We start from the raw sequence: 56189 nt of genomic DNA, 5'->3' as shown, positions 1-56189 counted from the left end.
CCGTTTGCTGCGGCCAGGTTCCGTCGCGGTTCCTCCAACTCAAATGGAACGCACACACAAATCCCTAGCCAGCCACGGGCGCCGGAGCCGTCATGTAGGTGCCGCACACTTTGCAGGTTCGCTTGTCGTCGTCCTGCCAGAAGGCGTTCATGATGGGCGGCAGCTGGGCCACGATGTCGGTGATTTCGGCGAACTCCTCGTAGAGCTTGTTGCCGCAGTTTTCGCAGTACCACTGGAAGCCGTCCAACTCGCCGGGCGAGCGGTAGCGCTCCAGCACCAGGCCCACGGTGCCCGCCGGGCGGCGCGGCGAGTGCGGCACATTTGGCGGCAACAAAAACATTTCGCCGGCCTTGATTTCGATGTCCACGGGCTGGCCGTCCTCGATGATTTTGACCGTCATCGTGCCTTCCTGCTGGAAAAATAATTCTTCGCCAGCGTCAACGTGGTAGTCTTTGCGGGCGTTGGGGCCGCCCACTACCATCACGATGAAGTCCTTGTTATCCTTGAAAATCTGTTGGTTGCCAACCGGCGGCTTAAGCAGATGGCGGTGCTCGTCTATCCACTGCTGGAAGCTGAAAGGGCGGGCGATGGGCATGGGATGAGAAGAATAAGAGGTTGCGGGAGCCGTAAGATACGGGCAAAATGGCGCCGGCCTCAGGGCGTCAGGCCTGCTACCGGGAGGCGTCGGTGCACATAAAGCCGTGCCAGGCCGGTGCGGGAGCGGAACACGGGCCGGTAGAAGCTGTCGATTTGGGCCAGGGCGCGGCGGCGGTTGGGGCTGGGCCGGGCGGTGGTGTCGGCTTCGCCCCACACCAGCACGTAGTCGGGCACTGGCGGCCCGCCCGGCCGGGCCGTCAGGTCGAGGCGTTGGGGGAGGCTGTCGCGCTGGCTCAGGCGTTCGCGGCCGGGCCGCCAGATGAGCGGAAAATAGCCGGTCTGGGCTTCGTAGTTCTCATAATCAATCAGGTTGCGCTCCACGGCCAGGTAGCCAGCGGTGTGGCCAAAAGCGTCGATGTAGCAGGCCGGCTCGTGGCTGCCCGGCATGGGAGAGGTGTGGGCAAATTGCAGCGGGGCCAGCGTGCTACCGGGCCGGATGTAGGCTGCCGCCGAGCGGTACTCGTTCAGGTTGGCCTGCAGCGCACGGTAGCGCCCAAAGCGGAACCCCAGCAATGCCGCCGCCGCCGCCACCCCGCCCACCAGCAGCGCCTGGCGCAGCGCCGGGCCATATGGCACAGTGCCCAGCCCGCCCAGCACCGCCAGGTAGCACAGCAGTCCCAGCCGCGGCCGGATGATGCTGCCGCCGGCCAGGGCATCGGGCACCACCAGGTAGCCCACCGCCAGCAGGCCGGCCCCCGCTGCCCAGGCCCAGGCCGGCGCCACCGCCCGGCCGCGCCAGTGCCGCCACGCGGCGTAGCCCAGCGCCAGTAGCAACAGGCCGGCCACCAGCACACGGTAGGGCCGCTCGGCCGGGCCCATGTAGCGCAGGGGCTCCAGCTCCAGCAGGTCGGTGGCGTAGCGCACGATGCCCAAAGGGGCCGCCGCACTATTGCCTTCGCCGCCTTTGCGCCAGAAGTACCAGGCCAGCAGCGGCAGCGTGGGCAGAAACGCCAGCGCCACGCTACCTGCCTGCGATGCAAGCCGCGCCAGCCAGCTGCTGCTGCGCCCCGGCTGGGTAATCAGTTGCTCTATCGTGAGCAGGCCCAGCAGCAGGCCGGCCGTGAGGTAGGCCAGGGGGTGGGCCAGGTACACCAGCGTAACCAGGCCCATGAGGCCAGCCACGTGCCGGGCGCCGGGACGCACCACGCCGGCCAGGTGCCGTTTCCAATAGCCCACAGCCAGCAGGAGCACCACCATGCTCAGGCAGAAATTATAAAAACCCCACTGCAGCACCACGCTGTAGATGAGCGGAAACGCCAGCACCGCCAGAAACCCCGCCGCCGGCTGCCAGCTCCGCAGCAGGTAGCGCACCGCCAGCGGCAGCCCGGCTACGTACAGCGTCAGCACCGCTTTTTCGGCCAGCCACGGCGGTAGCACCGTAAGGCAGGCAGCCAACAGCGCGTGACTGAGGTAGTTGGGTTCCGGGTTGAGATTGAAAGCCAGCAGCGTGCGAAATTTGCTTTGCGGGTCGAGCAGCATGGTTTTTAGCACCCACGCATTGTAGAGGTGGGCCGGTCCATCGGTGCTGGTGAAGTAGCGAAAGGCCCAGATGGGGAGCAAATGCAGCCCCAGCAGCAGCAAAAACAGGCTGCGCTCGACGTAACGGAAAGGCCATTTGATTAAAGGTATCTGCATAAATACAGTTGAGTAGCAACCCCTCAAAAAAGGATGATAGGTAATGTGCTGAATATGGGCAAGTTAAAATTTTTAGGCGAATTATTCAAATTGTCTGATAAGATTGTGGGCACGATGGTTCGATGGCCGCCTTGCCGTTTCTTTGTCATTCTTCCCCTCACCCTGCTTCCAAAAACATGGACCTTCTCCCTTACCGCGCCCTGGTGGGTGGCAGCACGCAGGGCATTGGCCGCGCCGTGGCCCTGGCCCTGGCCGAGCGCGGTTGCGCCATCACGCTCCTGGCCCGCAACGAAGACCGGCTGCGCGAAACCGTGGCGGCGCTGCCCGCGCTCAACGGCCCCGTGCACGACTACCTGGTGGCCGATTTCGACGACCCCGACCACCTGGCCCGTGTGGTGCACGAGTACCTGACCCAACACGCCGGCGGCTTCCAGATTCTGGTGAACAACACCGGCGGCCCGCCCGGCGGCCCGCTGCTCGACGCGCCGGTGGCGGCCCTGCAGCTGGCGTTCAACCAGCACGTGGTGTGCAACCACCTGCTGGCCCAGGCCGTGGTGCCGGCCATGCGGGCGGCCGGCTACGGGCGCATCATCAACATCATCAGCACTTCGGTGAAAATCCCCCTGGCGGGCCTGGGCGTGAGCAACACCGTGCGCGGGGCCGTGGCCAACTGGGCCAAAACGCTGGCCAACGAGCTGGGTCCGCTCGGCATCACGGTGAATAACGTGCTGCCCGGCGCCACCGTCACCCAGCGCCACACCTCGCTCATCGAGAAAAAAGTGGCCACCACCGGCCACTCCACCCAAGCCGTTGAAGCCGAAATGCTCAAGCTGATTCCGGCCCGGCGCTTCGGGCAGGCCGAGGAAGTAGCCGCTGCCGTGGCATTCCTGGCCTCGCCTGTGGCCGGCTACATCAACGGCACCAGCGTGCCGGTAGATGGCGGCCGCACGGGAAGTTTGTAATATCTTTTTATTTTATTTTAACCTGAACCGCGGGCAGGATAGCAGCCGCTGCTACTTTTGCCTTAGGCTAACCGACGCTTGTTTTGGTAAAATTCGACACGCTCTCCATCGTCATCCCGGTTTATAACGAAGCCCGCACCATCCATCAGATTCTGGATTTGCTGCGCGAGCTGAAGCTGGTGAATAATATTGGCAAGGAAATCATCCTCGTCAACGACTGCTCCACCGATGCCTCGGCCGACACCATTCGGGCCTACGCGGCGCGCTACCCCGAAATGGGGCTGCGCCTGCTCGAACACGCCGTGAACCAGGGCAAGGGCGCGGCGCTGCACACCGGCATCCGCGAGGCCACCGGCGACTACGTCATCATCCAGGATGCCGACCTGGAATATGACCCCGAAGAGTATAACTGCCTGATAAAGCCCATTATCAAAGGCTTTGCCGATGTGGTGTTTGGTTCCCGCTTCATGGGCGGCAACCCGCACCGCATCCTGTTCTTCTGGCACAGCATCGGCAATGCCGTGCTCACGTTCCTCTCCAACCTGTGCACCGACCTGAACCTGACGGACATGGAAACGTGCTACAAGCTCTTCCGGCGCGACATCATCCAGGGCCTGCAGTTGGAGGAGAAACGCTTCGGCTTCGAGCCCGAAGTAACCGCCAAAGTAGCTCGTGTGAAAGACGCCCGCATCTACGAAGTGGGCATCAGCTACTACGGCCGCACCTACGCCGAGGGCAAGAAAATTGGCTGGCGCGACGGGTTTCGGGCCATTTACTGCATCGTGAAATACGGGCTGTTGGGGGCTTGAGCCCGCTGGCCCTGGTTAGTGCGCGACCCGCAATACCGTTACGGTCAGGTCGTCGACATACAGCGGCAGCTTGGAGGACGTGCTGTTCACATACACCCGAATTTCGTCTTCGGGGCGGGCATCGTGGGGCACCTTGCTGGCCAGCTTCACCTCGTCCCACACGCCGGCCGTTCCTCCCCAAATGTTAACGGTTTCGCCTACTTTATTGGTGATACGGGCCCCGCGCCATTTGTAGGCGCTTGTTTCACCGGGGTGTTGGTACTGCACGATGAGCCGGGGCATGGCGTTGATGTCGTACTCTTTTTGCGGAAAAAATGCCTGAATGCGCCCTTCCACGAAATCGCCAGGATGCAAGCTGAGCTGTCCCACCGTGCCGGTAAATACGGGGCTGACCGGATGCTGGGCGTCCACCAGGCAGGCCGGCGGGCGCAACCCGCCAAAGGCCGACGTTATCGCCGGACCGGTTTCCTGGCTGAAGTCGTTGTAGTACACCTGCTCGGCTTGGAGCGCATTTAGGTCGGGGGTTGCTTCGTTGGCGTCGTACTTCATCAGGGCATCCTTGCTCACGTAGGTTTTGCCAAAAATGGCTCCGTAGTAGCGCGAGTTCATGTTTTCGGTCACGTAGATGCCCTGGCGGGCCTGCCAGGTTTGCAGCACGTTGATGGCAATGCAGACCAGTACGGCCGCTACCGTGGCCACCCGCACCCGCAGTCCCCGCTGCCAGAGCGAATGCAGGCACACCCCCAGCGGCAGGGCCAGTACCGGGTAGGCCTGCACCATCGTGCGCGAGCCCACGCTGTCCATGTACCACCAGCACCACCAGCTGTAAGAAATCCACAAATGCAAGGGCAAGTACGCGGCCAATAGCCAGAACCACTCGCGGCGCTCGAACCACAGCACGCCGATGCCCAGCAGCGCCAGGACCATTACCGGCGTGTATGTGAGCCAGCCATTATTGAAGCTAAACAGGCCACTTACCAGCTTCGGATTCAGGAAATCAAACTTTTCACCAGGGTAGGAATCGTAGAGCCAATGCCCCGACATCCGGTGCCAGTATAGCAGTTGAGGCAGGTTGACCACTCCTGCTACCAGCGCGGCTAGCGCCACCTGCCCGCCATGCTGGCGCGCCAGCCGGAACCGGGCTTGCAAGTCGGCCAGAGTGGCTACGCCCAGCAACAGCGGGACCAGCAGAATAATGATTTCCGACGGCCGAATGAGCACCGCAAGGCCCGTTGTCAGGCCCAGCCCCAGCGTGTAGCGCCAGTGCGGCCGCTCCAGCCATTTCGACACCAAGAGCAGCGTAGCCGCGTGCAGCATGAATAGCGAGTTGTGAGAGTATAGGCTTCTGAAAACGCTGTAACTGAGGTAATTGGTGCCGAAATAAATGATTATTAAAACGATAGCGCTCAACTGGTCGCTAAAATAGCGGAGCAGCACCCGCCGCAACAGGCCCAGGCCAAGTAGCGCGTAGCTTAAGCCGGCCAGGTACAGTGCTAGTTGGTAGGGCGCGGAGTAGCCATCGGCCGGGTAAGCACCGTAGTGACGCGTGTAGAAATGCGCTGCCTGGAAAAAAGGCCACCACAAAATGGCCTGCCCCATCGTGTACTTGATAACGTACCGGTCAGGGTTGGTTTGGGCACGCGATACCTCGTAGTTGCCCAGCGGGTTGGCCGGATTGCCGCGGTTGGTCAGGGCGGTACGGTCAAGGAGCGGCGGAATAAATTTTAACTCTGCCAGGTCATCATACACCGTAGTGGCCGGCAGGTAGAGGTAGTACCCAAACACGTCCCAACGGCTGACTTTCAGGTTGGGCCAGTCGGCGGTAGCCACCGTCATGCTCACCAGAATGGCCATTATCAAAGCAGTAGCTGCGCCCGACCACCATTTCCGACGGGAAGCGGCAACGGCCGGCCGCTGGCTGACAGCTAGAATAGCACTGGGGGAAGGAGCGTCGGGCATAACCGAGGAGAATGACAGAACTACGAACTGAAAATTGTCTGAAAACCAAAGAAGCTACCTCGCAAGGGCGGCTCCGGTTTTTAGGCACGGGTTGAGCTAGTCAGCCCAGGAAAGTTGCAAGTCGTCCAGGTAGGCCGGCTGCGAACTATTGTTGCGCCACAGGTAAACCAGGAGGCGATTGTTGTACGTTGCCGTTTCGGGGAGCGTAACGACTTTCTCAACCTTCACCCACCGGTTTACCTCTTTGGCTTCTTTGCTCAGGGACAGGCCTTCCCACATCAGGTCTTTTTGCGCGGCCTCGTCCCGTAACTGCGTCACCAGCACTGCCGACGACTGGGCGTTGGGCACGAATACCCACGCCTGTACCCGAAGCTTGCGCAGCTTGTTGCCCCCCACTTTGCCCAGCAAATTGTTGTAGCCCAAACTGTAGTCGATGCCCGGCGCTACCTTGACCGCAAACGTGCCGGAATGCGCTTTCTCGCTAGTGAGCGAAGGAATTGGTGTGCCGCTCGCCCAGCCATCTACTGTTTCGAAGTCATTGAAGGTCAATTGGCCGGCTAGCTTTTGGGTTTTTGGGACTTCATCATTGCACGCGGCCAAAGACAGCGCCAGGACCAGGTAAAAAAGGAGTTTCATATTTGAGGCAGCAAAGGGGGAATTAAAAACTTGCAATAGGCAGCGGGACGGCTCGCGCGAGCTAAGCGAATGGCTCACTGCAGTTTGAGGAAGGCCTCTTTATACATCTCCCAAGTCGTTTCGCAACAGCTGATGATGCCCACGAAATACTGCCAGCATTGCACCAAGTTCAGCAATACCAGCGCCAGGACCACCACGGCCAGTGGTACGGCATAGGCTGGCCACCACCGCGCCCACAAACTGGCCAGGCTCAGGCTCAAAATCGGGTAAAGGCTGATAAGCGGGCGGGAACTGAAACTACCTCCGTATCCCCAGTCCCACCAACTGTAAGTAACATACACGACCACCGGGATGAGCACGACGAGTGCGGGCAACGCCTGCGCCACGTAGCGGCGTGTCCAGAATATTCCCAGCAGCGCAAAGGCCATTAGTGGTGTCCAGAGTAGCCAGCCTTTGCGCACGCTGAACAGGCCCTGGAGCAAGTGCGGATGCAGAAAATCAAAGGTTTCGCCGGGGTAAAACTCAATGAGCCACTGGCCGCCTACCACCCGCCAGAACAGGAACTGCAGGAACACCAGCAAGGCCACAACGACCCCCATCGCGGCCAGTTGCGGCCAATGGCCGAACCAGTAGGCCAGCCGTTCTCGCACGGCCGCCAAACTGGTCAGGCCCCACAGCGCCGGCACCGCCGCCATCATCAGCTCCGAAGGCCGGGCCAGTACCAGCAGCCCAAACACGGCCGCCAGCGTCAGGCCCGCGCGCATGGTGCCTTCCGTATACCACTTGCGGGTGTAGCGCAGCAGCAGCACATTGAGCAAAAACAACGTGCCATGAGGCATTGCCGCCTCGTAGGTGGCGTAGCAAAAAAGGTTGGTGCCCAGCCCCACGCACAGCAGCGTCAGGGCCGCCAAATGGTCGGAAAAGTAGTGTCGCAACTCCTTGCCCAACAACCATAAACCCAACAGGGCATAGACCCAACACCCAAACGCCAGCATGAACTGATAAGGCATGGAGTAACCGTCGAGCGCCTCGTTCGTCAATAAGGCATAGCCGGTGCCTACTCCAAACCACGGGAGGAGGGTGATGGCAATTCCGATGGGATATTTGAATACCGTGTTGCCGGTTGATAAATGCACCATGCCATAGTCTGCATTTAAATCGGGCCGGTACACGTTGCGCAAATCGACCAGGTCTGTGCCCGAGCCGATATCGTGTGTCACGAACGCCGATACCACGTACGCGTAGTACCCGCCGGTATCCCAGGTGATGATATCAAAGCGCTGCCACCGCGCCGACCGGCCCAAGGCGCCCAGGCTGATAATGACGATGCACAGCCAGACGTAGCCAGTGTGGGTGGTGGGCCACCAGCGCTTCCAAAATGTCGGCCTTGCCATAGGTAGTCAGTGTTGGTAGTAGGTTAATAGAAGTTCGATGGAGCAAATAGTGCAAGTAGTGGTGCGGCCAGAGCCGGCAATGCCACCGCGGCCACCTGAGGTTATCTGGCTTTGGGGACCAATGCCTCCGCTTTCAAATCATCGATGGCGCAGGGCATGCCGCCGCCGTTTTCCACGGCTATTTTAAGCACGTCATCCGGCAAGGCATCATCGGGCAGCGGCACGTCCACCCAAATAGGCGTCCACCCGTTGCTCACGCTGAGGTTATTCTGCAGCCGGACGTTGTTCCACTGCACGGTTTGGCCGTTGCGTTCCACCAGTACTATCAGGCGGTTTCCCCAGGCGCCGTACTCGGAGTACACCTGGCAGCTGGCCCGCACCCATTGCTTGGGCAGCAGGCTGGCCGCGCCCAAGCGAACCGTGAGCGTAGAACTGTATTTGTGCTCCGTGTTTACTTTACAGGAATGGCGGCTGTTGAAGCCCAGCGCGTCGGTGATTTCCAGTTGAGGCGTGGATGCTTGCTGCTCGAAATTTTCATACGCCAGGGTGCGCCGGTCGTAGCGGCTCACCAAGCCGGGCAGCCGGGTCTTGCCATCCAGCAGGGTATAATCTTCCTGGCTGGGCATGGTTTTATTGAAAATGGACCAGTAGTAGCGCCGGTTCATATCGTCGGGGGTGATGATGGAGCGCATGTACTGCCAGGTCTGGAATAAATTCACGCTCACCAGCAAGGCAATCAGCGGAACCAAGGTCGTAAACAGCACCGCACGGTGCCGTTGCTCGCCCAGCCAGGTCAGCACGTAGGCCAAGGGTATGCTGAGCACGGCATAGGACTGCACCACCGACCGCTGGCTGAAACTGCCGCCATAGGTCCAGATGTCCCACGCCGAAACCACCCATAGGTTAATCAGAAAATACGCGAGCACCGGCACGGCCACCGGTCGGTTGCGCCGCCACAGCACCACCAGTCCGATTATGGGCAGCACCATCAGCGGCGTGTAAAACAGCCAGCCCTTGCGCACGCTAAACAGAAATTGCCAGGTATGCGGGTGCAGGAAGCTGAATCCCTGCTCCTGGTAGCTGTACACGATGAAATCGCCGGAAGCCCACTTCCAGTACAGCAGTTGCGGGGCGATGCCTACGCCGATAAACAGGCCGGCCACCACCAATTGGCGCCAGTACGTCTTCGCCAGTGCCAGCTTCCGTTGCCAGGCGGCTTTTGAACTAATGCCCCATAGCAGCGGCAGCAAAATGGCCACTGCTTCCGATGGGCGTACCAGTATGCCGAGGCCCAGCAGCAGCCCAATTCCGGCGGCCAGCCACAAGCGCGGCCGCTCGTGCCAGTGCATGGTGCACCACAGCAGCAGCGCATACAGCGTGAAGGCGTAGACGTGGGCCATCGCCGAGTCGTACACCGCATATTGCAAAAAATTGGTGCCCAGCACCAAAAGCGCTAAAGTACAGGCCACCACAACGTCGGAGCAGTAGCGCAGCAGCACTCGCCGCACCATACTGAGCCCCAGAAAGCCGTAAGCTATGCCCCCAAATGCAATGGCAATCTGATAAGGTGCCGAGAACCCGTCTTGCGCATACCCAAACCAGCCCGCGGCCCAATGCCCCAGCAGGAAAAAAGGCGTCCAGAGAATGGCCAGGCCACAGGTGTACTTCATCACCATCGCGCCATCCGGACCGTGTGGTGCTGGAAAGGCCTGGTAGAATCCCCCAGTGGGCGAATATTCGCGCATGATGTCGGGCACGAATCGCAGGTACGATAAGTCGTTGTATATGAACTTGGCCGGCAGGTAGAGGTAGTACCCCATTGCATCCCACGTGAGGATGGCCAGGACGTTGTGGGTATCCCAATAAGGTGCCCAGAGCCGTGCCTGCACCATGAGCAGGAAAAGAACAATGAGAACGACCAGAGAGTACGAAGTACCGTTTCGGGAGGGAGTCATAATACGAATCACGCAAACAGCGGCAGTTTGGCAAATGCAACGGACCAATGCCCAACAAAAAAGGTGGCCGCGAGCCACCTTTTCGTGCCGGATATTACCCGGGAATTATTCAGCATTTAAAATCTGAAGGTCGTCTATGTACACCGCATTCGGACTCGACCCACGCCATAGGTAGCAATACAGACGATGCGATGCCGCCGCTTCGGCCGGTATTGCGTACTCCTGCTCAATCTCGACCCATTTGCCAAAGCTTTTCACCTTGTTGGCAAGGTCAAGACCCTGCCACATGATGGATTTGTTGCCGGCGGCCGGGTCTGTTATTTGAGTCACGAGCGAAGCGGCTGCGCTCTTGCCGGGCAGCCATACCCAGGCGTGTACCTTGATTTTTTTCAGGCGGCTGCTGCTAACCACACTCAGGGTGTTGTTAAAGCCCATGCCGAAATCCACCCCTGGAGCCACCTTGACGGAATAGTGGCCCGAATGAGATTTTTCCTTGGTCAACGAAGCAGGCTTCGCATCTCCTGTCCACCCATCAACTGACTCGAAATCATTGGCAGCCAGTTGATTAGCTGGTGCGCTGTTGTTGCTGCATGATGCCAAAGCAAAGAAGAACAGCGAGTAAAAGAAGGTTTTCATGAATTATTAAAAGGCAAAACGCTAATTGCGGAAGCAAATGTAAAACAAAAAGGCGGGGAAATTAGGGCGTTTGCCGATATTATTGAAAGCCCTAACACAAACTGATGGCGCTTAGTGGAGCCGGTAGAGCAGCGCTTTCACGCATATCAATGCCCGGGCGACAGACGCCGCCGCCTCCGGGTTTCCGGGGTATCACTGCAATGCGGGCCCTGGCAGGGAGACCGGCGCGGCGATGCTTAACTTTGGCCTGTCTACGCTTGTCTCTTGTTGATTTTTATGCAGCCTACCGCGTCTCTTGCCACTGCTAGTCCCAACGGCCCGGCCTCCCTGAATGCCCCACTGGTTTATTTCCAACCCTTGGACATCGTGCGGTTTGTAGCCGCCATGCTCATCCTCATCACCCATAGTTACGACCATTGGCTGGAGGTGCCGGCCATCCGAAACCTTACGGGCCTGGCCGATAATCAACCAGCGTGGTGGGCCCTTAAACTTCAGCACTTTGTGGGTAACTTCAATTTCGGCGTCGACATCTTCTTTCTGATGAGTGGTTTTCTCATCACCTACCTGCTGTTGGTCGAGCAGGACCGATATGGACGTATCGACATTGGCAGCTTTTACATGCGACGGGTGCTGCGCATCTGGCCGCTCTACTATTTCTGCGTGGCTATGGGCCCGCTCATGACGCACTTCTACGAGGAGCCGGACGTGTACATGAAATACCACCTGCTGTTCCTCGGTAATGTAGACCTCATGCGGCACGGCTGGAGTTCCACCGCCGTCAACCATTTATGGTCCATCTGCATCGAAGAGCATTTCTATCTGGTGTGGCCCCTCGTGGTGGCATTCGTGCCGCGTCGGCAGCTCACCACGGTGTTCTGTGGGGTAATCTTGCTCAGCTTCTGCACCCGGCTATACTACCACTTCTTTGTTGAAGGCCCGTACATGAAGCTGTACCTGAATACCTTTTGTCGGTGGGATACGCTGGCCGTCGGTTCGCTGCTGGCTTACGCCTACTACTACCGGTTGTTGGCACCCCGCGTCCCATTGGGCATCCGCCTGATGCTGTACAGTAGCGGGCTACTGCTTTTTATCAACGACACGTATGGCGACTGGGATAATATTTTTCTGGTCGCGGTGAAGAAGTATTACTATATCGGGTTGGTGGCCTTCTTCATTGGCAATGTGTTATTCAACCCGGAGTCGCTGGTGCGCTGGCGCGGCAAAACGATATTTCATTATTTCGGCAAAATCTCCTATGGCATTTACATGTACCACGGGTTCGTGATTTTTGCCATTGTGCGCATCTTCCCGTCGTGGCACACCTCGCTGTTCCTAATCTGGGTAATAGTGTTTACCCTTATCATCTCAGCGCTTTCCTACGAATTGGTTGAGAAGCCCATTCTACGACTCAAAAAGCACTTCGATGCTTTCCGGACGCGGCGCACGGCCCCACCAGCCTCGGTTACAGCCGTAGCGTAACGGCCTGCAGCACCCGGCGGGCCAGGCCATGGCCTGGCCCGCCGGGTGCTGGTTAGCGCAAATGGAACACCGAATGAATCCGGCGTCCATCGACCATCAATGGGTACACTTCATCTAGTTCTGGGTAAGAGTCAGGATGCCATCGGTAGTTGGTGATGAAGTAGTTGGCGCTATCAGGCTTGTCTACAAATACCAGCCGGTCGCGTTGCGAAGGCGGAAGCATCAGCCGGTTAAAGTCGGCTGAACTGGGGCCGGGCGCAAATACTTTCACCACCGGTTGCACCTCGTGGCTAACGATGTATTCTAAATCCTGGCGGTAGCCCAGCCCCCAGTAATCCATCTCAAACCGGTGACTCACGTTGGTGCCCGCCAACAGGTTGAAATAGACGTTCTGTAGCGGATGGTCGCGCATCATTTGAGCCGCCGTGAGTGCCATGCTCAGCGCGGTAGCCCCATACAGGGCCTTCGGCCAACTGGGACGCCCGCCCGCCGCCGCCACCCATCCGCGCAAGGCGAGCAGGATGAACGAAGGGTACACAAAGTACACCTGCCGCCAGCCATCGTAGAGCACCGAGTGCAACGCGATAACGGCTACCAGGGGCCCGGCGAACAGCCCCAGAAAAACGATATCCTGCATGCCGTTCTCGTCACGCCACAGGCGCCAGCGTTGTTGCACCAGATGGCGCACGGCCAAGCTAATCCCCAGCAGACCAGCCCCCAGGTAAAGCAAGGGCGTTGTGATGCCCATCCAAACCAGTGAGTAGTGCCAGGGCAAGTCGGTGGCCAGGATAAATTCGCCTTGGTACAGCACGGAGCCGCCCCATCGAAAGGAGCTCATGTGGTCGAAAGCCTCCAAGAAGTTATCGAGTGGAGCTGGCCACAGATAGGGCCAGAATAAAACGACCAGACCGGCCAGCACCCCAACAAACAAGGCGAGTAGGCTGGCCAGGCGCACCCAGCGTACTTCCGCCAGCACCCCACGCCAAACAAACAACGCCACCGTCGCCAGAGCGACGAACACGCCCGGAATGCGCACATCAATGGCAATGGCACAAAGCAGGGCGTGCACCAGGGTTCTCCCAATGGTGGGGCGCAGCAGCATCCGCACGCCCGTATTCGTGGCAATAGCAAATACTGCCATGAATACGACGTCCTTGTCATTATAAAAAGACTCGGCGAAAAAACGTGGCGTGAGCAACAACCATAGGGCCGCCAGCAGGCCAAGCCGCCAATCTCGGAAACGCCGGGCCGCCAGTTGGTAAACGGCAATTAGCCCACCAAAGAAGACTAGAAAGGTGCAAAGGTGACGAAGTAGGAATTTATCACCTCCGTCTTCAATGTGTAACACCCGCTCCAGCCAGCAGACGGGGGTTTCGAACGCCACGCCATAATCGCGGTCGAAGTACTCGGGTAGTGGGACTTGGTATCTGTCAAAATCCCGGTCGTTGGCCACCCAATCAGGGGCAATTATTTGCGCCACGTGCTTGAGGGAAATCATCCCGGTGTCGCGCTGCTGGTTCTCATCAATGGACAGGCCATAACTGCGAAAAATCAGCAGGCCCAGCATCAGGACCGCCGCAAAAAACAACGGTACCGCCCACCGTTGCATAGGAGAAGAGCGCGAAAAATCAGCCATGTAGTTTTTAGTAGAAGTTAAGGAGAAGCCGGCGCGGGTTAGTGGGTGCCTACGGCCTTAAATACCGCGCCGCGACCCTAGCCAGAGGCGGGCAACAAGCCGTCGTTCGCCATGCCAACGGTTTGGGCAACGGCTTCACGGGTGCGGAGGAGGGCTGCGTCGTAGTAGCCGCGCTTCGCGCGCCGCTGGAGTTGGCGGAGTTCCCGGAAGCCGTCGAACCCGCTGAGCAGGCCTACTTTGCTGCCGGCGGCATCGTTCCAGTGCACGGGCTGCTCGCAGAGGCGTAGGCCGGCTTTGTGGGCCAGGTACAGCAGCTCCACATCAAAGCCAAACCGGTCCAGCACCGCGCCTTCCACGATGGGGCGGCACACTGCGAGCCTAAAGGCCTTGAATCCGCATTGGGTGTCGGTGTAGGGCAGGCCCGTTGCCAGCTGCATTACCAGGTTGAAAAACCGGCCGCTCTGCTCGCGTAGCCACGGCTGGTGCACGCCAATGAGGCTGCGGTCCATGGCGCGGGAGCCAAACACGACATCGAACTCCCCCGCCAGAATGGGGTCCAGCAACAGGGGTAAGTCGGTTACCGGCGTCGACAAGTCGGCGTCGGAGAACAGAGCTACGGTGCCTTCGGCGGCCAGCAGGCCTTGGCGCACGGCATAGCCTTTGCCCCGGTTAGCCGAGTAGCTTACCAGGCGGCTGGGAATATGGGCCGAGTTAACCGCGAAGATGCTTTCCACGACATGGACGGTGTCATCGGTCGACCCGTCGTTGACGACAATTACCTCGCTGCTATACGGTTGCGTCTGGAGGTAAGCAAACACCTGCTTCAGGGTGCTGCCTAGCCGCGCGGCCTCGTTGTAAGCGGGAATGACAAAGGAGAGGACGTACAAGGGGGCAGAATTAATCGCCAACTAAATGCGAATGCGTGGGTAAATCGGGTAAAATCAACGAAGAGAGCACGGCCGCAGGTGAAATGGCAAACCACTTCCAGCCACCGCGACAGCTATTTCTGCGTAATTCAAGCCGGCGCAAAAAGCCGGCGGCTCACGCTTCCAACATTTTCGGCTGGGCAGCAAACGTTCCTACAAAGCTAGCAATTAGGGCGCGTTGACCATCACGGCCGCCATGCGAAGGTAGCGCCGTGGTGGGCGAGGGCTAAAAAGAAAGGGACTGGGGAGAGGCTGATTAAGCCGGTTGAGTAAGTGCCCAACGTTGTTGCCGCCGGCGAACCGGCGTGGTTCTGGATGCATCCCCGGCAGCAAAAGTTTTTGCGCCGGCCCCCGCCCTGGGGTGGGCCGGGCTGTGAGGCTTTAGGCGCAGAGTGGCCAGCCCCCGCACGCAAGCTGTGGCGGGGGCTGGCCACTCAAGGGACGCCCCCGCCACAGCCCGCTAAATTCGGCCTTCACCCACGCACGTTACGCCGAAGAGCTTATTGGCCGTGGTGAGCTTCATTTCGGCGCTGGTCAGGCCCAGGAGCACGCTGTTGGTGACGGGGTGCGCGGGCGCCATGTTGGAGGCGGCCTCATTTTTCCGCAGGTTGTTGAGGCGGCGCACGGCCCAGATGAGCGGGAACAGGCTGCCGTAGAGGTAGTAGTTCTTGATTTGGCGGAAGTTGGCTTTCTCCAGCACGCCGTGCAGCATCGGGATGCGGTAGCGGCGGTAGTGGCCCAGAAACACGTCGTGCCCGCTCCACAGCGACCGAAACGCGGGCACCGTAATGAAGAAGTGGTTATTGTCGCCGACGCAGGCTTGCTTGATGGATTTCAGCATCGCCAGGTCGTCGGGGAGGTGTTCGAGCACGTCCATCAGTAGTACCAAGCCATTTTCGATGACGGGCGGAATGGCCAATACTTTTTCGATTTTCTGCCCATTTGTGGCGGCAATCTCGGCTGCCGAGTAGCCGATATCCACCAGGTATACCTTGGCAATTGCGGGGCCGTAGTGCTTTTCCAGCTCTATGGCGAAAAAACCCGAGCCCGCGCCCACGTCCACAATGGTAATGGGCTGGCCGCGGCCCACCAACTGCTTGGCGAAGTGAAACAGCGGCAGCTTTTTGCTTTGGTAGTACCAGTGCACGTCGGGGTTGACGCCGTTTTCCAGTTCTTTTAAATCCATAGTGACAGTGATAAGACCGTAAACATAGTAAGTTTTAAGGCAACCCGTGGGCAAGCCGCGGCCGGAGCGGGCCTTTGCCTCCGAGCCTTCCCACAGGTCGAAATCGTTGTTGGCTACGGTACTATTACGGTCGAGTAGCCCGTTAAGCCCAATGTAGAAAGCGGTGAGAAAGAGGTTGCCGTCGCGAATTGCTGCCCCCACTGGCGCCCGTCTTCGCGCAGGGCGCTATTTTTGGCTCCGCCCTTTTGTTCCCGGTTCATGCTTCGCATTCAGAATTATTTAAACGGCCAGCTGGTGCCGCCCCAGGCCGGGCGCTACCTCGATAACATCGAGCCCGCCACCGGCCTGGTTTACGGCCAGATTCCCGACTCCGGGCCCGCGGACGTGGCTGCCGCCGTGGTTGCCGCCGAAGCCGCCCTGCCCGCATGGCGTGCCCTCCCGGCCGAGGACCGGGGCCGCATTCTGGTAAAAATCGCCGACCTGATTGATGCCAACCTGGAGCGCCTGGCCCGCGCCGAAAGCCGGGACAACGGCAAGCCGCTGAGCCTGGCGCGGGTGATGGACATTCCCCGGGCGGCCAGCAACTTCCACTTTTTTGGGACTGCGGCCGGCCACTTTGCCACCGAGGCCCACGTGCAGGAAGGCGTGGCCGTAAACTATACCGTGCGCCACCCCGTGGGCGTGGTGGGCTGCATCTCGCCCTGGAACCTGCCGCTGTACCTCTTCACCTGGAAGATTGCGCCGGCCCTGGCCGTGGGCTGCTGCGTGGTGGCCAAGCCCTCGGAAATCACCCCGGCCACAGCTTTTTTGCTGAGTGAATTGTGCATCGAAGCCGGCCTGCCGGCGGGCGTGCTCAACATCATTCACGGCACCGGGCCGGGCTGCGGGCAGGCCATCGTGGAGCATCCGGGCATCAAGGCCATCAGCTTCACGGGGGGCACGGCCACGGGGCGGCACCTGGCCCGCACCGCCGCGCCCTTGTTTAAGAAGCTCAGCCTGGAGCTGGGCGGCAAAAACCCCAACCTCGTTTTTGCCGACTGCGACCTGGCAGCGGCCGTGGCCACCAGCATCCGCAGCAGCTTCGCCAACCAGGGCCAGATTTGCCTGTGCGGCTCCCGCATCTTCATCGAGCGGCCTATTTATGAGGATTTCAAAGCGGAGTTTCTCAAACAACTCAAAGACCAGAAAATCGGCGACCCGCTCGAAGCCGATACCAGGCAAGGCGCGTTGGTAAGCGAAGCCCACTTGAACAAAGTGCTGGCCTACATCCAGCTGGCCCACGATGAAGGCGGTACGCTATTGGCCGGCGGCCACCGGGCCACCGGGCCCGGCCGCTGCGAAAACGGCTACTTCCTGGAACCGACGGTCTTCGAAAACCTGCCCTTCGACTGCCGCACCAACCAGGAAGAAATATTCGGCCCCGTGGTCACCCTCACGCCTTTCGATACCGACGAGGAAGCGCTGATGATGGCCAACAGCACCGAGTACGGCCTGTCGGCCACCATCTGGACGCGGGATTTGCAGCGGGCCCACCGCGTAGCGCACGCCCTGCACAGCGGCATCGTCTGGATAAACACTTGGCTGCACCGCGACCTGCGCACGCCCTTCGGCGGCATGAAAAACTCCGGCGTCGGCCGCGAGGGCGGGCTGGAGGCGCTGCGGTTTTTCACCGAAGCGCAGAACGTGTGCGTGAAGCTTTGACCACAGATTTAACGGATTTCAACGGATGAAACGGATTTTTTGTGGTTCCACTTGCTAATCTTCTTATGATGTGCATCATGATAGGTTAGCAGGCAGGAGCAGAACCACAAAAATCCGTTTTATCCGTTGAAATCCGTTGAAATCCGTTAAATCTGTGGTCCTGTAGACTTCCGCCAGCGGCACCTGGCAGGCGATACTGCTCAAGTCCAGTACTGCGGCCAGGGCGCGGGTTTCGGTGAGAACCCAGCGGCCCAGCTCGTCCAGGGTGTGCAGCTCGGCGTGAATGGACTGCGCATCCAGCGTGAGGTGCTGGCGCAGGCTGGGCACCTGGCGGTAAAGCATGAACTTGTCGCTGCGGTCGTAAAGGCTGGTGGTGGGCGACAGCACTTCCACCAGCAGCGTCGGGTTCAGCAGCGTATCGGGCTTTTTTTTCTCGTTGAATTCCGGCTGGCCGCACACCACCGTCAGGTCGGGGTACACGAAAGCGCTGCCGCTCATGATTTGCAGGCGCTGGTCGCGGCCCACCACGGAACAAGCTTTGCCGCGCAGCCGAGTATATAATTCACCCGTCAGGTTGGCACAAATCAGGTTATGCATATACCCGGCGCCGGCCATGGCGCGGACTTCGCCCTGGAAATATTCGTGCTTGAATTCCGCCTCGCGTTCCAGGCGCAGGTAGTCTTCGGGCGAAACGTATTCGGCGGGGTCGGCTTGGAAAGCGGGCGGAACCATAATGCAAGCACAATAAGGGAATTACCCAAAAGTACGAAGTCAACCCCGCCCTTCTCCTTACCTTTGCGGGCCCAACCGCCCGCCTGTCCCGAATGCCCCACGCTACCCCCGACTATTACGCCCATCCCACGGCCATCCTCGACGAGGGTTGCCAGATAGGCCGGGGCAGTCGCATCTGGCACTTCTGCCACATCTGCGCCGGGGCTGATATTGGGGAGGATTGCAACCTGGGCCAGAACATTTTTGTGGCCGATGGCGTGACCCTGGGCCGCAACGTGAAAGTGCAGAACAACGTGAGCCTTTACGGCGGCGTGGTGTGCGAAGAAGACGTGTTCCTAGGCCCCTCGGTGGTGTTTACGAACGTGAAAAACCCGCGCAGCGCCGTGCCGCGCAAGGGCAACGGGCAGTACCAAACCACGTACCTGGAGCGCGGCGTGACGGTGGGGGCCAACGCCACCATCGTGTGCGGCACGCGGCTGGGGCGCTACGCCTTTGTGGGCGCGGGCAGCGTGGTCACGCACGACGTTCCGGCTTATGCCCTCGTATACGGCACGCCCGCCCGCCCGCAGGGCTGGATGAGTGCCTACGGCCACCGCCTGACCTTCGACGCCCAGCACCGGGCCACCTGCCCCGAAAGCGGCGAGCAATACGAGCTGAACGAAACGGCCCAAACCGTGCGTCCGCTCCCGAAAAACGAAAAACGAACCTCGAAAAACTAACTACGTGTACGACCAACTATTGCGCAAAGAGGCCACCCTGGCCGTCATCGGCCTCGGTTACGTGGGCTTGCCCATCGCCCTCGAATTTGCCAAGCAGCTCAAGGTAATCGGCTTCGACATCAACGCCGGCCGCGTGGCCCAGATGAAGCAAAGCATCGACCCCAGCGGCGAGCTGGAAGCCAAAGACTTCGAAGGGTGCGACATTACCTTCACCGATTCGCTGGAAGTGCTGCGCCAGGCGCAATTCTACATCGTGGCCGTGCCCACGCCCATCGACGAGCACGCCCAGCCCGACCTCAAGCCGCTGCTCGGCGCGTCGGGCTCGGTGGGCAAGGTGCTAAAGCCGGGCGACTACGTGGTGTTCGAAAGCACCGTGTACCCCGGCTGCACCGAGGAAGACTGCATCCCGGTGATGGAGCGGCTATCGGGCCTGAAATTTCCGGTCGATTTCAAAGTGGGCTACTCGCCCGAGCGCATCAACCCCGGCGATAAGGAGCACACCCTCACGCGCATTGTGAAGGTGGTGAGCGGCTGCGACGAAGAGTCGCTCGACGTGATTGCCAAGGTTTACGAGCTGGTGGTGAAAGCTGGCGTGCATCGTGCCAGCAGCATCCGCGTGGCCGAGGCCGCCAAAATCATCGAAAACACCCAGCGCGACGTCAACATCGCCCTGATGAACGAGCTGTCGATGATTTTCGACCGCATGAGCATCAACACCTACGAGGTGCTGGAAGCCGCCGGCACCAAATGGAATTTTCTGAAATTCTCGCCGGGCCTGGTGGGCGGCCATTGCATTGGCGTGGACCCTTACTACCTGACCTACAAGGCGAAAGAGCTGGGCTATGATGCCAAGGTCATTCTCTCGGGCCGCACCACCAACGATAACATGGGCGCCTACATCGCCCGGAAAACGGTGCAGATGATGATTAAAAAAGGCAAGGACGTGGCCAAAAGCCGCGTGCTGGTGATGGGTGCCACATTCAAGGAAAACGTGGAGGACATCCGCAACTCGAAGGTGGCCGACGTGATTCAGGAGCTGAAGAACTTCTCGGTGAACGTCGACATCGTGGACCCGCACGCCGATTCCAACGAGCTGCACCACGAATACGGCTTCCGCCTGACCCACAACGACGACGTGCGGACCGATTACGACGCCGTAATCGTAGCCGTGAGCCACCGGCCCTATGCCGAAAAAAACGAGGCCTACTTTCAGTCCATTACCTCCGAAAACGCCGTGCTGGTCGACATCAAAGGCCTGTACCGGGGCAAGATGAAGGAACTCCAGTATTGGAGTTTGTAAACCCAGTTGTTAGTTGCTCGTTGTCAGCTGCCAGGATTAACCGGCAGAAGTTTACAACCAGGCCTAACAACTGAGAATGAGCAACTAACAACTAAACTGATGACTAAAATTCTCGTCACCGGCGGCGCCGGGTACATTGGTTCCCATGCAGTAGTTGAGCTGCAGCAGGCCGGCTATCAGCCGGTTATCGTGGATAATTTCAGTAATTCGCAGGAGTCAGCGCTGGTTGGCATCGAATCCATTCTGGGGACGGCTGTGCCCATCTATCGGATTGACTGCGGCGACGCGGCCGCGCTGCGCGCCGTGTTTCAGGCGGAAAAGGACATTCAGGGCGTGATTCACTTTGCGGCCTACAAAGCCGTGGGTGAATCGGTGACCAAGCCGCTGGCCTATTTCCAGAACAACGTAGGTTCGCTGCTGACGCTGCTGGCGGTGATGCCGGAGTTTGGGGTTGAAAGCCTCGTATTTTCGTCGTCGTGCACCGTGTATGGCATTCCCGACGCGCTGCCCGTGACCGAAGCCACGCCCACCAAGCCGGCCTCGTCGCCCTACGGCCGCACCAAGCAGATGTGCGAGGATATTGTACACGATGTATCGGCCGCGCCCGACAACAAGCTGCACACCATTCTGCTGCGCTACTTCAACCCGATTGGGGCGCATGAGTCGGCCAAAATTGGCGAGCTGCCGCTGGGCGTGCCCAACAACCTGGTGCCCTACATTACCCAGACGGCGGCCGGTATTCGCGAAAAGCTGACCATCAACGGCAACGATTACGACACGGTGGACGGCACCAACATCCGCGACTACATCCACGTCGTGGACCTGGCCAAGGCGCACGTAGTGGCCGTGCGGCGCCTGCTGGACCGCAAAGCCAGCGAAACCGTGGAAACCTTCAACGTGGGCACCGGCCACGGCAACTCGGTGCTGGAAGTGGTGCAAACCTTCGAACAGGTGAGCGGCCAGAAGCTCAACTACAGCATTGGCCCGCGCCGGCCCGGCGACGTACCCGCCATCTACGCCGACGCCACAAAGGCGGCCGACGTGCTAGGTTTCAAGACCGAAACCTCGCTGGCCGACTCGCTGGCCAGCTCCTGGAAATGGCAGCAAACGCTGGCGGATAAGAAATAACCAGAACGTCATGCCGAGCGCAGCCGAGGCATCTAGCTCGCACAAGTAATTAATTACCAATGCACGCGAGATGCCTCGGCTGCGCTCGGCATGACAAACGATAAAAACCCATGAAAATCCTCATCACCGGCGGCGCCGGCTTCATCGGCTCCCACGTAGTTCGGCTCTTCGTCACGAAATACCCCGACTACCAGATTCTCAACCTCGATGCGCTGACTTACGCCGGCAACCTGGAGAACCTGCGCGATATTGAAAATGCCGCGAACTATAAGTTTATCAAGGGCGATATTGCTGACCAAAGCTTTATCGACCAGCTGTTTGCCAACGAAGAGCCCGACGCGGTGATTCACCTCGCGGCCGAGTCGCATGTGGACCGCAGCATCACCGACCCGATGGCTTTCGTGAAAACCAACGTCATCGGCACGGTGAATTTGTTGAACGCGGCCCGCCACCTGTGGCAGCCCGGCGGCTACGACGGCCACGTGTTCTACCACGTCAGCACCGACGAGGTGTACGGCTCCCTGGATTTCGGCCCCGAGATGTTCACGGAGGAAACGGCTTACGACCCGCGCTCACCCTACTCGGCCTCGAAGGCCAGCTCCGACCACTTTGTGCGCGCCTGGCACCACACCTACGGCCTGCCCATCAAGCTGAGCAACTGCTCGAACAACTACGGCCCGAACCACTTCCCCGAAAAGCTGATTCCGCTGGCCATTCACCGCCTGCGCACCGGCCAGCCGGTGCCCGTGTACGGCAAGGGCGAAAACGTGCGCGACTGGCTGTTCGTGAAAGACCACGCCACGGCCATCGACGCAGTGTTTCACAAGGGCAAAAACGGCGATACCTACAACATCGGCGGCGTGAACGAGTGGCAGAACCTGAAGCTCATCGAGCTGCTCTGCGACGTAGTGGACGAGAAAACCGGCCAGGCGCAGGGCACTTCGCGCAAGCTCATCAAGTTCGTGACCGACCGCGCCGGCCACGACATGCGCTACGCCATCGACTCCTCGAAAATCATGAACGAGCTGGGCTGGAAGCCTTCCGTAACCTTCGAGCAGGGCCTCGCCCAAACCGTGGACTGGTACCTCGCCAACGAAGAGTGGCTGAACAGCGTAACGAGCGGCGCCTATCAGGACTACAACACCCGTCAGTACGGCGCTTAATTATGAATTATAAATTATGAGTTATGAATTGGCCACCCAAAAACGGCTGATGATTTTGACAACTCATAATTCATAATTCAAAACTCATAATTCAAAAAAAGTGTACGAAACCCCTTTCCACGAGCAGCCGCTCGACAATCTGACTTTTCTCGTTACCGGCGGCGCGGGCTTCATTGGCTCCAACATCGTGGAGTATTTGCTGAAATACGGCGTCAAAAAAGTGCGGACGCTGGATAACTATTCCAACGGCTTCCGCAAAAACCTGGCGCTCTTTGCGGGCGATGACCGGCTGGAAATCATGGAGGGCGACATCCGCGACGCAGCCGTTTGCGCCGCTGCCTGTGAAGACGTGGACGTGGTGCTGCACGAGGCCGCCCTCGGCTCGGTTCCCCGCTCCATCAAAGACCCGGTGCTGACCAATGACGTGAACGTGGGCGGCTTTGTGCAGATGCTGACGGCCGCCAAGGACGCCGGCGTGAAGCGCTTCGTGTACGCCGCCTCTTCGTCGACTTATGGTGACCACCCCGGCCTGCCCAAAGTGGAAGACCGCATCGGCAAGCCGCTCTCGCCCTACGCCGTGACCAAATACGCCAACGAACTGTACGCCGACGTGTTTGCCCGCACCTACGGCATGGAAATCGTCGGCCTGCGCTACTTCAACATCTTCGGCCCCCGCCAGGACCCCGGTGGGGCCTACGCGGCCGTAATTCCGCTCTTTATCGACGCCATTCTGCAAAACACGCCGCCCACGCTCAACGGCGACGGCGGCCAGACCCGCGACTTTACCTTCGTGGAAAACTGCGTGGAAGCCAACATCCGCGCCGCGCTGGTGACGAACCCCGAGGCCCTGGGCCAGGTGTACAACATCGCCGTGGGCGACCGCACTTCGCTGGTGCAGATGTACGACATCCTGCGCGAGGAAGCGGGCTCGGACCTGGCCCCGAAATTCGGCCCTGACCGGGCCGGGGACATTCGCGATTCGCTGGCTGATATTTCCAAGGCCAACCGCCTGCTGGGCTACCAGCCGCAGGTGCGCATCCGCGAGGGCCTGCGCCAGACGCTGGAGTGGTTCAAGGCCAATCAGGCGTTTATTCAGGAAAGAAATTAGCTAGAACGTCATGCAGAGCGCAGCGAAGCATCTCGCTCGGGGTACTAACTCAATCGATTGGTTTACTGCTGCACGCGAGATGCTTCGCTGCGCTCTGCATGACGTTCTAATACTCCAAATTTCATGAAAGGAATTATCCTCGCTGGCGGCTCCGGCACTCGTTTGCACCCGCTCACCCTGGCCGTATCGAAGCAGCTGATGCCCGTGTACGACAAGCCGATGATTTATTATCCGCTATCGATTCTGCTGTCGGCGGGTATTCGGGAAGTGTTGATTATCACCACCCCTCATGACCAGGAGCAGTTCAAGAAGCTGCTCGGCGATGGCAAAAGCCTGGGCTGCGACTTTCAGTACGTGGTGCAGGAGGTGCCCAATGGACTGGCACAGGCCTTCGTGCTGGGTGCGGATTTTATTGGCACCGACAAGGTAGCGCTGGTGCTGGGCGATAACATCTTTTACGGCGCCGGCCTGGAGGAGCTGCTGAAAGCCAACAACGACCCCACGGGCGGCGTGGTGTTCGCCTACCACGTGCACGACCCCGAGCGCTACGGCGTGGTCGAATTCGACGCTGATAAAAAGGCCCTCAGCATTGAGGAAAAACCGGCTAAGCCCAAGAGCAACTACGCCGTGCCCGGCCTGTATTTCTACGACAACGATGTGGTGGAAATTGCCAAAAACCTGGAGATAAGCCCGCGCGGCGAATACGAAATCACGGATGTGAACCGGGAATACCTGCGGCGCGGTACGCTGAAAGTCGGCATTCTGGGCCGTGGCACCGCCTGGCTCGATACCGGTACTTTCGAAAGCCTGATGCAAGCCGGTGAGTTCGTGAAAGTAATTGAGCAGCGCCAGGGCCTGAAAGTGGGTTCGATTGAGGAAGCTGCTTACCGTCAGGGCTTCATCGACGCCGACCAGCTCCGCGCCATTGCCGCCCCGCTGCGCAAAAGCGGCTACGGCGACTACCTTATGCACCTGCCCGAGCAGTTGATAATGGGCGAGTAGACGCTGCGCTGAATGAGGAATGAGGAATGAGGAGTGAAGAATGATGAATTTGGGATTATGCCCGATTTTTCGTTCTGCACTCCTCATTCTTCATTCAGCGCAGCGTCTACTCGTCCAGGTACTGGTGCACGAACTTGATGGCCATGCTGCCCTCGCCCACAGCCGAGGCCACGCGGGCCATGGCGCCGGCCCGGCTATCGCCGGCCGCGAAGATGCCCGGCACGCAGGTTTCGAGTAGGAACGGTTCGCGTTGCTTCGTCCAGGAGGCGGTGTAGCGCGGGTCGGTTATCAGGTCGCGGCCGGTGAGCATGAAGCCTTTGGCATCGCAGAGCACCTGGTCGCAAACCCATTCGGTGCTGGGCTTGGCCCCGATGAACACGAACAGCGCGCGGGCGGGCCGTTTTTCCACCGTGCCGTTGAGGTCGACCATTACTGCTTCGAGGTGGTCCTGGCCGCACACTTCTTTTATCTGGGCAAAGGGTAGCAGCTCAATATTGGGCGTGTTCCGGATTTGCTCGATGAGGTAAGCCGACATGCTGGCCGCCAGATTGGCTCCGCGAATGACGATGAACACCTTGCGGGCGTAGGTGGCCAGGTACATGGCGGCCTGCCCGGCCGAGTTGCCGCCGCCCACGATGTACACGTCCTGCTCGTCGCAGTTGCGGGCCTCGGTGCGGGCCGCGCCGTAGTACACGCCCGCGCCGCTGAGGCGCTCCATGCCGGGCACGTCGAGGGTGCGGTAGCTCACGCCCGTGGTCAGGACCACGGCTTTGGTGCTTACTTCGCTTCCGTCGGTGAGGGTGAGGACTTTATACCCGTCCTGCACGCACAGTTTGGTCACTTCCTGCGGGGCCAGAAACTCGGCGCCGAGGCGCACGGCCTGGGTCCAGGCACGGTAGGCCAGCTCAGCGCCGCTCAGGCCGGTGGGGAAGCCCAGGTAGTTTTCGATGCGGGAGCTGGTGCCGGCCTGTCCGCCGGGCGTCTGGCGCTCGATGATGAGGGTTTTGAGGCCTTCGCTGGCCCCATACACGGCGGCGGCCAGCCCCGAAGGCCCCGCGCCGACTACCACCACGTCGTACATATCCTGCGAGGCGGCCTGGGTGATGCCCAGCTGGCTGGCCACGGCCGCCGGCGTGGGCTTGCCCAGGCTCGTGCCGTCCTGGAAAATAATGACGGGCAAATCAGTGGAATCGTGGCCTTTGGCGGCCACCAATTCCTTGGCTTCGGCATTGGTTTCGTAGTCGAGCCACTGGTAGCCGACCATGTAGCCGCTCAGAAAATCCTTCAGCTCGTGCGAAAGCGGCGACCATTGAAAGCCAATCAGCCGCACGCCGTCATACTTGGGCTTGTGCGTGACCTGCCAGGCCGTGAGCAGGTCGTGCAGCGTGGGGTAGAGCAGCTGCTCGGGCGGGTCCCAGGGCTTCATCAGGTAGTGGTCGAGCCGGGCCGAATTGATGGCCCGCACGGCGGCTTCGGTGTCGGCGTAGGCCGTGAGCAGCACGCGCTTGGTGTCAGGGTATAGCTCGCGGGAAGCCGTGAGCAGCTCCACGCCTTCGAGGTCGGGCATCCGCTGGTCGGCCAGAATCAGAGCCAGCGGCTCCTCCTTGGCTTTTAGCTCCTGAATAGTGATAAGGGCCTCGGGACCAGAGTTGACGCGCAGGATGCGGTATTCGGCGCTGAACTCCTGACGCAGGTCGCGGGCGATGGCGGCCAGCACTTGCGGGTCGTCGTCAACGGCGAGAATGATGGGTTTTTTTGCGGCCATGGGGGAAAAAGGAATGCAGAGAAAAAAGGAGCGTGCTGCAACAGGCGCAGCCTGATGTTCAATATAACTCAGGCCAGCGGCTTGGCAACGGGTAGCCAGATGCAGAATTCGGTGTGGCCCGGTGCCGAATGGGCTTCCAGTCGCCCATCGTGCTGCCGGATGATGCGCTGGGCAATGTCGAGCCCCAGGCCCGAGCCGGAGCCGGCTTGCTTGGTCGTATAAAACGGCTCAAAGATGTGCGGCAGCACCTCCGCGGGGATGCCGCTGCCGTTATCAATCAGAAAGACGCGCACGAAATCGCCTTCGCGGCGGGTGCGCAGCGTCAGCTCGCCGCCCTGGGTGGGCAGGGCATCTACGGCATTGTCAATCAGGTTGGTCCACACTTGGTTAAGGCTGCTGACCTGGCCGCGAATCTGGGGCAGGTCGGGGGCATAGTCGCGGGTGAGCCGCACGTTTTTCTGGCGCAGCTGGAAGCTCAGCATGTTCAGCGTACTGTCGAGGCCGGCCGTGATGTCGAGCAGCTCGGCGCCCCCGTCGCGGTCCATGTGGGAATACGTTTTCACGTCGGCCACCAGCTTGCTGATGCGGCTGCCAGCCTCCTGCACATCATGGATGAGCTGGAGGGTGCTTTGCTGGCATTCCAGCCAGGCAAACGCCGCGGGGCGGGCCGCCGCTGGCAGCACTTCGGCGGCGGCGGCCAAGGTTTTTTCGGTCAGGCCCGTTTCGAGGAGGCCAGGGGCCAGGCGGTAAGCGTCGGCCACGCCCTGGTCGGTCAGCCAGTCGGCCAGCTCGTCTTCGCGCTCCGACCGTTGCCAGGCCGACAGCGGTGGCGCGGGCGCGGCGGCGGTGGCGGCCACGGGCACGGCCATCGCCGCGAATGCAAAAAGGGCCGTCGGGTCAGGGCACTGCTCAATCAATTCGCGCAGCAGCTGGGGCTTGGATGCGGCCCGCACGGCCAGGGCCTGGGCGGCGCGGGCAATGGCCGCCGCGGGGTTGTTGAGCTCGTGCGCCAGGCCGGCCGAGAGCTTGCCCAGGGCGCGCAGCTTGTCGTCGCGCTCCTGGCCGCGCACCTGGTCGCGGCTGCGGTCGTTCATCACGGCCACGAGGCGTTGGGTGAGCTCGGGGCTGGCTTGCTCCAGGGCCGGAAACTGGTCGCGGTGCAGCAAAAACAGCCGGGTTTCGCCGGTGGCCACGCCCTGGCCCGTAATCACCCGCAGGCGGGAGTAGGGCAGCACGCCGGTCACCTGGCCCGCTTCAGCCCGGAAACTGGGGTCCCGCTGCGCCCCCTTCACTAAGTAGAACTGCATGCCGCCGCGCAGTATCGCCATCATGAATTCGGCCGGCGCGCCGGGCTCGATGATGCTTTCGCCGTCGGCGAACGTGCGGAATTCGCCGTGGTCCAGGAGCCAGCTCAGGGTGGCTTCGGGCAAGTCGGCGAACGCCGTAATGGTGGCTAAATCGGTGGCGGCGAGGGCAGGTGAGGAAGTCATAGAATTACAACTTATACGCAGATGCGTTTGTTGGCGGCGTCTCACGCTAACTTGCGCGGCGCGGCCTGGTATAAATTTAAGGTCTGTTGAGTATTCATTAACTGTTGATTTGGCTTTGATTGCAAAACCGTTACAAAAAGCCAGTGCCTGGCCGCAATGGCGGGCCATGGTGCAGCCCGCAATCATAGGCCGCTTCTGCCCGGCCACCAGCCCGGCCCTTCAGCTGCGGGAGCATCAGCGCATGGCTGGGGCCAAGCCGTGAGCTGGCCCGGCACTAGTGGCCGGTAGTGAAAGACTCATTTCTTGTTTAAACCAGGTTTGCAGGCACTTTTTAGGCCTTAAAAGCCTTATTCCAAACCGGCCAGTTACGTGCCGGACCCCGTATTTTCATGGCCAAAGCAAGAACCGTATTTTTCTGCCAGAGCTGCGGCGCGCAGTCGGCCAAATGGATAGGCCGCTGCCCCGTGTGTGGCGAGTGGAACACCTACGTCGAAGAAGTCGTCCAGAAGGAAACCGTGGCCACCACCACGGGCCAGTGGAAGCCCGCCAGCACCGTGCCCGGCGGCAGCCTCACCAAAATGGCCAAGTCGGTGCCGCTCGGCGACATCTTGGCCGAGGATGAGCCCCGCATCATCACCCCCGACGGCGAGCTGAACCGCGTGCTTGGCGGCGGCCTCGTGCCCGGCTCCATCGTACTCATTGGCGGCGAGCCGGGCATCGGCAAGAGCACGCTCATGCTCCAGATTGCCCTCAGCCTGCGCAAGATGAAGGTGCTCTACGTGAGCGGTGAAGAAAGCGAGGCCCAGATAAAAATGCGCGCCGAGCGCATGGCCGACGGCCAGCACCCGGGCTGCTACATCCTCACTGAAACCAACACCCAGAACATCTTCCGCCAGATTGACCAGGTGCAGCCCAATATCCTCGTCATCGACTCCATTCAGACCATGCATTCCACGCTGGTGGAAAGCGGCGCGGGCAGCGTGAGCCAGGTGCGCGAATGCACCGCCGAGTTCCTGAAATTTGCCAAGGAAACCAGCACCCCGGTGTTGCTCATCGGCCACATCACGAAGGACGGCAGCATTGCCGGCCCCAAAATCCTGGAGCACATGGTGGACACCGTGCTCCAGTTTGAGGGCGACCGGCACATGAGCTACCGCATCCTGCGCACCACCAAAAACCGCTTCGGCAGCACTTCGGAACTAGGGATTTACGAGATGCAGGGCGACGGCCTGCGCCAGGTGAGCAACCCGTCCGAAATCCTGCTTTCGCAGCGCGGCGAAAGCCTGAGCGGCATGGCCATCGGAGCCACGCTGGAAGGCAACCGGCCGCTGCTAGTGGAAGTGCAGGCCCTCGTGACGCCCGCCACCTACGGCACGCCGCAGCGCAGCAGCACCGGCTTCGACTCGAAGCGCCTGCAAATGCTGCTGGCCGTGCTGGAAAAACGAGCTGGCCTGCGCCTGGGCCAGCACGACGTGTTTCTGAACATTGCCGGCGGCCTGCGCCTCGACGACCCGGCGCTGGACATGGCCGTGTGCGCCGCCGTGGTTTCTTCCCTGAATGACCTGCCCATTCCCGGCCACGTGTGCCTGGCCGCCGAGGTGGGACTGAGCGGTGAAATCCGGGCCGTATCGCGCCTCGACCAGCGCCTGGCCGAAGCCGAGAAATTGGGTTTCCAGGAGATGTACGTTTCCCAATTCAATGGCAAGGGATTGGACTTAGCGAGGTTTGGTTTGAAAGTGCATGCCGTGAGCCGCCTCGACGAAGTATTGTACGGCTTATTCGGCTGATTGACAAGCGTGCTGATAATCAGTTCGTGGCCGCCAGGAGGGACCGCTAATACGGAGCGCACCCGAACGAAATCTCCAAAAAAGCTGCGCTGCTGATTTGGATTTTATAAACCAAAAAGCCTTATCTTCGGAGTGCCGATAGGGTTTTCCCGTGAATTCGTAGACGAAGTCAACAGGTTCTACCATTTGTCTGTTCTGTATGTTGGCGGTCGTCTGCTAGTCTTTTCGTTCGTATGATACCATCTTTCACTACTTGCGCACGCCGGATGCTGGGCGCGGCATTGCTGCTGGTGCCGCTACTGGGCCACGGCCAGGGCAGGACAACCACTGTGGTGGGAGCAGCCAGCAAAGCAGCCGCGCCTGGTGCCGCGGCGGCGGGCACGGCCATTCTCATCGGCCGGGTGAGCGGGGCCACTACCGATTCGGTAGCCGTCTCGCTACGCGAAAACCCGCTCGACCCGAAGGAGAAGTTGCTGCGCGTGCCCCTAAGCGATAAAGGCGAATTTAAACTGGTGGTGCCCGTGAATGGCCCGACCAAGGCCGACTTAGTGTACGGTGACGATGTAGCGCCGCTGTTCCTTGACCCCGGCACCGACCTGGATGTGCGCTTTAAGGGTTCCGACCTGTCGGGCACGCTCAAGTTCAAGGCCAACGACATGCCCACGGGCCTGGCCACCAAGCTGCGCAACGGGGCGAATCTGTCCGACGCTCAGCGCCACCGCCAGCAGGCTGCCAACGCCAACAACTACCTGAGCGAAGCCGACGCCCAGTTTGTGGAGAACGACGGCTTCCAGGTTTTGCCCGACAACATCCAGCTCTACGAAGCCCCCTTTCTGTCCTTTTTGGAGTACCGCCGCAAGCACGAGTTTGAGTTTCTGGAAGACCACGCGGCTAAGCAGTCCTTCACGCAGGAATTCTACAACTACGCCCACGCCGAGGTGGTGTACGCCTACGCCAACGACAAACTCACCTTCCAGGACCTGCGCGAGCAAGTGGTAAACACCGAAGGCCGCCTGAAAATGGCGCCCGACTACTACAATTTCCTGCGCGAGCCCGGCCTGCTCAACGAGCCCAACGCGGCCCAGAGCGAACTGTACCACGAATTCCTGCTCAACTACGTGCACTTCACCGTGGCCCAGGACCACCACCAGCGCTCCGACCCCGACTTCTACCCGGCCTCCTACGCCCTGGCCAGCAAGAAGCTCACCGGCCCCACGCGCGCCATCATCCTGGGGCGCATCCTGCAGGAATCCTTCCGCTTTGGGCACGTGAAGCAGTCGGCGGCCATGCTGGCTGATTTCCGCAACTACGACCCCAAGGACCAGTATTACCCCACATTGCAGGCTGACTTTAATCTGCATAAGGAATTTGCCATCGGCGCACCAGCTCCTGATTTCAAGCTGCCATCCGCCACGGGCGACACCGTGCACCTGCACGATTTTGTGGGCAAGCTGGTGTACATCAACTTCTGGAAAAGCACCAACGGCCTGTGCCTGCGTGACTTGGCCTACGCTCAGGAGCTGATGCGCAAGTTTGAAGGCAAGAACATTACGTTCATCAACATTGCCCTCGACGAGAACGAGCAGGCCTGGCGCCAGCTGGTGACCATAAAAAAACTGCCCGGTGTGCAGGTTCGGATTCCCGGCGGGGGCCTCCGCTCGGCCGTGGCCAAGGAGTACGCTTTGCAGGAAGTGCCCACGTATATCCTGATTGGCGAAGACGGTACCTTCCTCAACACCAAGCCCAAGCGTCTGAGCAGCCACGCTGCCGTGGATGAAATCAACCAGTCGTTCGGCAAGGCCAGTACCTATACCAGCGCCATCGACTTTCCGGCCACCAAGAAATAAGCGTCCATCGCGACGTAACCGAAGTAGCGCGAACTTTGTAGTTCGCGTCCCCGCCATCCAGCAAGACTGGCGCGTGGACGCAGACTGCTAAGTTCGCGCTACTGCTTTATCCCGCTTTTATGTCCGTGCTCACCGATAGCCTCAATGTTTTGTCGAAAGCCACCCCGTTACGGGTCTGGAACGCGACGCAAATCATCGGCTCCTACATTCTGAGCAAAATCACGGGCAAGGCCCGGCTGCGGGGCCTGCCCATGGCCCTGAGCTTCGAGCCCACCACCAGCTGCAACCTGCGCTGCCCGGAGTGCCCCAGCGGACTGCGCTCGTTCACGCGGCCCACGGGAATGCTGCCGGCCGATTTGTTTAAGCGCACCATCGATGAAGTGGCCAGCCGGCTGTGGTACCTGATTTTTTACTTTCAGGGCGAGCCGTACCTGCACCCGCAGTTTCTGGAATTGGTGAAGTACGCGGCCGATAAAGGAATCTACACCGCCACCAGCACCAATGCCCACTACCTGACCGACCAGAACGCCCGCAAAACTGTGGAAAGCGGCCTGGACCGCCTCATCATCTCCCTCGACGGCACCACGCAGGAAGTGTACCAGCAATACCGCGTGGGCGGCAAGCTCGATAAAGTGCTGGAGGGAACCCGCAATGTGGTGAAATGGCGCAAAGAGCTGAAGTCGAGCACGCCGCGCATTATCTTCCAGTTTCTGGTGGTGCGGCCCAACGAGCACCAGATTGACGACGCCAGACAGCTGGCCGAAGCCTTGGGCGTGGACGACGTATGGTTTAAAACGGCCCAGATTTACGACCACGCGCAGGGTTCACCGCTCATCCCGACCATCGACTACTACTCGCGCTACGCGAACAACGGCAACGGCACCTGGAGCCTGAAAAACAAGCTGGTCGACCACTGCTGGAAAATGTGGCACTCCTGCGTCATCACCTGGGACGGCCTGGTGGTGCCCTGCTGCTTCGATAAAGACGCCGAATACCGCCAGGGCGACCTCAAAACCGAAACCTTCCGCCAGCTCTGGCGCGGCCCCAGGTACCAGCAATTCCGCGGCAGCCTCCTCAAAGGGCGCGACCAGATTGAGATGTGCCGCAACTGCTCGGAAGGCACCAAAGTGTGGGGCTGATTTTTATTTAACATTTAGCAATTACCATTTAACACCTGTTCGAACGGTCCTACTGGGGCACGTTGAATGGCTGTTAAATGGTAATTGCTAAATGAATCACTTATCCTTCTTCGTCAGGTTCTTGCCCAGGTCTTCGACCTGCTTGAGGAAGTCGTCGGTGTCGGCGTCGGCGTAGGTGCCGTAGGCATTGGCAATGGTGCCTTTCACGCCGTCGTTGGCTTGAATGGCGTAGAGGACGGACATGTCGTCGGGGTTGCTTTCGCCTTCGAAACGGTAGAAATCCACGATGGTAACCTCGTCCGGAGTGTAGCTTTTGTTCGAGTCGCTACCGATGGTATGCAGGCGACCATCCACGACGTTGAAATCCTGGGTGAAGCCGTCCTTGGTCAGTTTGTTTTCAACGTTGACAAGCGACCGTTCTTCTTCTTTGTCCTGCATGGCGGTGGGGTGTTTAGGGGATGAAGCGCGAAGCGGGAAGGTAATTAAAAAACCGCCTCCGTCCTGGCTATACGCAACCAAGGCGGGGGCGGGTTATGCCAAGCCACAGAAAAGAATGGAGCCGTTTGCTGCCGGGCTACCGGGCGTTGGCGCGGGCCTCAATGGTGCGCTGTAAAGCATCAACGTCGAGCTGGCCGCAGGCCCCGCCGCAGCCTTTAGCGCAGCCGGCCGCCGTCTTGCTGAAAAAGGCGCGGTAAAAGATGCGGCCCACGTAAAAAGCCGCTGCCACGAACAGCGCGCCAATCAGGAAGTATTGGATTTCGACGGAGGTGATTGCAAGCAGGAGCATAACGGGTAAACTGCTTTAGCAAGAAAATAGTTTGCGGCGGCTACTGCCAGAACTCGCCAATGGTTTGCTGGATTTCGGTGTGCAGCAGGCCGTTGCTGGCCACCACCTCGCGGCCAAACAGCGGGTCGCCATCTACCAGAAACTGCGTGACGTGCCCGCCCGCCTCGCGCACCAGCAGGATGCCGGCGGCCACATCGTAGGAGTTCAGGTTGAACTCGAAGAAAGCTTCGCAGCGGCCGGCGGCCACGTAGGCCAGGTCCACCGCGGCCGAGCCCAGGCGCCGCACGCCGTGGCTGCGGCTGAAGAACGCGCCAAGGATTTGCAGGAACTGGTCCATCTTGCCGAAGTCCTTATAGGGAAAGCCGGTGGCAATGAGCGAGTCGTTGAGCGCCGTGATGTCGGTGACGTGGATGGGCTGGTCGTTGCAAAACGCGCCGCCGCCACGCACGGCCCGGAAGCTCTCGTCGCGGCCCACTTCGTGCACCACGCCCACGGCCAGCTCCTGGCCTTGCAGCAGCGCCACACTGATGGAGTACACCGGCAGGCCGTGCACGAAATTGGTGGTGCCGTCGAGCGGGTCGATTATCCAGGTAAATTCCTGGGTTTGGGTGTCGGGGCCGGCGGTGCCTTCTTCGGTAATGAAACCGGCCGCGGGCAGGAGCTGGCGCAGGCCGGCCACCAGGCGGCGCTCGGTTTCCTGGTCCACGTAACTCACCAGGTCGTGCAGGCCTTTGTGCTCAATTTTGCCGCGGTCGAAGGTGGCTGCTTCCTGGCGGATGAACTGCGCCGTGGTGCGGCACAGGGCGGCAAGGTCGTGGGAGAGTTGAGTGAAATCGGGGGTCATGGAGTAAAGGTTGTAGGAACGCGCCATGGCGCGTTCAATCGTATGGTATTTGATACTTAAGGGGCAGCCGTTGTTGCGCCGAACGCGCCATGGCGCGTTCCTACAAGGCCGTTGAACTCTTGCGCTGCCAGCCCCGCACAATGGCCACCAGCAACAGCAGCACCGCCAGAAGCTGCGCGCCGCGCCCAATCAGCTCGCCGAAGCGCACATAAAAGGTCACTTCGTCGTTCAGGTGCACGCTGGCGCGGCTGGCAGTGGGAATCCAGGCCGGTTCGCGTTGGGTGATTTCGCCCTTTTGGTTGATGAAGCCGGTGAAGCCGGTGTTAGCGGAGCGGGCCAGGTCGCGGCGCGTTTCGATGCAGCGCAGCTGGCCGTAGCTCAGCAGCTGGCGGTAGCCGGGCGAGTCGTGCCACCAGGCATCGTTGGTGACCAGGCCCAGCAGCGTGCCGCCGTTGCGGGGATATTCGGCAATGAAATCGCCGTAGATGGACTCGTAACAGATGACCGGGGCTATGCGCAGAGCCGGCGCATTGGCCGGGGCCGCAAACACGGTGCGCTCGGCCTGGCTACCGTAGGAGCCTACGAAGCCGCCCAGGTCAATGTTTTTGAGCACGCTGCTGAGGATGGGCGGGATTTTCTCAACCCCCGGCACCAGCCGCGATTTGTGGTAGATGGCCAGCGGCGCACTGGCGCTGGCGAAATACCCGGCCGCGTTGTAGATGTCGTAGTAGCCCACGTCGTCGCGGTAGCGGGCGGTGCCGCTGGCCGCCTCCTTGCTCGGGTAGGAGTTGATGGTGGTGATGCCCGTGAGCAGGGCCACGCCGGGGTGCTGCGCCAGCCACGCGCGGATGCGGCGGATTTTGGGGTTGCTTTCGAGGGTATTTTCCCAGATGGCTTCTTCCATGGCCGTTTCGGGCCAGAGCACGAGGCGCGTTTGGGGCGTGAGGTGCTGCTCGGAAAGGCTGAGCATCCGGGTTATCTGCTCATCGGCGGGAATGAATTTGGGGCCGCCCTCAAACTTCTCCACGTAGGGGTCGAAGTTGGGCTGCACCACTACCACTTCGGCCGTGGGGCCTTTTTCGTGGTAGGTAGCTCCGATGAGGTAGGATAGGCCAATGGGCAGTAGGATGGCCAGGAAAGGAGGTAAAAGTTTTGAGTTAAAAGGTAAAAGGCCAATGCCCGCCGGTTGGGGCAGCACATTGCGTTTTAACGCTATATTTTTAACTTTTGACTCATTAGACACCAGCCAGCTGAAAAACAACAGATTCACCACCCATACCCACACGCTGCCGCCCAAAAAGCCCGTGTACTCGTACCACTGCACCCACTGCGGGGCGGCCGCGAAGCCGTTGCCCAGCGTGAGCCAGGGCCAGGTCAGGTCCCAGTGCAGGTGCAGCTGCTCGAAGGCAATCCAGTAAATGGGCAGGGACAGGTAGCCGATGCGGTTGCCCAGCCGCTTCTTCGTCTGGCGGAAGGCCATGAGCGGCAGGCACATGAGCAGCGCGTTCAGCACCACGGCGGCAATGCCAGCGGCCAGGTCGGCGTAGCTTACCCACCAGGTAGTGAGGGCGTTCCAGAGCACCAGGAACAGGTAGGTGCTGGCGAAAACCCGGCGCTTGCGGGCACCTTCCAGCGTGAGCTGCCGCTCCAGCACCAGATAGGGCACCCAGCCGATGAACAGCAGCGGCGCCAGCCACGCCGTGGGCCACGGCGCCCAGCCGCCCGAGAGCAGCAGCGCGCCCAGCACGGCCAGCACCAGCGGTTGCCGGAGCGGGCTAGTCGTCGCCGTCGAGGCCGTCATCGGCATCGTTGGCGTGGGAGTAGCGGGGTTCGCGGCCGGGGCGGGGCTCGCGGGGAGGCGGGGTGAGGTTTCCTTCGACGACAACGACAATTTCTCCTTTAATGGTAGGGCGGGCGGCGAAGTCAGCTTCCAGGCTGGCCAGCGTGCCGTTCACGGTTTCTTCAAATAATTTGGTGAGCTCGCGGCTCACGGAGGCCGGGCGCGACGGTCCCAGCACTTCGGCCAGCTGGCCCAGGGTTTTCACAATGCGGTGCGGCGACTCGTAGAAAATCATGGTCCGGGTTTCCGTGGCCAGCTGTTGCAGGCGGGTCTGCCGGCCCTTCTTGACCGGCAAAAAGCCTTCGAACGTGAACCGCTCGGCCCCAAAGCCCGATTTCAGCAAAGCCGGTACGAAGGCCGTGGCGCCTGGCAGGCACTCCACGCCCAGGCCCCGCGCCAGGCACTCGCGCACCAACAGAAACCCGGGGTCGGAGATTCCCGGCGTGCCGGCGTCCGAAATCAGGGCCATGATTTCGCCTGTGGCAAGGCGTTCCAGCAGGCGCGGCACTTGCTGGTGCTCGTTGTGCAGGTGGTAGGAGAGGAGCGGCTTTTTCAGGCCCAGGTGCTGCATGAGGCGGCCGCTGGTGCGGGTATCCTCGCAGAGCACGGTGCCCACCTCGCCCAGAATGCGGATGGCCCGCAGCGTAATATCTTCCAGATTGCCGATGGGCGTGGGCACGAGGTAAAGGACCGTGTTGGGCATGAGGCAAAGGTAGCCCGCGGCGCTACAGCGAATTGATGAGCGCCTGCAGTGCCTGCGCGGTGATGCTGCCGGAGTGTTTGGTGATGAGGGCGCTGCTGTGGTCGTAGCCGTAGGTAACGGGCCGCACATTCACGCCGGGCAGCGGCTGCCGCACCCGCAGAAACCGGAAGCCATACGGATGCTTTTTAAGAAATGCCTGGATTTTGGTCGGGGGCTCATCCGATACCATCAGGAAAACCACGCCCGCGCCCGCCTTCTTCTGCGCCTGCTCAAACACCGGAAACTCTTCTATGCACGGCACGCACCAGGTAGCCCAGTAGTTGACCACCACCGGCTTATTGGCCAGTTGGGCAGCTACCACCGGGGTGCCATCCAATTCCACCAGCCCCATTTCCGAAAGGCGGATATCCGGCTGACGCATGAACATAAAGTACACGGCGCCGCTGCCGATGCCCAGCGTAAGAAGGAGGCCTAGCAGGTAGCCTCGCCAAAAGTATTTTTTGTTCATGAAGCCGTCCGGTAGCGGTTTGAAAAGAAAGTGCCCCGCATCAATGATGCTCAGTGCCAAAGACAAAAAGGGCCGCTATCACGAGGAGAATGGTGAGAAACCCGGCTGCAAGGCCGAGAAAAAAGCTACTGGTTTTGCTCATGAAAATGAGATTGGGCCACGGTAAGGAGAAGAAAACCTGGGGCTATTGCGTGACGTACCGCGCCGCTACCGCATCAATAGCCGCTGCCAGCCGGTGGTCGCGCTTGGTTACAGTATTACCCGCGTCGTGGGTGCGCAGGCGAAATTCCACCACGTTGTACTCGTTGCTGAGCCAGGGGTGATGGTCGAGCCGCTCGGCTTCAGCCGCTACTTCGGTGAGGAAAGCAAAGGCGGTTTTGAAATCGACAAAGCGGAAGCTATGGTGGAGGCTATTCTCGGTTTCAATCCACATATTTTTTGCTATATTTAGTATGGCTGGCTGGAGGTAGCGGTAGTGGTTGAGTAAAACCCAAACGATGAATCCAAAGTACACCTTTTCCCAGGCACTTCCCGCCTCATTGCCTTTTACCTCATCACCCGTACCAATGGCCATTGACCCCAACAACCGCCCCATTCGCGTCATCAACGACGACACCAGCAACGAAGAGATGGAGGCTGGCCACCACATCCCCAATGCCGACCCGCCCAAGAACGACGCAGCCCGCGGCGGCTTCGGCAACCGCGACGGCAAAGAAGGCTTTGGCTCCGACACGTCGGGCGGCGAAACGGCCGTGGGCGTGAACGAAACCGCCGACAACATGCGCCCGCCGCACGACAACATGCGCTCCAACGACGAAGGCCGCCCCGACCGCGCCAACCAGGACCTGCCGCCCGCTGATGAATACACCGATTCGATAGTCCCCAGCGGCCGGCCCGTCGATGAGCTCGACGTGCACGACATGCGCCCCGGCGTTGACGAAATGCTGAACCCCAACTCCCGCGTGGGCATGGGCCAGATGGAGCCCCGCCCCATTAAGCCCATCACCGGTACCGATACCAACGCCGAGCTCACCGACCCCGACGCCACCGACACCGCCATTGACCAGTAGGCCCGGCGGGGGCGGTGTTTTCTTTCCGTTTCACCTGTAATCCATTTCGCTATGTCAACGCACCACAATGCCCAGAAAACCGGCGACCACGCCGATAAGCGCAACCTCGAAGGCAAGCCCAAGGCCGACGCGCTGCCCGTGGGCGAAACCGATGAGCAAACCGAAGACCAGCTAGAACAGGACGCGCTCGACGCCGGCCAGCGCCACCCCAACCGCGGCCACGACAAAGCTGACCTCGACAAGCCGGCTTACGGCGGCGGCCACTAGGCGCCTGTGCCCGAGCAAACGTCATGCGGAGCGGAGCCGAAACAGCTCTGCCGTGAAAGTAACTACTTACTCTTGCGGTAGAAATGCTTCGGCTCCGCTCCGCATGACGTTCTTTTTTGCCGGTTACTTACTCTGTTCTCTGTGAGCCGCTACGCCACCACCGACCTGCACGGCTGCCTGCACACTTTCCGCCACTTGGTGGAAGAGAAGCTGCGCCTCACCCCCCGCGACGAGCTGTACTTGCTCGGCGACTACGTGAACAAGGGCCCCGACAGCCGCGGCGTGCTCGACTACCTCATGCAGCTGCAAGCCAGCGGCTACCAGGTGCAGTGCCTGCGCGGCAACCACGACCAAGCCTTGCTCGACGCAGCCCGCCACCGCTGGCGCTGGGACTGGCTGGGGCCGCGCGGCCGGCTGCCCACCCTGCGCAGCTTCGGCGTGGCGCGGCTGTCTGACGTTCCGCCGCGCTACCTCGACTGGCTGGCGGCGTTGCCCTACGAAATCGAATTGCCCGATTTTGTGCTTGTTCATGCCGGCTACAATTTTGCCCTGCCGCCCGCCGAGATGCGGCAGGACTACTCCGCCATGCTCAACACCAAGAAGTTCGTGTACGACCCCTCCCGGCTTGGCGGGCGGCGCCTGCTGCACGGCCACGTGCCCACGCCCACGGCCCAGGTGCGCGCCAAAGCCACCACCCATCCCGGCGCGCTGGGCCTGGACACGGGCTGCGTGTACCGCCACAATCCCGAGCTAGCCCACCTCGCCGCCCTCAACCTCGACACCTGGGAACTGACCCTGGCCGCAAATTGCGAGCCGGCTTATGCAATCGGTAAGCGTTGAGCTTCTGTAAGTTGTTTGTTTTATGAAAAACTGCCTTTGCTAGCTTTAGCAAAGGCAGTTTTTGCATTATAGATATACGCCAATGATGAAAATATAGATTTTCGCGTGAGGTATTTATATTTCTTAGTCGTAGTTTTATGAAATAATTACAAAATTATTAACATTGTTTCGAGTTGTATTTGTACCAGAATGGCGGGTAGGCTGGATTTGATAAAAATGAATAAAAAACGGTCAAAATAAAAAAATAATAGAAATATTATTCGAAATCAACAGGATGCAGGCAATAATAACAAGGCAAAATGGTACTATGGCGGCTGAGAATTGATTGGGCTATTGCAGGTAGCTGCGTAAGTCGATAAGTTTGATAAATGCTATTTGTTGCTGTGGCTTATTATGGTACTACAAAAGAAATCCAGTCCGGGCCAATAGGCAAAAACATGATTATACAGTGTTGACCGCTATTGCTATTGCTTGCCCTTATTTGATATGTGCCTGGCCGGGCTGGATTTTATTATTTCCTCACAATTCCCCAAGGATGAAATCCTGCTGATGCGTCATTTCTCTAACCAATTTTCCCATCCTATATACCTAGTATATGAAACACGCCCTACACACTCCCCTGTATTCTTTTGGCTCTTTGCCCGCGTTCCCGTGGTGGGTGCGGCGGCGCTGGCAGCTGGTGGGCCTGCTGCTGGCGGTGCTCCTGTTGATGGGCAGCCGGGTGCAGGCCACGGTTATCATCAAAGTGGGCACGGCTGCTGGGGCAGACTATCCCACGATTGGCGCGGCGCTGGCTGCGGTCCCCTCGTCGCTCACCCAGCCGTATGAGCTGCAGTTGCTGGACGCCACTTATGCCGAGAACATCCTGCTGAACAAGACCGGTTCGGCCCTGAATACCCTCACGCTGCGCCCGGCCGCCGGCGTGAGCACCGTGATTACGGGCACGCTCACCTTTGGCGCCGGCAGCGCCTACGCCACCCTGAGCGGCAACAACGGCACCCTGGCGCGTGCCCTCACGCTGCGGCAGCCTAGCCTGACGGTGCCGGCCGTGGCCTTCACCGGCGATGCGGCCTACAACCAAGTGAGCGAGGCCGTGGTGCTGGGCTCAAACACCGTGCTGACCAGCGGGGTAATCGTAATAGGCAATGGCGTGACGAATGGCAACGACTACAACGGCATCGCCTTCAGCTTCGTAGGCAATGCCGATGCCCTGCAGCTGCCCGCCAACCTGGTGTATGCCGTTAATACGGGCGGGGGCAGCAACGACAACTTCTCATTGACCGGCAGCCAGCTCTACAACTTCGGGCGGACCGGGGTGCTGGTGGGCGCCGGCAACGGTGACCAGTGGGCCATCAGCGGCAACAGCTTCTACTACAACGCCATTGCCGTGCCCACCACGGCCCAAACGGCCATCGACTTTCACCCTGGCAGCGGTTCCAACGACGCCATGGTGAGTAATAACTTCATCGGCGGCCGGGCGGCCAATGCCACCGGGGGCGTGTGGGTGAACGCGGGCACCCAGGATTTTTACGGCATTGTGATGAACTGCGGCAACAGCACTTCCCTCACCAACGAAGTGACCAACAACACCGTGAGCCAGGTGAGCCTGACCGGCGTGAGCGCCGCCGCCCTCACCGCCCTGGGCGTAGACGCGGGCCGCGCCGAACTCACCGGCAACACGGTGAGCAACGTGACCAACACCGGCACCAGCGGCGTGAACAGCCTCGTGAGCCAGGCCACGACCATCCTGAGCGCTTTCTCGGTGAGCAACGGCCAGCTGATGGTGGTGGAAGATGGCCTGACCGTGGTGCTGGGCGACCTCACCAACGCGGGCATCCTCAACCACACGGGCGGCAATATTCTCATCAATGGCAACTTCACGAACGCCAGCACGGGCATCTTTGCCCAAACGGCGGGCGACATCGAAATCAAGGGCGACATGCTGAATACCGGCCTTTTCAACTGCTCGACGGGCAAGGTGAAGCTGACCGGCACCGGCCCGCAGTTGGTGAGCGGCGGCCTTTACTTCAACCTGGAAGTGAACGGCACCGGCACCAAAACCCTCACCGACGACGCCGAGATTTTCAACGGCGTGCAGATGCTCAACGGCGTGCTGGCCACCACCAGCAACTTCCGCATCAAGCTCGACCCGTTGGCCAACCTCGTCGAAACCGATGCCAGCTACGTGCTGGGCCGCGTGGAAGCGCGCCGCACCCCCGCCGTGGGCGTGCCGGAAGCCTTCGGCGGCATGGGCCTCTCCATGCAGCCGGTGGCGGCCTCGGTGCTGCCCGGCAGCACGCTCGTCACCCGAGTGACGGGCACGGCGCCGGTGGGCGTGGCCGGCCACCAGGGCATTTTGCGCTACTTCGACATCAGCGCCACCGTGAGCGCGGGCCTGGACCTGGGCCTCACCATCCAATACCTGCCGCATGAGCTGAACGGCATCACGCCCGCCAACCTGCGCTTCTTCAAATCGGTGGATAGTGGCGTGAACTGGCAGAACAAAGGCGTGACCAGCGCCGGCACCGGCTATGCCTACCTGGACGGTGTGAGCGGCTTCTCGCGCTGGACCCTGGGCGACCTCACCAACCCGCTGCCGGTGGGCCTCACCGCCTTCCAGGCCGAGCGCCAGGGCCGCAACGCCCTGCTCACCTGGGCCACGGCCACGGAGCAGAACAACCGCGGCTTCGGCATCGAAGTATCGCTCGATGGCCAGGTGTTTCACCAAATCGGCTTTGTGGCCCCCGAGGGCAGCGGCAGCAGCACGGCCCCCCGCAGCTACCGCTTCGTGGATGCCGCCGAGGGCAAAACCGGCGCCCGCTACTACCGCCTCCGCCAGGACGACTACAGCGGCGAGGCCCACTATTTCGGCCCCCAGAAGCTGGACTTTGACGCGCAGCCGGCGGCCCTGGCCGCCTATCCCACTCAGTTTGGCCAGGACCTGACCGTGGCCCTCACGCATCCCACCGCCGCCACCGCCACCCTGCGCCTGCTCGACGCCCTGGGCCGCGAAGTGTGGCACCAGGAAGTGGCCCCCGGCGCGGCCCTGCTGCGCGTGCAGCCCGCCTGCGCCGCCGGCAGCTACTTCCTCACCGCCACCGTGGACGGGCAGGTGCTGCGCCAGCGCGTGGTGAAAGACTGAGGCTAGGGCCGCGCCCCGCGCCGCTTTTGCCTGGTAAAAGGCCCCAGCCACGCAAGTGGTTGGGGCTTTTTGCTGGGGTAAAGCGCGGCCGGAGCGTTGCGGCAGCGGCCCGAGTCGCGCGTTAACAAATTGCTCGGCGGCCCGTGGCGTAAAGTCCCTTTCTGATGCAGCCCAATGAGCCGTAACGCCGGTTTAATTGCGAATAATTCGCCAGTAGCCGCAAGTAATGAGCCGGTTGAAAAGTCTGATTGTGAGATTTATTTATTTACGTTCTACTGGAAAACCTCCTACGTTTGCTGCGGGCTGGTCCTCCACTACTGAGCACTGCGGCATCCCGGATTCTACCCATCCTCAGCCATGAACCACTCAACTGCTTTTAGCAGCGAGGCCCAATGCCTGGGCCCCACTATGCAGGGCGCTACTACAGCGGCTGCGCCTAAGCCCGAGCGCTACCTTGTCGGCCGCGCCGGCGTTTTCAACACTGGTTTTCAATCCGTGGACAAAAGCCGCATTCCATCGGGCATCCTCGAAGTGGATGGCCTGCAATTCATCGACCACCCCCCTCCACCGGCATAACCGGCTTCACCGCCGCCAATCAGGCGAAGCCTATTCCTTTGTTTTCCAGCACTCCTTTTCCCTTCCGCTCATGAATAAGCTTTTGTTCTTTCTGGCCCTCCTGGCCCTGCTCACGCAGGGCGGCTGCAACAAGAAAGACCCCGCCCCCGACCCGCCGGCCAGCCCGCTCGACCAACTGCCGCCCGAAACCCAGACCGGCCAGCACACCTTCGGTTGCCTCGTCAACGGCCAGGCCTGGACCCCGGCCGGGAGCCCATTTGGTGGGCCGCTATTTACAACTCAATACTTCAATCAACAACTGACAGTATCGGCTAGTAGAACTGCTAGTGCTTAGTCAGGGAAGTTGGTTGTCCTAATTTTTTGGTAGTGGCGGTCGAGTTTGACGCGCGCTTTTTCCAGGGTGAATTGCCATTTTACGGTGGCCCGTGCCGCATTACGCTCGGCCACGCAAGCGGCGACGTGGGCGGTGAGTTCCTCTTGGGTGGGAATGCGCTGGTGCAGGCACTGACGGGCGATGGCCGAGAGTTCAAGTTCGACCATGTTGAGCCAGGAGGCATTTTTGGGCGTGTAATGGACCTCAAAGCGGGCGGACAGGGCCCGGGCCTGCGCCGCGGGCAAGTGCTGGTAGAACACGGCGTCGGTGTGGGTGTTGAGGTTATCCTGCACCAAGACGATTTTCTCGGCCTGCGGGTAGTGGGCGGCCAGTTGCTGCATAAAGCGGCAGTAGTCGGCGCCGGTGCGGCGGGCCGAGACCTCGACCAGGCGCTGGCCGGTGCCCGGCTCGAAGGCGGCCAGCAAACAGGCCGTGCCCTGGCGCACGTAGGTGCTGCTTTCCCGCCGGGGCCGCCCGGCCTTGGCGGGCTGCTCACCCGCCGCGGGCTGGGCGGGCACGGGCAGCAGCGGCTCGACCGGCTGGCCGTGGAGCACGCAGGGGCGCTCATCGAAGCAGACGACGGGAAAGCGCGGGTCGTGCGGCCGCTCGTAGACCGCCAGCACGTCTTCCATCCGGGCCACGAAGGCCGCGTTCACCGCCCCCAGGCACCCGTGCTGCTGGCGGTGGGGCCGCAACTCGTTTTTTCGAGCACCTGGCTCACCGTTTCGTGCGAAATCGTGTCCACCAGGGCCAGTTCCACGGCTTTGTCGGCCAGCAGGCGCAGGGTCCAGCGGCCGTGGCCCACCGGGGCCGGGGTGCAGGCCAGCGCCGTCAACGCCGCCCGCTGCGGGCCGTCAAACCGGCGCGGGCCGCCGCTACGCGGCGCCTCACGCAGGGCCACTTCCCATCCCCCGGTTTCGTAGCGGCGGCGGAGCTGACTTACGGTCTGCCGACTCAGGCCAACGGCCTGACCGGCCGCCTGCTGGCCGACACCAGTTGCTAGCGCCAACAGGGCTTGGGCGCGGCGCACGGCCCGCACCTGGCGGCGGCCAGTGCGGGTGAAGTCTTCAAGGGCGGCTTGGTCGGCGGCCGGTAAGGCGAAAGGGATGATTGGTCGGGCCATAGCAGCATAACCGCAAGCGCCTTTATTCTGTTAACCAACTTCCCTGACTAAGCACTAGTATTGGCGGGATAAGCATACAACAAGGGATTTCAATCAACGTGGATAAGATTCAAGCTCCTGGAAACTTCGTGCTCGCGGACTCCACTCATAAATCTGCTACTCTAGTTGACTTATTATCCAGGTGCGCATACTATACCAATTCAACACACATTGGAACATTAGAAATCACACGCCTAGACTTAGTAGCACGCATTGTGTCAGGCCGCTTCGCTTTCACGCTGGAAACACCCGGCTGTGGTCGGGTCGTGGTCACCGATGGCCGGTTTGACTCCCGCTTTTAACGCATTTCCATTCCCTTTCTTTTCCCTTTTTCCGTATGAAACAGATTCTACTTTCCTTCCTGCTGCTGGCCACGAGCCTGAGCAGCAGCCTGGCCCAACGCACGGGCGGGGCTACCACGCAGTCCGTACCCGGTGGCGGGGGCGGCACCCCCGGCCCGTCCGTGTACGAGCCGGCCATTACCGGCTTTGCCGACGCGATTAATGACGTGTTTTAGGTCGTGCATTTGCTGCAAGGAAACAAAGTAGTGAAACGCGAACAGCTGCGCATCGAAAAATAATAATACCGTTCTGCTTACGTTTACCTCCACAAGCGGGTGGCTCGGGCCTTCGGGTCGGGGCCACCCGCTTTTTTATCCTTTTTCCCCACCCCATTTCCAAAATTCCCATGAAGCAAGGCAACCGCATTTCGGCCGCCTAACGCCCGACGACACGAAAAAAATCGTGGATTTCCTGCACCAGGTCGATGACCTGCTGCCCTTCCTCATCACCTTGCAGCCGGAGGAAAGCCGGAGCCTGCGCAACATCGGCTTCGATGGCGTCCCCTTCGCCATGGCCGCGCTCGACGCCGTGCGGGCCAATGTCGACTTCACCCGCCGGTCCTTCGACCTGGCCGAGTTCGAAAAAGACGTGGCCCTGATGGAGAGCCTGCGCGGCATTGTGGCCGTGATTGCGCCCCTGGCCCAGAAAATAGCCGATACCTACCGCCTCGCCGGGGCCGACGTGATGGTGACCGCCGACGACATCTACGCCGACCTGAGCAAGGACAACGGCGAAACCAGCGCCGTGCAGGCCCCCCTCCAAATCATGAAAAAGCGCTACGCCCACCGCATGAGCACCGCCAAAGCCACGCCCCCACGCCCCCCAAGGCGTAGCCCACCACCTGGAACCGGTTCCGAACCCGTCCCGAGTGGTGCGGAACCGGTCGGAGGTGGTGCGGAACCGGTCCCGAGTGGTTTGGAACCGGCCGGGAGTGGTACACTGCCACTTCAACAAAGCAAAAGGCCCCGCTTAGCTACCTGAGCGGGGCCTTTTGCTTTGGAAACGCGCACCAGCCAATGCTGGGGAGGCTTTTACTGCATGCTTCGCAACTTGGGTTACCGGGGTTCCAGCACGCCGGCCGCTACGGCCCGCCGGGCCGAGGCGCGGTAGGGGTTGAGCGAGTCGGCGGCCACGGCGCGCAGCGTGGCCAGGGCGGGGGCCAGCTCCTGGGCCTGCCAGTAGGCCATGCCGAGGTGGTAGCGGGCGCGGCGCACCAGCTCGCCGGTGCTGTCGGTTTCGCCCACGCGGCGGAAATAGAGCTGGGCGGCGTTGCCCTGGCCCTCGCGCAGCAGGATGAGGCCGCGCAGGTAGAGCAGGGTATCGGCCCCCACGTTGGCCGGGCTCACGCGGCCCAGGGAGTGCAGCGCGGCCGGGTAGTGGCCGGCCTGGTACTGGTCGAGGGCTTCGCTCAGCAGGGGGCGGCTGTGCAGCAGGCCGGTAGTCACAGCGGGGCCGGGGTCGGGCTGGTAGTAGGCTTCCCAGCTACGGGCGGGCCGGGCGGTGTTGGGGCGGCTGAAATACCAGGCGGCCCCGGCGGCCAGCACCAGCACCACGGCCCCCAGAATGCTCCAGGTAGCCCAGCGGCGCTGCCGGCGCTGGGCCAGGCTGTGGGCGCGGGCCAGGGCGGTGCCGCGCTGGTCCATGCGCTCGTCGAGGGATTGCAGGCGCAGGCGCAGGGTGTCGTGGCCGGCGGCCCAGCGCAGGTCGGCGGTGAGCTGCTCGTAGGCGGCGTGGGCATCGGTCAGGGCCTCGTCCTGCTCCAGGCGCAGCTCGAAGGCATCCTGCTCCTCCGGCGTCATCTGGCCGTCGGCGAAGCGTTCCAGCTCATCGATGTAGGGGCGCAGGTCGGGGGAGGCGGGAGTCAGCGGACTCATTTCAGCAGCTCGTAAAGTTTGCGCAGGCAGGCGCTTTTCTGGCGGCGGGCCACGGTGGCGTTGGGGAAGCCCATTTTGCCGCCCATCTTGTCAAAGTTGTAGCCGCGAAAGTAAAAGTAGGTCAGCACCTGCTGGCAATCGGCCCCGAGCTGGCTGAACTGGGCCAGCAGGCGCTGGCGGCGGCCGGCCTCGGCGGCGGGCAGGGGCTGGTGGGCGGGCACGTGGGCGGCCAGCCGCAGCTGGGCCATGCCGTAGAGGTAGGCCCGCAGGTCGCCCGGCATTTTGGTGATGCGGCCATCGGCCACCTGGTCGTAGAAGTCGAGCAGCGTGTCCTGCAGCAACCCGTGGGCCTGGGGTGCGGCCAGCTGGTGCTTGCGCTGGGCCCAGCGGGCAAACAGGTGCCGGCTGCGCTGGTAAAAGTCAATCAGCGCTTTCTGATTGCCAATGCGTAGCTGCGTAAGGGTTTCGGCGAGGGGCGCTGACATGGGAATGAGCAAAGGCAGTGGCAAGTAACAACGGAAAAGGGGAATAGGGGCGAGCACAAGGAACGTCATGCAGAGCGCAGCATCTTGCTCGCAGTTACTACCTCAAATAATGAGGCAACGAAGCGGGCAAGATGCTTCGCTGCGCTCTGCATGACGTTCTGTTTCTCCTCTGCCCCTACGTTCTTCATTCCCACCTTCCCTACTGCCTCCTTACCTTTGCGCCCATGCAAACAGCCGCCCCCGCCCGCCTCCTCGACACCGCCGTTTTCGACCTCATCGCGCAGGAGAAAATTCGCCAGACCCACGGCCTGGAGCTCATTGCCTCCGAAAACTACGTTTCGGAACAGGTGATGGCCGCCCAGGGCTCCGTGCTCACCAACAAGTACGCCGAGGGCCTGCCCGGCAAGCGCTACTACGGCGGCTGCGAAATAGTGGACCAAATCGAGCAATTGGCCATCGACCGCGTGAAGGAGCTGTTCGGCGTGCAGTGGGCCAACGTGCAGCCCCACTCCGGTGCCCAGGCCAACGCCGCCGTGATGCTGGCCTGCCTCAACCCCGGCGATAAAATCCTCGGCTTCGACCTCAGCCACGGCGGCCACCTCACCCACGGCTCCCCGGTCAACTTCTCGGGCAAGCTCTACCAGCCCAGCTTCTACGGTGTTGAGAAGGAAACCGGCCTCATCGACTGGAGCAAAATCAAGGAAACCGCCCGCCGCGAGCGCCCCAAAATGATTATCTGCGGCGCCTCGGCCTACTCCCGCGACTGGAACTACGCCGCCCTGCGCGAAGCCGCCGACGAAGTAGGCGCCCTGCTGCTGGCCGACATTTCGCACCCCTCGGCCCTCATCGCCACCGGCCTGCTGAACTCGCCGTTCGAGCATTGCCACATCGTGACGACGACGACCCACAAAACCCTGCGCGGCCCGCGTGGCGGCCTCATCATGCTGGGCAAGGACTTCGACAACCCCTTCGGCCTGAAAACCCCGAAAGGCGAAATCCGCCCCATGTCGGCCCTGCTCGACTCGGGCGTATTCCCCGGCACCCAGGGCGGGCCGCTCGAGCACGTTATTGCTGCGAAAGCGGTGGCTTTCGGCGAGGCGCTGACCGACGACTTCAAAACTTACACCCAGCAAGTGGCGCGCAACGCCCAGGCGCTGGCCAGGGGCTTCACCGCCCTGGGCTACGACATCATTTCGGGCGGCACCGACAACCACCTCATGCTGATTGACCTGCGCTCGAAAGGCATCAGCGGCAAGCTGGCCGAAAACACGCTGGTGCGGGCCGATATCACCATCAATAAAAACATGGTGCCGTTCGACGACAAGTCGCCGTTCGTGACCAGCGGCATCCGCATTGGCTCGGCCGCCGTAACTACCCGCGGCCTGGGCGAAACCGACATGGCCCGCATCGTGGAGCTGATTGACGAAACCCTGATGAACCACGACAACGACACCCGCATCGGCCAGGTGCGGCAGCAGGTGAACGCCTGGCTGCAGGACTACCCGCTGTTTGCGTAGGCTTTTACGTAAGTAGGGCGGCTGCGTAAAAAGAACGTCATGCAGAGCGCAGCGAAGCATCTCGCGTGCAGCAGTAATTATTACTGGTTGCAACGACGCGGGCGAGATGCTTCGCTGCGCTCTGCATGACGTTCTACTTGCTTCGCCACTTACTCAACCTCTTCCACTCATCTCCCCCGTGCAACCTCAACCGCAACAACCAAAACCGCTGGGCGAACAGCACGAAATGTCCTTCATCGACCACCTGGAGGCCTTGCGCTGGCACATCATCCGGGCGGCTATTTCGGTGGTGGTGTTTGCCACCGGGGCGTTTTTCGCCAAAGACTTCCTGTTTCACGACCTGATTCTGGGGCCCTCGCGGCCCGATTTCTGGACGTACCGCATGTTCTGCAAATTCGGCCAGTGGGTGCACGCGCCGGACTTGTGCATCGACAAAATCGGTTTCGTGATTCAGAACCGCGAAATGAGCGGGCAGCTCACCATGCACATCAGCACCTCGTTCATCGTGGGCATTCTGCTGGCGTTCCCGTACCTGTTCTGGGAAATCTGGCGCTTCGTGAAGCCCGGCCTCTACCCGCACGAGCGGCAGAACTCGCAGGGCGCCGTGTTTTTCGTGTCGATACTGTTCATTATGGGGCTGCTGTTCGGCTACTACATCGCCGCGCCGCTGAGCATCAACTTCCTGGCCGGCTACGTAGTTGATGCCAGCATCGAAAACCAGATTGACATGCAGAGCTACATGAGCACGCTCACCACCATGAGCGTGTCGTGCGCCTTCGTGTTCGAGCTGCCCATGATTGTGTTCTTCCTGGCTAAAGCCGGCCTCGTTTCGGCCGAAATTATGCAGATGTACCGCAAGCACGCCATTGTGGTCATCCTCATCATTGCCGCCGTCATCACCCCGCCCGACATTTCGGCCCAGATTATCGTCACCATTCCCATTCTACTGCTCTATGAGCTCAGCATCCACATTGCCCGCGTGGTGCGGCGCGGCGATGCCGCCCGCCTCAACGCCAAGCTGGCCCGGCAGACCGAGCGCGACGCCGCGCAGTAAAGAAGATAATGAACCTCATGCCGAGCGGAGCCGAGGCCTCCCGCGTGCCGCAGTAATGCAAACCGATGCAACGAAGCGAGCAAGAGGCCTTGGCTCCACTCGGCATGACGTGCTATTTTTATCCCGTTACCACCCAAGCCTCCCCCTATGAAACTTGCCCTCGGCTCCGACCACGCCGGCTTTGTCCACAAGGAAATGCTTCGCCTCTGGCTTATCGGCGAAGGCTACGAAATCCAGGATTTCGGCACGTACTCCGCCGATTCGATGGATTATCCGGACGTGGCGCACCCGTTGGCGGCGGCCGTGGCGGCGGGCGAGTTTGCCCAAGGAATTTTGCTGTGCGGCTCGGCCAACGGCGTTTGCATCACAGCCAATAAGCACGCCGGGGTGCGCGGGGCCATTGCCTGGCTGCCCGAGATAGCGGCCCTGGCCCGGCAACACAATAATGCCAATGTGCTATGCGTTCCAGCTCGTTACGTAAGTGAGGAACAAGCCCGCGAAATTGTATCAACTTTTTTGAATACTGATTTCGAGGGCGGCAGGCACCAGTTGCGAGTGTCGAAAATTAACTGCTGAGCCCGTTTAAAAGGGTTTAGGGGTCAATTATGAAAGCAGGCTATCAATAATGCTGCCTTTGGAAATAGCATTAAAGCGTGAATGTCGCCGCAGGTGCATATCTTTGGCAAGCACTACGTAGCCAATTATGACGCGGCCCGGAATTTTGCTCATGTGGCTATTGGCCTTCGGGTGGCTGCTGGTGCCGACGGAGCCGGCGGCCGCAAAGCCGTCGCCCACGGCAACGGATGCCCTGCGCCAAAAACTGGCCACTCGCCTGCCCGATACCACCCGCCTGCGCTTGCTGGGCGCCATCTGCTACGCCCTGCGCGAGGAGCAGCCCGTGCGGGCCCTGCCCTATGGCGAAGCGGCCGTGGCCCTGGCCCGCACGCTGCCTGCTGAGCAGCAGGAGCCCGGCCTGCTAAACAGCCTGCTGGGCCTGGCCAGCTGCTACGCCAACCTGTCGAACGGTCCGGAATCGCTGGCTCTGCTTTCAGAAGCTCAGGCCCTGGCCCGCCGCCTGCACAACGCCGATGCCCTGGCGCGGGCCTACACGGCGCAGGGTAGCATCTACCACGAGCGGGGCGACTCCACCACGGCGTGGCGGCACTACCGCAAAGCCCTGCAGCTTTCGGCGCAAGCCGGCGTGACGCCCCGCACCCGCATGAAGCTGCTGGGCAACGTGGGCACCCTGCTGTTTTTCCGCCAACAGTACGCGCAGGCCTTGCATTTCGATTCCCTGGCGCTGGCGCTGGCCCGGCGCGAAGGCGACTCAACGGCCCAATCGACCTACCTCTCCAGCCTGGCCACTTACCAGATGCAAACCGGCAACCTGCCGCGGGTGAAAAGGCTGCTCACGCAGGCCCTGGCCATCAGCCGCCGCCAAAATGCCGTGCGCAACCAGGCCAACCAGCTCATCATGTTTGCGATGTATTACATCGAAACCGACCAGCGGGAGCGGGCCGATGCGGCCGTGCGCGAAGCCCTGCGTCTGGCCCGCCAGTCCGATTACCTGGAGCGTGTGCTCGACGCCTACAGCATTCTGGCGGCGGAAGCGGCCGAATACAAAGACTACCGCCGGGCCTACGAGTGGAACAAGCACTTCGTGGAGCTAAACGATACCCTGAACAACCGCCAGACCCTGCAAACCCTGGCCGCCGCCCAGGTCAGCTACGAAACCCTGGAGCGGGCCCGCCGCCTGCGCCAGCTCACCGAGCAGCAACAGGAGCAGGGCTGGCACAACCGTGTGCTGGGCGCCATGGTGGCTGTGCTGGCGCTGGGCCTGCTGGTGGCCGTGTACCTGTACCGCAACCTGCGCCGCAGCCGCTCGGCCCTGGCCGCCAACCACCGGGCCCTGAAGCAGGTATCGGCCGAGCTGCGCAGCGTGGCCGTGTCCAAAGACAAGTTGTACGCCATTGTGGCCCACGACCTGCGCGGCCCGGTCATGGCCTTTTCCGGCGTCACCAGCCTGATTGACTCCTACATCGCCCAGAACGACCAGGCCGGCCTGGCCCGCCTGCCCGCACTGGTTCGCCAGGCCGCCGACAGCCTCAACCACCTGCTCGACAACGTGCTGAACTGGGCCGTGAGCCAAACCGGCGAGTTGGAGTGCCGCCCCGCGCCGCTGTTGGTATCCGAGCTGTTTGCCGAGTGCCAGGCGCTGTACCAGACCACGGCGGCGGCCAGCTGGCAGCACATCACCATGGCTACACCCCCCGGCCTGGCCGTGCTGGCCGACCGCAATATGGCCCGCACCATCCTGCGCAACCTGGTGGGCAACGCCCTGAAATTTATGCCCGCCGGCGGCCATGTCCACCTCGACGCCGCCATCGACCCCGACGACTCCAGCACCGTGCTGCTCAACTGCACCGATACCGGGCCGGGCATGAGCGCGGCCACCATTGCGGCCCTCATGAGCGGCCCGGCCCTGCCCGAGCCCACGCCCACGCCCCGCACCACCGGCCTGGGGCTGGGCCTGGCCCTGAGCCGCGCCTTCGTGCATCGCCACGGCGGCACGCTGGTTATCCAAAGCCGCCCCGGTGCCGGCACCAACGTGACGGTGAGCCTGCCAGCGGCGAGGTGACTTTAGGGGAAGGGAATAATAGAACGTCATGCTTCGGCTACGCTCAGCATGACGTTCTGTTTATTGTCCGTTCTGCGCTTCTACCAGATAATCACGCGGGTCGAATCCGGGCGGTATAGTTTCTGGCCGGGCTGGATGCCGAAAGCTTCGTAGAAGGCGGGCACGTCGGCCATTGGGCCATTCACGCGGTACTGGGCCGGCGAGTGCACGTCGGTGAGCAGCTGCGAGGCCAGGCTCTCGTCGCGCACGTGCATCTGCCAGCCCAGGGCGTAGCCCAGGAAATAGCGCTGCACGGGCGTGAGGCCGTTGATTTTCTTGCCTTCCTTGTACTGCTTGGTTTTCTTGAAGGCATCGAGGCCAATGACGATGCCGCCGAGGTCGGCAATGTTTTCGCCGGCCGTGGCCTTGCCGTTGATGTGCAGCGAGTCGAGCAGCGTGTAGCCGTTGAACTGCTTCACAATGCCGTTTACGCGCCCGTTAAAGCGCCTGCGGTCCTCTTTGCTCCACCACTCGTGCAGGTTGCCGTGGGCGTCGTACTGGCTGCCTTCGTCGTCGAAGCCGTGGGTGAGCTCGTGGCCAATGGTGCTGGCGCCCGCGTAGCCGTACACCAGCGCGTCATCGGCGTCGGCATCGAGCAGGCCGGGGATGGCAAAGGCCGCGGCGGGCAGCACAATTTCGTTGTTCGAGCCGTTGTAGTAGGCGTTGTAGGTCTGCGGGGTCATGCCCCATTCGGTGCGGTCCACGGGCTTGCCCAGCTTGTTGCGCTCGTAGCGGTACTGCCACTGATTGGCGCGCATCACGTTTTCAGCCAGGGAGCTGCGGTCGATTTTCAGAGCCGAGTAGTCTTTCCACTTATCCGGGTAGCCCACTTTGGGCGTGATTTTGTGGAGCTTATCCAGAGCCACAATCTTGGTGGGCGCGCTCATCCAGTCCACTTTCTGAATGTGCTCGGCAAAGGCCGAAACCACGTTTTTTACCAGCGTATCGTAGCGGGCCTTGGCTTCGGGCTTGAAGTATTCTTTGACAAAGAGTTGGCCCAGAGCGTCACCCAAGGCATTTTCCTGCATGTCGAGGGCCCGTTTCCAGCGGGGGCGAATGGCCTTCGCCCCGCGCAGCACCGTGCCGTAGAAATGGAAGTTCTCGTCCACAAACTGATGGCTGAGGGCGGGCGCAAATTCGCGCGCCACGTGCCAGGCGAGGTAAGCCTTCCAGGTGTCCAGCGGCGCGGTTTTCAGGAGCTGCCCCACGGTCTGGTAAAACTCCGGCTGGCCCACGATGACGGTGTCCGTACTCACGAATTCCAGCTGGCCAAGCCAGGTTTTCCAGTCGATGCCGGGCGTGAGCTTGTCGAGCTGCGCGATGCTCATCTTGTGGTAGTTGGCATACGGGTCGCGCAGGGCTTCGAGCTTGCGCGAAGACTTGGCCAGCGTGGTTTCCAGGGCCATGACCTGGGCGGCATTGGCCTGGGCCGTGGTCGAGTCCTGGCCCAATAATTTGAAGGTATGGGCGACGTGCTTCACGTATTCGCGGCGGATGTTCTTGGTGCGCGAGTCGGTGTTGAAGTAGTAGTCGCGGTTGGGCAGGCCCAGGCCCGCCTGGCGCAGGTAGAGGGCCATTTTGTCGCTGTTCTTATCGTCCTGGCCCACGCGCGGGCCAATCAGCGCGTTCACGCCCAGCGGAATTTCGTGGGCGATGACGCCCGGCACCTCGGCCACGGTTTTCATGGCCGCGATGCGGTCCAGCTCCGGCCGGATGGGGGCTGCGCCCAGCTGGTCGGCCTTCACCGAATCGAGCCCCACGGCCCAGAAATCGCCGATTTTCTGCTGGTTGCTGCCGGGGGTGGCGTCCTGCGCGCCGGCGGCTTCGATGCTGGTCTGGCGCAGGCGGCTGTACACCTCATCCTGGACCTTTTTGCCGATGCCCATGGTGCTTTCCGAGGCTGGAATGGGGTTGTTTTTCAGCCACGTCCCGTTGGCGTAGGTGAAGAAGTCGTCGCCGGGGGCCACGGTGGTGTCGAGGGCGGCGTGCAGGATGTCGGGCTTGCCGTTGGTGCTGGCCGTTTTGAGGGAATTGGATGGGCAGCCGGTGACGAGGGCGGCCAGCAAGGGCAGAAGGAGGAAGTGTTGTTTCATATAGGGCAAAAAGGTGAAAGCCATCTCACGCCGGCTGGTGGCCAAATATCGGCTGCCAGTGCTGAGCATAGACTACTGCCCACCCAAATAGTTGCTGCCGGGCACACTGAGGTGGTGTATGTCAGCTTTTCAGCCAAGCAGCCAATGGAATTACGTAATGGCGCAGATGTGATAATGCCTGTAAAAACTTGTGCTTACTTGCAAACAAGTAGTATATTTATTTTATAGTGTAGCTGTAAAACGGTATTGCGACTGACAGCAGCTAACACATCTGAAGCTATTTCAGGAAGCGTTCTACTTTTTCACTCATTGTTATGTCTTCTCCCGCACCTGCAGTTCTAAAAGGAAAAGTGACGCGCCCCGCCATAATTGAGTTAGGCGTAGCCGATGCCGCGCAACTCGCCAAAACCAAAGCGTTTTACGAGGTTCTGCTGGGCGAGAAGACTTATCCTTACCGGCTCACGACCGATATGGCGCTGCTGTGCGTGGTGACGCCAGACGGCAGCACCCGGACCACCATCTACTGGGAGGTGCCGGGTGCCAGTGCCGAGTTGAAGGACGTGTACGACGACCTGATTAAGAACCACGGCTGCGGTGGCGTCCACCCGCCCCATAAGCCGCCCAAGGACTGGCTTGTCAAGGGCGACCTTGAACTGGCCACGCTGGCTGATGCCTCGGGCAACGTGCTGGGCCTGGTGGTGAACCCGCCGTACCCCCTCACCTAACCCTGCCCACGGCTGCTACCTCGGTTTGGGTGTGGCCAAAAGTTGATTTCACCCTTTGCGCCACGCCATTGTTATGAAGCCACACAAACATGCTGATTTGGGCGACGTCGTATCGACCGCCGTTCGGTACTCTTTTTCCAAAGAAGAAGCGTTTAATCGGCGAATAGCTGATGAACGCCTTGCGCATCCCAAACCACCCACCCAAAGCCCGGATGGCAAAGCTTTTTCCTTTAGGGAGCCGAGTGGGGATAAAGAGCTGCATATCATGCTGTACGATGGTAAATTGACCGACTGCTGCATTGATTATTTGTACGCTGGCAAGATGGATGAGACGGATTTCGATAAGTTTTACAAGTTTCAGTTGTCGCTGGGAATGAAGGAGTTAGAGCCTCCAAAGACCAGCTTGCATGGGCCCAGTGACAAGCCGGAAACTCGTCGGGCTGTGCTAGGTGTGCCCGATGGAGCTGGGGGGATAATGTTAAAGGGCGTCATTGTCAATCCACCTTATCCGTTTGCGCCGGGGCCCGGCCGGCACGCGCGCCGGGCTGGCAGCCGGGGAC

General features: G+C 60.9%; 53 protein-coding genes (1 of these 53 cut by a window edge). 28 read left to right on the top strand and 25 right to left on the bottom strand.

All coding sequences use genetic code 11. From position 1 onward, the window contains the following. Positions 1-64: 64 nt before the first annotated feature. Together J4G38_RS00820 and J4G38_RS00815 are read right to left on the bottom strand one after the other, a co-directional pair. Positions 65-595 carry a 3-hydroxyanthranilate 3,4-dioxygenase gene (locus J4G38_RS00820; RefSeq protein ID WP_210514280.1) on the bottom strand — a complete coding sequence of 177 codons (531 nt, stop codon included), beginning with the start codon at positions 593-595 and terminating at the stop codon, positions 65-67. A gap of 59 nt (positions 596-654) precedes the next feature. Continuing rightward, a complete protein-coding gene (locus J4G38_RS00815) occupies positions 655-2292 on the bottom strand; it encodes a hypothetical protein (protein WP_210514279.1) in 1638 nt (545 codons plus the stop codon). A 176-nt stretch (positions 2293-2468) separates the two neighbouring features. On the opposite strand from J4G38_RS00815, the gene J4G38_RS00810 reads away from it, so the two are divergent. Both J4G38_RS00810 and J4G38_RS00805 read left to right on the top strand, forming a co-directional pair. Further along, positions 2469-3254, top strand: coding sequence for an SDR family oxidoreductase (locus J4G38_RS00810; RefSeq protein WP_226163037.1), 786 nt, complete (start codon positions 2469-2471; stop codon positions 3252-3254). An 83-nt stretch (positions 3255-3337) separates the two neighbouring features. Then, positions 3338-4063: a glycosyltransferase family 2 protein gene (locus J4G38_RS00805; protein ID WP_210514276.1), complete on the top strand. Its 726-nt coding sequence runs from the start codon at positions 3338-3340 to the stop codon at positions 4061-4063. Positions 4064-4078: 15 nt separating this feature from the next. On the opposite strand, the gene J4G38_RS00800 is transcribed toward J4G38_RS00805, so the two are convergent. From J4G38_RS00800 to J4G38_RS00780, 5 genes are all read right to left on the bottom strand, one after another. After that, on the bottom strand, positions 4079-6022 hold the full coding sequence (locus tag J4G38_RS00800) for a hypothetical protein (protein WP_210514274.1): 1944 nt from the start codon (positions 6020-6022) through the stop codon (positions 4079-4081). 96 nt (positions 6023-6118) lie between these two features. Beyond that, on the bottom strand, positions 6119-6658 hold the full coding sequence (locus J4G38_RS00795) for a carbohydrate binding domain-containing protein (RefSeq protein ID WP_210514273.1): 540 nt from the start codon (positions 6656-6658) through the stop codon (positions 6119-6121). A 74-nt stretch (positions 6659-6732) separates the two neighbouring features. Next, positions 6733-8052, bottom strand: a complete 1320-nt coding sequence (locus J4G38_RS00790) for a hypothetical protein (protein WP_210514271.1) — start codon at positions 8050-8052, stop codon at positions 6733-6735. A 101-nt stretch (positions 8053-8153) separates the two neighbouring features. Continuing rightward, positions 8154-10007 carry a hypothetical protein gene (locus J4G38_RS00785; protein WP_210514270.1) on the bottom strand — a complete coding sequence of 618 codons (1854 nt, stop codon included), beginning with the start codon at positions 10005-10007 and terminating at the stop codon, positions 8154-8156. Positions 10008-10112: 105 nt separating this feature from the next. Then, the gene (locus J4G38_RS00780) at positions 10113-10643 is read right to left on the bottom strand and encodes a carbohydrate binding domain-containing protein (protein ID WP_210514269.1); all 531 of its coding nucleotides are present in this window, start codon (positions 10641-10643) and stop codon (positions 10113-10115) included. Between the two features lie 276 nt (positions 10644-10919). Between J4G38_RS00780 and J4G38_RS00775 the strand changes: the two genes are divergently transcribed. After that, positions 10920-12122: an acyltransferase family protein gene (locus tag J4G38_RS00775; protein ID WP_210514267.1), complete on the top strand. Its 1203-nt coding sequence runs from the start codon at positions 10920-10922 to the stop codon at positions 12120-12122. A 52-nt stretch (positions 12123-12174) separates the two neighbouring features. On the opposite strand, the gene J4G38_RS00770 is transcribed toward J4G38_RS00775, so the two are convergent. The 3 genes from J4G38_RS00770 to J4G38_RS00760 all read right to left on the bottom strand — a co-directional run bounded on the left by J4G38_RS00770 (position 12175) and on the right by J4G38_RS00760 (position 15870). Continuing rightward, the gene (locus J4G38_RS00770; RefSeq protein WP_210514265.1) at positions 12175-13758 is read right to left on the bottom strand and encodes a glycosyltransferase family 39 protein; all 1584 of its coding nucleotides are present in this window, start codon (positions 13756-13758) and stop codon (positions 12175-12177) included. A 77-nt stretch (positions 13759-13835) separates the two neighbouring features. After that, positions 13836-14645, bottom strand: coding sequence for a dolichyl-phosphate beta-glucosyltransferase (locus J4G38_RS00765; protein ID WP_210514263.1), 810 nt, complete (start codon positions 14643-14645; stop codon positions 13836-13838). A 499-nt stretch (positions 14646-15144) separates the two neighbouring features. Beyond that, the gene (locus J4G38_RS00760; RefSeq protein ID WP_210514261.1) at positions 15145-15870 is read right to left on the bottom strand and encodes a class I SAM-dependent methyltransferase; all 726 of its coding nucleotides are present in this window, start codon (positions 15868-15870) and stop codon (positions 15145-15147) included. Between the two features lie 258 nt (positions 15871-16128). On the opposite strand from J4G38_RS00760, the gene J4G38_RS00755 reads away from it, so the two are divergent. Continuing rightward, positions 16129-17571: an aldehyde dehydrogenase gene (locus J4G38_RS00755; protein WP_210514259.1), complete on the top strand. Its 1443-nt coding sequence runs from the start codon at positions 16129-16131 to the stop codon at positions 17569-17571. Positions 17572-17646: 75 nt separating this feature from the next. Here J4G38_RS00755 and J4G38_RS00750 read toward each other — a convergent pair whose 3' ends face one another. Next, positions 17647-18303 (bottom strand): Uma2 family endonuclease, encoded by a 657-nt coding sequence (locus J4G38_RS00750; RefSeq protein WP_210514257.1) that lies wholly within the window; start codon positions 18301-18303, stop codon positions 17647-17649. Between the two features lie 92 nt (positions 18304-18395). Between J4G38_RS00750 and J4G38_RS00745 the strand changes: the two genes are divergently transcribed. The 6 genes from J4G38_RS00745 to rfbA all read left to right on the top strand — a co-directional run bounded on the left by J4G38_RS00745 (position 18396) and on the right by rfbA (position 24723). After that, entirely contained in the window at positions 18396-19022 is a 627-nt protein-coding gene (locus J4G38_RS00745; RefSeq protein WP_210514255.1) for an acyltransferase, read from the top strand. 4 nt (positions 19023-19026) lie between these two features. Beyond that, positions 19027-20322: a nucleotide sugar dehydrogenase gene (locus J4G38_RS00740; RefSeq protein WP_210514253.1), complete on the top strand. Its 1296-nt coding sequence runs from the start codon at positions 19027-19029 to the stop codon at positions 20320-20322. 99 nt (positions 20323-20421) lie between these two features. Next, positions 20422-21450: a UDP-glucose 4-epimerase GalE gene (gene galE, locus J4G38_RS00735; RefSeq protein ID WP_210514251.1), complete on the top strand. Its 1029-nt coding sequence runs from the start codon at positions 20422-20424 to the stop codon at positions 21448-21450. A gap of 110 nt (positions 21451-21560) precedes the next feature. Beyond that, a complete protein-coding gene (gene rfbB, locus J4G38_RS00730; protein WP_210514249.1) occupies positions 21561-22613 on the top strand; it encodes a dTDP-glucose 4,6-dehydratase in 1053 nt (350 codons plus the stop codon). A 100-nt stretch (positions 22614-22713) separates the two neighbouring features. Next, positions 22714-23721 carry an SDR family oxidoreductase gene (locus J4G38_RS00725; protein WP_210514247.1) on the top strand — a complete coding sequence of 336 codons (1008 nt, stop codon included), beginning with the start codon at positions 22714-22716 and terminating at the stop codon, positions 23719-23721. 123 nt (positions 23722-23844) lie between these two features. Continuing rightward, positions 23845-24723: a glucose-1-phosphate thymidylyltransferase RfbA gene (gene rfbA, locus J4G38_RS00720; protein ID WP_210514245.1), complete on the top strand. Its 879-nt coding sequence runs from the start codon at positions 23845-23847 to the stop codon at positions 24721-24723. Between the two features lie 106 nt (positions 24724-24829). Here the strand turns inward: rfbA and J4G38_RS00715 are convergent, their stop codons facing one another. Further along, positions 24830-26488, bottom strand: a complete 1659-nt coding sequence (locus J4G38_RS00715) for an FAD-dependent oxidoreductase (RefSeq protein WP_210514243.1) — start codon at positions 26486-26488, stop codon at positions 24830-24832. A gap of 68 nt (positions 26489-26556) precedes the next feature. Beyond that, positions 26557-27978: a sensor histidine kinase gene (locus J4G38_RS00710; protein ID WP_210514241.1), complete on the bottom strand. Its 1422-nt coding sequence runs from the start codon at positions 27976-27978 to the stop codon at positions 26557-26559. Between the two features lie 389 nt (positions 27979-28367). On the opposite strand from J4G38_RS00710, the gene radA reads away from it, so the two are divergent. The 3 genes from radA (at position 28368) to J4G38_RS00695 (ending at position 32751) form a co-directional block, all read left to right on the top strand. Then, complete coding sequence (gene radA / locus J4G38_RS00705; protein WP_210514239.1) at positions 28368-29765, top strand: DNA repair protein RadA; 1398 nt, start codon at positions 28368-28370, stop codon at positions 29763-29765. A gap of 233 nt (positions 29766-29998) precedes the next feature. Then, positions 29999-31612, top strand: coding sequence for a TlpA family protein disulfide reductase (locus J4G38_RS00700; RefSeq protein ID WP_210514237.1), 1614 nt, complete (start codon positions 29999-30001; stop codon positions 31610-31612). Between the two features lie 119 nt (positions 31613-31731). After that, on the top strand, positions 31732-32751 hold the full coding sequence (locus J4G38_RS00695; RefSeq protein WP_210514235.1) for an SPASM domain-containing protein: 1020 nt from the start codon (positions 31732-31734) through the stop codon (positions 32749-32751). Positions 32752-32847: 96 nt separating this feature from the next. On the opposite strand, the gene J4G38_RS00690 is transcribed toward J4G38_RS00695, so the two are convergent. The 6 genes from J4G38_RS00690 to J4G38_RS00665 all read right to left on the bottom strand — a co-directional run bounded on the left by J4G38_RS00690 (position 32848) and on the right by J4G38_RS00665 (position 37433). Beyond that, entirely contained in the window at positions 32848-33189 is a 342-nt protein-coding gene (locus J4G38_RS00690; RefSeq protein WP_210514233.1) for a hypothetical protein, read from the bottom strand. 136 nt (positions 33190-33325) lie between these two features. Beyond that, positions 33326-33538 carry a hypothetical protein gene (locus J4G38_RS00685; protein WP_210514231.1) on the bottom strand — a complete coding sequence of 71 codons (213 nt, stop codon included), beginning with the start codon at positions 33536-33538 and terminating at the stop codon, positions 33326-33328. 40 nt (positions 33539-33578) lie between these two features. Further along, a complete protein-coding gene (locus J4G38_RS00680) occupies positions 33579-34382 on the bottom strand; it encodes an inositol monophosphatase family protein (RefSeq protein WP_210514229.1) in 804 nt (267 codons plus the stop codon). 100 nt (positions 34383-34482) lie between these two features. Further along, the gene (gene lnt / locus J4G38_RS00675) at positions 34483-36189 is read right to left on the bottom strand and encodes an apolipoprotein N-acyltransferase (RefSeq protein WP_226163035.1); all 1707 of its coding nucleotides are present in this window, start codon (positions 36187-36189) and stop codon (positions 34483-34485) included. Beyond that, positions 36158-36925 (bottom strand): 16S rRNA (cytidine(1402)-2'-O)-methyltransferase, encoded by a 768-nt coding sequence (gene rsmI / locus J4G38_RS00670; protein WP_210514227.1) that lies wholly within the window; start codon positions 36923-36925, stop codon positions 36158-36160. Before rsmI ends, lnt begins: the two co-directional genes overlap by 32 nt. Positions 36926-36947: 22 nt before the next feature. After that, positions 36948-37433, bottom strand: coding sequence for a TlpA family protein disulfide reductase (locus J4G38_RS00665; RefSeq protein WP_210514225.1), 486 nt, complete (start codon positions 37431-37433; stop codon positions 36948-36950). On the opposite strand from J4G38_RS00665, the gene J4G38_RS00660 reads away from it, so the two are divergent. After that, positions 37432-37599 (top strand): hypothetical protein, encoded by a 168-nt coding sequence (locus J4G38_RS00660; RefSeq protein WP_210514223.1) that lies wholly within the window; start codon positions 37432-37434, stop codon positions 37597-37599. The genes J4G38_RS00665 and J4G38_RS00660 overlap by 2 nt on opposite strands. 18 nt (positions 37600-37617) lie before the next feature. On the opposite strand, the gene J4G38_RS00655 is transcribed toward J4G38_RS00660, so the two are convergent. Continuing rightward, positions 37618-37866 (bottom strand): 4a-hydroxytetrahydrobiopterin dehydratase, encoded by a 249-nt coding sequence (locus J4G38_RS00655; protein WP_210514221.1) that lies wholly within the window; start codon positions 37864-37866, stop codon positions 37618-37620. Between the two features lie 133 nt (positions 37867-37999). On the opposite strand from J4G38_RS00655, the gene J4G38_RS00650 reads away from it, so the two are divergent. The 6 genes from J4G38_RS00650 (at position 38000) to J4G38_RS00625 (ending at position 43662) form a co-directional block, all read left to right on the top strand. Beyond that, on the top strand, positions 38000-38503 hold the full coding sequence (locus J4G38_RS00650; protein WP_210514219.1) for a hypothetical protein: 504 nt from the start codon (positions 38000-38002) through the stop codon (positions 38501-38503). A 51-nt stretch (positions 38504-38554) separates the two neighbouring features. Continuing rightward, positions 38555-38770 (top strand): hypothetical protein, encoded by a 216-nt coding sequence (locus J4G38_RS00645; protein WP_210514217.1) that lies wholly within the window; start codon positions 38555-38557, stop codon positions 38768-38770. A 141-nt stretch (positions 38771-38911) separates the two neighbouring features. Next, complete coding sequence (locus J4G38_RS00640) at positions 38912-39610, top strand: metallophosphoesterase family protein (protein ID WP_210514215.1); 699 nt, start codon at positions 38912-38914, stop codon at positions 39608-39610. Positions 39611-40205: 595 nt separating this feature from the next. Then, entirely contained in the window at positions 40206-42752 is a 2547-nt protein-coding gene (locus J4G38_RS00635; protein WP_210514213.1) for an autotransporter outer membrane beta-barrel domain-containing protein, read from the top strand. Between the two features lie 357 nt (positions 42753-43109). Next, entirely contained in the window at positions 43110-43328 is a 219-nt protein-coding gene (locus J4G38_RS00630) for a hypothetical protein (RefSeq protein WP_210514211.1), read from the top strand. A gap of 70 nt (positions 43329-43398) precedes the next feature. Beyond that, positions 43399-43662 carry a hypothetical protein gene (locus tag J4G38_RS00625; RefSeq protein ID WP_210514209.1) on the top strand — a complete coding sequence of 88 codons (264 nt, stop codon included), beginning with the start codon at positions 43399-43401 and terminating at the stop codon, positions 43660-43662. On the opposite strand, the gene J4G38_RS00620 is transcribed toward J4G38_RS00625, so the two are convergent. Further along, positions 43659-44396, bottom strand: a complete 738-nt coding sequence (locus J4G38_RS00620; protein WP_210514207.1) for an IS630 family transposase — start codon at positions 44394-44396, stop codon at positions 43659-43661. The two genes, J4G38_RS00625 and J4G38_RS00620, sit on opposite strands and share 4 nt — an antisense overlap. Next, entirely contained in the window at positions 44354-44824 is a 471-nt protein-coding gene (locus J4G38_RS00615; protein ID WP_210514206.1) for a helix-turn-helix domain-containing protein, read from the bottom strand. The genes J4G38_RS00620 and J4G38_RS00615 overlap by 43 nt, the downstream gene beginning before the upstream one ends. A 376-nt stretch (positions 44825-45200) precedes the next feature. Between J4G38_RS00615 and J4G38_RS00610 the strand changes: the two genes are divergently transcribed. Beyond that, positions 45201-45380 carry a hypothetical protein gene (locus J4G38_RS00610; RefSeq protein ID WP_210514204.1) on the top strand — a complete coding sequence of 60 codons (180 nt, stop codon included), beginning with the start codon at positions 45201-45203 and terminating at the stop codon, positions 45378-45380. A gap of 226 nt (positions 45381-45606) precedes the next feature. Beyond that, complete coding sequence (locus J4G38_RS00605; RefSeq protein ID WP_210514202.1) at positions 45607-46185, top strand: hypothetical protein; 579 nt, start codon at positions 45607-45609, stop codon at positions 46183-46185. A gap of 74 nt (positions 46186-46259) precedes the next feature. Here the strand turns inward: J4G38_RS00605 and J4G38_RS00600 are convergent, their stop codons facing one another. Further along, positions 46260-47078 carry a hypothetical protein gene (locus J4G38_RS00600; RefSeq protein ID WP_210514200.1) on the bottom strand — a complete coding sequence of 273 codons (819 nt, stop codon included), beginning with the start codon at positions 47076-47078 and terminating at the stop codon, positions 46260-46262. Then, positions 47075-47563, bottom strand: coding sequence for an RNA polymerase sigma factor (locus J4G38_RS00595; protein ID WP_210514198.1), 489 nt, complete (start codon positions 47561-47563; stop codon positions 47075-47077). Before J4G38_RS00595 ends, J4G38_RS00600 begins: the two co-directional genes overlap by 4 nt. Before the next feature lie 224 nt (positions 47564-47787). On the opposite strand from J4G38_RS00595, the gene J4G38_RS00590 reads away from it, so the two are divergent. The 4 genes from J4G38_RS00590 (at position 47788) to J4G38_RS00575 (ending at position 52772) form a co-directional block, all read left to right on the top strand. Next, complete coding sequence (locus J4G38_RS00590; RefSeq protein ID WP_210514196.1) at positions 47788-49080, top strand: serine hydroxymethyltransferase; 1293 nt, start codon at positions 47788-47790, stop codon at positions 49078-49080. 178 nt (positions 49081-49258) lie between these two features. After that, the gene (gene tatC / locus J4G38_RS00585) at positions 49259-50134 is read left to right on the top strand and encodes a twin-arginine translocase subunit TatC (protein WP_317198163.1); all 876 of its coding nucleotides are present in this window, start codon (positions 49259-49261) and stop codon (positions 50132-50134) included. 147 nt (positions 50135-50281) lie between these two features. Then, on the top strand, positions 50282-50710 hold the full coding sequence (gene rpiB / locus J4G38_RS00580; protein WP_210514194.1) for a ribose 5-phosphate isomerase B: 429 nt from the start codon (positions 50282-50284) through the stop codon (positions 50708-50710). Positions 50711-50861: 151 nt separating this feature from the next. Continuing rightward, positions 50862-52772: an ATP-binding protein gene (locus tag J4G38_RS00575; protein ID WP_210514192.1), complete on the top strand. Its 1911-nt coding sequence runs from the start codon at positions 50862-50864 to the stop codon at positions 52770-52772. A gap of 80 nt (positions 52773-52852) precedes the next feature. Here the strand turns inward: J4G38_RS00575 and J4G38_RS00570 are convergent, their stop codons facing one another. Continuing rightward, the gene (locus J4G38_RS00570) at positions 52853-54904 is read right to left on the bottom strand and encodes a M13 family metallopeptidase (RefSeq protein WP_210514190.1); all 2052 of its coding nucleotides are present in this window, start codon (positions 54902-54904) and stop codon (positions 52853-52855) included. Between the two features lie 314 nt (positions 54905-55218). Here J4G38_RS00570 and J4G38_RS00565 point away from each other — a divergent pair, with 314 nt between their 5' ends. Then, positions 55219-55629: a VOC family protein gene (locus J4G38_RS00565; protein WP_210514189.1), complete on the top strand. Its 411-nt coding sequence runs from the start codon at positions 55219-55221 to the stop codon at positions 55627-55629. Positions 55630-55702: 73 nt separating this feature from the next. Next, positions 55703-56189 carry the 5' portion of a hypothetical protein gene (locus J4G38_RS00560; RefSeq protein ID WP_226163033.1) on the top strand. Its footprint extends 74 nt past the window's final position, so the window shows 487 of its 561 coding nt (coding positions 1-487); the start codon lies at positions 55703-55705; the stop codon falls past the right edge of the window.

Origin of the sequence: Hymenobacter terricola (assembly GCF_017921975.2) — a bacterium.
Taxonomy (GTDB): domain Bacteria; phylum Bacteroidota; class Bacteroidia; order Cytophagales; family Hymenobacteraceae; genus Hymenobacter; species Hymenobacter terricola.
Note: the sequence above shows the minus strand (reverse complement) of the source record. Positions and strands in the feature narration are given on the sequence as shown.

What these genes read in the sequence shown, in the direction of transcription:
- J4G38_RS00820 (WP_210514280.1), bottom strand. Translation starts at nt 595, where the DNA reads ATGCCCATCGCCCGCCCTTTCAGCTTCCAGCAGTGGATAGACGAGCAC.
- J4G38_RS00815 (WP_210514279.1), bottom strand. Translation starts at nt 2,292, where the DNA reads ATGCAGATACCTTTAATCAAATGGCCTTTCCGTTACGTCGAGCGCAGC.
- J4G38_RS00810 (WP_226163037.1), top strand. Translation starts at nt 2,469, where the DNA reads ATGGACCTTCTCCCTTACCGCGCCCTGGTGGGTGGCAGCACGCAGGGC.
- J4G38_RS00800 (WP_210514274.1), bottom strand. Translation starts at nt 6,022, where the DNA reads ATGCCCGACGCTCCTTCCCCCAGTGCTATTCTAGCTGTCAGCCAGCGG.
- J4G38_RS00795 (WP_210514273.1), bottom strand. Translation starts at nt 6,658, where the DNA reads ATGAAACTCCTTTTTTACCTGGTCCTGGCGCTGTCTTTGGCCGCGTGC.
- J4G38_RS00790 (WP_210514271.1), bottom strand. Translation starts at nt 8,052, where the DNA reads ATGGCAAGGCCGACATTTTGGAAGCGCTGGTGGCCCACCACCCACACT.
- J4G38_RS00785 (WP_210514270.1), bottom strand. Translation starts at nt 10,007, where the DNA reads ATGACTCCCTCCCGAAACGGTACTTCGTACTCTCTGGTCGTTCTCATT.
- J4G38_RS00780 (WP_210514269.1), bottom strand. Translation starts at nt 10,643, where the DNA reads ATGAAAACCTTCTTTTACTCGCTGTTCTTCTTTGCTTTGGCATCATGC.
- J4G38_RS00775 (WP_210514267.1), top strand. Translation starts at nt 10,920, where the DNA reads ATGCAGCCTACCGCGTCTCTTGCCACTGCTAGTCCCAACGGCCCGGCC.
- J4G38_RS00770 (WP_210514265.1), bottom strand. Translation starts at nt 13,758, where the DNA reads ATGGCTGATTTTTCGCGCTCTTCTCCTATGCAACGGTGGGCGGTACCG.
- J4G38_RS00760 (WP_210514261.1), bottom strand. Translation starts at nt 15,870, where the DNA reads ATGGATTTAAAAGAACTGGAAAACGGCGTCAACCCCGACGTGCACTGG.
- J4G38_RS00755 (WP_210514259.1), top strand. Translation starts at nt 16,129, where the DNA reads ATGCTTCGCATTCAGAATTATTTAAACGGCCAGCTGGTGCCGCCCCAG.
- J4G38_RS00750 (WP_210514257.1), bottom strand. Translation starts at nt 18,303, where the DNA reads ATGGTTCCGCCCGCTTTCCAAGCCGACCCCGCCGAATACGTTTCGCCC.
- J4G38_RS00745 (WP_210514255.1), top strand. Translation starts at nt 18,396, where the DNA reads ATGCCCCACGCTACCCCCGACTATTACGCCCATCCCACGGCCATCCTC.
- galE (WP_210514251.1), top strand. Translation starts at nt 20,422, where the DNA reads ATGACTAAAATTCTCGTCACCGGCGGCGCCGGGTACATTGGTTCCCAT.
- rfbB (WP_210514249.1), top strand. Translation starts at nt 21,561, where the DNA reads ATGAAAATCCTCATCACCGGCGGCGCCGGCTTCATCGGCTCCCACGTA.
- rfbA (WP_210514245.1), top strand. Translation starts at nt 23,845, where the DNA reads ATGAAAGGAATTATCCTCGCTGGCGGCTCCGGCACTCGTTTGCACCCG.
- J4G38_RS00715 (WP_210514243.1), bottom strand. Translation starts at nt 26,488, where the DNA reads ATGGCCGCAAAAAAACCCATCATTCTCGCCGTTGACGACGACCCGCAA.
- J4G38_RS00710 (WP_210514241.1), bottom strand. Translation starts at nt 27,978, where the DNA reads ATGACTTCCTCACCTGCCCTCGCCGCCACCGATTTAGCCACCATTACG.
- radA (WP_210514239.1), top strand. Translation starts at nt 28,368, where the DNA reads ATGGCCAAAGCAAGAACCGTATTTTTCTGCCAGAGCTGCGGCGCGCAG.
- J4G38_RS00700 (WP_210514237.1), top strand. Translation starts at nt 29,999, where the DNA reads ATGATACCATCTTTCACTACTTGCGCACGCCGGATGCTGGGCGCGGCA.
- J4G38_RS00695 (WP_210514235.1), top strand. Translation starts at nt 31,732, where the DNA reads ATGTCCGTGCTCACCGATAGCCTCAATGTTTTGTCGAAAGCCACCCCG.
- J4G38_RS00690 (WP_210514233.1), bottom strand. Translation starts at nt 33,189, where the DNA reads ATGCAGGACAAAGAAGAAGAACGGTCGCTTGTCAACGTTGAAAACAAA.
- J4G38_RS00685 (WP_210514231.1), bottom strand. Translation starts at nt 33,538, where the DNA reads ATGCTCCTGCTTGCAATCACCTCCGTCGAAATCCAATACTTCCTGATT.
- J4G38_RS00680 (WP_210514229.1), bottom strand. Translation starts at nt 34,382, where the DNA reads ATGACCCCCGATTTCACTCAACTCTCCCACGACCTTGCCGCCCTGTGC.
- lnt (WP_226163035.1), bottom strand. Translation starts at nt 36,189, where the DNA reads ATGCCGATGACGGCCTCGACGGCGACGACTAGCCCGCTCCGGCAACCG.
- rsmI (WP_210514227.1), bottom strand. Translation starts at nt 36,925, where the DNA reads ATGCCCAACACGGTCCTTTACCTCGTGCCCACGCCCATCGGCAATCTG.
- J4G38_RS00660 (WP_210514223.1), top strand. Translation starts at nt 37,432, where the DNA reads ATGAAGCCGTCCGGTAGCGGTTTGAAAAGAAAGTGCCCCGCATCAATG.
- J4G38_RS00665 (WP_210514225.1), bottom strand. Translation starts at nt 37,433, where the DNA reads ATGAACAAAAAATACTTTTGGCGAGGCTACCTGCTAGGCCTCCTTCTT.
- J4G38_RS00655 (WP_210514221.1), bottom strand. Translation starts at nt 37,866, where the DNA reads ATGTGGATTGAAACCGAGAATAGCCTCCACCATAGCTTCCGCTTTGTC.
- J4G38_RS00650 (WP_210514219.1), top strand. Translation starts at nt 38,000, where the DNA reads ATGGCCATTGACCCCAACAACCGCCCCATTCGCGTCATCAACGACGAC.
- J4G38_RS00645 (WP_210514217.1), top strand. Translation starts at nt 38,555, where the DNA reads ATGTCAACGCACCACAATGCCCAGAAAACCGGCGACCACGCCGATAAG.
- J4G38_RS00635 (WP_210514213.1), top strand. Translation starts at nt 40,206, where the DNA reads ATGAAACACGCCCTACACACTCCCCTGTATTCTTTTGGCTCTTTGCCC.
- J4G38_RS00630 (WP_210514211.1), top strand. Translation starts at nt 43,110, where the DNA reads ATGAACCACTCAACTGCTTTTAGCAGCGAGGCCCAATGCCTGGGCCCC.
- J4G38_RS00625 (WP_210514209.1), top strand. Translation starts at nt 43,399, where the DNA reads ATGAATAAGCTTTTGTTCTTTCTGGCCCTCCTGGCCCTGCTCACGCAG.
- J4G38_RS00615 (WP_210514206.1), bottom strand. Translation starts at nt 44,824, where the DNA reads ATGGCCCGACCAATCATCCCTTTCGCCTTACCGGCCGCCGACCAAGCC.
- J4G38_RS00610 (WP_210514204.1), top strand. Translation starts at nt 45,201, where the DNA reads ATGAAACAGATTCTACTTTCCTTCCTGCTGCTGGCCACGAGCCTGAGC.
- J4G38_RS00600 (WP_210514200.1), bottom strand. Translation starts at nt 47,078, where the DNA reads ATGAGTCCGCTGACTCCCGCCTCCCCCGACCTGCGCCCCTACATCGAT.
- J4G38_RS00595 (WP_210514198.1), bottom strand. Translation starts at nt 47,563, where the DNA reads ATGTCAGCGCCCCTCGCCGAAACCCTTACGCAGCTACGCATTGGCAAT.
- J4G38_RS00590 (WP_210514196.1), top strand. Translation starts at nt 47,788, where the DNA reads ATGCAAACAGCCGCCCCCGCCCGCCTCCTCGACACCGCCGTTTTCGAC.
- rpiB (WP_210514194.1), top strand. Translation starts at nt 50,282, where the DNA reads ATGAAACTTGCCCTCGGCTCCGACCACGCCGGCTTTGTCCACAAGGAA.
- J4G38_RS00575 (WP_210514192.1), top strand. Translation starts at nt 50,862, where the DNA reads ATGTGGCTATTGGCCTTCGGGTGGCTGCTGGTGCCGACGGAGCCGGCG.
- J4G38_RS00570 (WP_210514190.1), bottom strand. Translation starts at nt 54,904, where the DNA reads ATGAAACAACACTTCCTCCTTCTGCCCTTGCTGGCCGCCCTCGTCACC.
- J4G38_RS00565 (WP_210514189.1), top strand. Translation starts at nt 55,219, where the DNA reads ATGTCTTCTCCCGCACCTGCAGTTCTAAAAGGAAAAGTGACGCGCCCC.